At 53.2% G+C, this 40,934-nt stretch carries 29 protein-coding genes; 13 read left to right on the top strand and 16 right to left on the bottom strand.

All coding sequences use genetic code 11. From position 1 onward, the window contains the following. The first annotated feature begins 102 nt into the window (after positions 1–102). Positions 103–1,209 carry a VWA domain-containing protein gene (locus LAT75_RS05675; protein WP_291481664.1) on the top strand — a complete coding sequence of 369 codons (1,107 nt, stop codon included), beginning with the start codon at positions 103–105 and terminating at the stop codon, positions 1,207–1,209. A 63-nt stretch (positions 1,210–1,272) separates the two neighbouring features. Here the strand turns inward: LAT75_RS05675 and LAT75_RS05670 are convergent, their stop codons facing one another. Both LAT75_RS05670 and LAT75_RS05665 read right to left on the bottom strand, forming a co-directional pair. Continuing rightward, entirely contained in the window at positions 1,273–2,502 is a 1,230-nt protein-coding gene (locus LAT75_RS05670) for a DUF1343 domain-containing protein (protein WP_291481663.1), read from the bottom strand. A 78-nt stretch (positions 2,503–2,580) separates the two neighbouring features. After that, the gene (locus tag LAT75_RS05665) at positions 2,581–3,012 is read right to left on the bottom strand and encodes a nucleoside-diphosphate kinase (RefSeq protein ID WP_291481662.1); all 432 of its coding nucleotides are present in this window, start codon (positions 3,010–3,012) and stop codon (positions 2,581–2,583) included. 398 nt (positions 3,013–3,410) lie between these two features. Between LAT75_RS05665 and LAT75_RS05660 the strand changes: the two genes are divergently transcribed. Further along, the gene (locus tag LAT75_RS05660) at positions 3,411–4,028 is read left to right on the top strand and encodes a GNAT family N-acetyltransferase (RefSeq protein WP_291481661.1); all 618 of its coding nucleotides are present in this window, start codon (positions 3,411–3,413) and stop codon (positions 4,026–4,028) included. 82 nt (positions 4,029–4,110) lie between these two features. Here the strand turns inward: LAT75_RS05660 and LAT75_RS05655 are convergent, their stop codons facing one another. The 5 genes from LAT75_RS05655 to LAT75_RS05635 form a co-directional block, all read right to left on the bottom strand. After that, complete coding sequence (locus LAT75_RS05655) at positions 4,111–5,304, bottom strand: phosphoglycerate kinase (RefSeq protein WP_291481660.1); 1,194 nt, start codon at positions 5,302–5,304, stop codon at positions 4,111–4,113. 227 nt (positions 5,305–5,531) lie between these two features. Further along, a complete protein-coding gene (locus tag LAT75_RS05650) occupies positions 5,532–5,912 on the bottom strand; it encodes a hypothetical protein (protein ID WP_291481659.1) in 381 nt (126 codons plus the stop codon). Then, complete coding sequence (locus LAT75_RS05645) at positions 5,909–7,564, bottom strand: NAD-binding protein (RefSeq protein ID WP_291481665.1); 1,656 nt, start codon at positions 7,562–7,564, stop codon at positions 5,909–5,911. The genes LAT75_RS05650 and LAT75_RS05645 overlap by 4 nt, the downstream gene beginning before the upstream one ends. 68 nt (positions 7,565–7,632) lie before the next feature. Next, positions 7,633–8,070 (bottom strand): hypothetical protein, encoded by a 438-nt coding sequence (locus LAT75_RS05640; RefSeq protein ID WP_291481658.1) that lies wholly within the window; start codon positions 8,068–8,070, stop codon positions 7,633–7,635. Then, a complete protein-coding gene (locus tag LAT75_RS05635) occupies positions 8,067–8,549 on the bottom strand; it encodes a DUF4920 domain-containing protein (RefSeq protein WP_291481657.1) in 483 nt (160 codons plus the stop codon). Before LAT75_RS05635 ends, LAT75_RS05640 begins: the two co-directional genes overlap by 4 nt. A 504-nt stretch (positions 8,550–9,053) precedes the next feature. Between LAT75_RS05635 and LAT75_RS05630 the strand changes: the two genes are divergently transcribed. Then, entirely contained in the window at positions 9,054–12,779 is a 3,726-nt protein-coding gene (locus tag LAT75_RS05630; protein WP_291481656.1) for a S8 family serine peptidase, read from the top strand. Positions 12,780–12,918: 139 nt separating this feature from the next. Here LAT75_RS05630 and LAT75_RS05625 read toward each other — a convergent pair whose 3' ends face one another. The 3 genes from LAT75_RS05625 to LAT75_RS05615 are packed head-to-tail and all read right to left on the bottom strand — an operon-like array spanning position 12,919 to position 15,002. Then, a complete protein-coding gene (locus LAT75_RS05625; RefSeq protein ID WP_291481655.1) occupies positions 12,919–13,236 on the bottom strand; it encodes a DUF4286 family protein in 318 nt (105 codons plus the stop codon). Positions 13,237–13,251: 15 nt separating this feature from the next. After that, positions 13,252–14,112: a mechanosensitive ion channel family protein gene (locus LAT75_RS05620; protein WP_291481654.1), complete on the bottom strand. Its 861-nt coding sequence runs from the start codon at positions 14,110–14,112 to the stop codon at positions 13,252–13,254. 41 nt (positions 14,113–14,153) lie between these two features. Next, entirely contained in the window at positions 14,154–15,002 is an 849-nt protein-coding gene (locus LAT75_RS05615; protein ID WP_291481653.1) for a DUF432 domain-containing protein, read from the bottom strand. Between the two features lie 153 nt (positions 15,003–15,155). Here LAT75_RS05615 and LAT75_RS05610 point away from each other — a divergent pair, with 153 nt between their 5' ends. After that, complete coding sequence (locus tag LAT75_RS05610) at positions 15,156–15,746, top strand: TIGR00730 family Rossman fold protein (RefSeq protein WP_291481652.1); 591 nt, start codon at positions 15,156–15,158, stop codon at positions 15,744–15,746. Positions 15,747–15,854: 108 nt separating this feature from the next. On the opposite strand, the gene LAT75_RS05605 is transcribed toward LAT75_RS05610, so the two are convergent. The 4 genes from LAT75_RS05605 to sbcD form a co-directional block, all read right to left on the bottom strand. Continuing rightward, on the bottom strand, positions 15,855–17,030 hold the full coding sequence (locus LAT75_RS05605; protein WP_291481651.1) for an ATP-binding protein: 1,176 nt from the start codon (positions 17,028–17,030) through the stop codon (positions 15,855–15,857). Between the two features lie 220 nt (positions 17,031–17,250). Beyond that, entirely contained in the window at positions 17,251–17,706 is a 456-nt protein-coding gene (locus LAT75_RS05600) for a DinB family protein (protein ID WP_291481650.1), read from the bottom strand. A 60-nt stretch (positions 17,707–17,766) separates the two neighbouring features. Continuing rightward, the gene (locus LAT75_RS05595) at positions 17,767–20,865 is read right to left on the bottom strand and encodes an SMC family ATPase (protein ID WP_291481649.1); all 3,099 of its coding nucleotides are present in this window, start codon (positions 20,863–20,865) and stop codon (positions 17,767–17,769) included. Beyond that, positions 20,862–22,103 carry an exonuclease subunit SbcD gene (gene sbcD / locus LAT75_RS05590; RefSeq protein WP_291481648.1) on the bottom strand — a complete coding sequence of 414 codons (1,242 nt, stop codon included), beginning with the start codon at positions 22,101–22,103 and terminating at the stop codon, positions 20,862–20,864. The genes LAT75_RS05595 and sbcD overlap by 4 nt, the downstream gene beginning before the upstream one ends. 243 nt (positions 22,104–22,346) lie before the next feature. Between sbcD and LAT75_RS05585 the strand changes: the two genes are divergently transcribed. Next, positions 22,347–23,537, top strand: a complete 1,191-nt coding sequence (locus LAT75_RS05585; RefSeq protein ID WP_291481647.1) for an ATP-binding protein — start codon at positions 22,347–22,349, stop codon at positions 23,535–23,537. A 148-nt stretch (positions 23,538–23,685) separates the two neighbouring features. On the opposite strand, the gene LAT75_RS05580 is transcribed toward LAT75_RS05585, so the two are convergent. Then, positions 23,686–27,363 carry a multifunctional oxoglutarate decarboxylase/oxoglutarate dehydrogenase thiamine pyrophosphate-binding subunit/dihydrolipoyllysine-residue succinyltransferase subunit gene (locus LAT75_RS05580; protein WP_291481646.1) on the bottom strand — a complete coding sequence of 1,226 codons (3,678 nt, stop codon included), beginning with the start codon at positions 27,361–27,363 and terminating at the stop codon, positions 23,686–23,688. A 543-nt stretch (positions 27,364–27,906) separates the two neighbouring features. Here LAT75_RS05580 and LAT75_RS05575 point away from each other — a divergent pair. The 6 genes from LAT75_RS05575 (at position 27,907) to LAT75_RS05550 (ending at position 36,628) form a co-directional block, all read left to right on the top strand. Continuing rightward, positions 27,907–29,700, top strand: a complete 1,794-nt coding sequence (locus LAT75_RS05575; protein WP_291481645.1) for a M3 family oligoendopeptidase — start codon at positions 27,907–27,909, stop codon at positions 29,698–29,700. A 105-nt stretch (positions 29,701–29,805) separates the two neighbouring features. Then, positions 29,806–31,344: a hypothetical protein gene (locus tag LAT75_RS05570; RefSeq protein ID WP_291481644.1), complete on the top strand. Its 1,539-nt coding sequence runs from the start codon at positions 29,806–29,808 to the stop codon at positions 31,342–31,344. After that, positions 31,341–32,528 carry a phosphopentomutase gene (locus LAT75_RS05565; protein ID WP_291481643.1) on the top strand — a complete coding sequence of 396 codons (1,188 nt, stop codon included), beginning with the start codon at positions 31,341–31,343 and terminating at the stop codon, positions 32,526–32,528. The genes LAT75_RS05570 and LAT75_RS05565 overlap by 4 nt, the downstream gene beginning before the upstream one ends. Positions 32,529–32,781: 253 nt before the next feature. Further along, positions 32,782–33,666 carry an RNA polymerase sigma factor RpoD/SigA gene (locus LAT75_RS05560; protein ID WP_291481642.1) on the top strand — a complete coding sequence of 295 codons (885 nt, stop codon included), beginning with the start codon at positions 32,782–32,784 and terminating at the stop codon, positions 33,664–33,666. Positions 33,667–33,917: 251 nt separating this feature from the next. Further along, complete coding sequence (locus tag LAT75_RS05555) at positions 33,918–34,925, top strand: hypothetical protein (protein ID WP_291481641.1); 1,008 nt, start codon at positions 33,918–33,920, stop codon at positions 34,923–34,925. Between the two features lie 212 nt (positions 34,926–35,137). Next, positions 35,138–36,628, top strand: coding sequence for an outer membrane protein transport protein (locus LAT75_RS05550; RefSeq protein WP_291481640.1), 1,491 nt, complete (start codon positions 35,138–35,140; stop codon positions 36,626–36,628). Positions 36,629–36,781: 153 nt separating this feature from the next. Here the strand turns inward: LAT75_RS05550 and LAT75_RS05545 are convergent, their stop codons facing one another. Continuing rightward, complete coding sequence (locus LAT75_RS05545; RefSeq protein ID WP_291481639.1) at positions 36,782–37,696, bottom strand: universal stress protein; 915 nt, start codon at positions 37,694–37,696, stop codon at positions 36,782–36,784. Between the two features lie 376 nt (positions 37,697–38,072). Between LAT75_RS05545 and LAT75_RS05540 the strand changes: the two genes are divergently transcribed. Both LAT75_RS05540 and LAT75_RS05535 read left to right on the top strand, forming a co-directional pair. Beyond that, on the top strand, positions 38,073–39,644 hold the full coding sequence (locus tag LAT75_RS05540) for a sodium:solute symporter (RefSeq protein WP_291481638.1): 1,572 nt from the start codon (positions 38,073–38,075) through the stop codon (positions 39,642–39,644). Positions 39,645–39,678: 34 nt separating this feature from the next. Then, entirely contained in the window at positions 39,679–40,581 is a 903-nt protein-coding gene (locus tag LAT75_RS05535; protein WP_291481637.1) for a sugar phosphate isomerase/epimerase, read from the top strand. The last annotated feature ends 353 nt before the right edge of the window (positions 40,582–40,934 follow it).

Here is a 40,934-nt window from a genome sequence, read left to right as displayed (position 1 = left end):
CGTTGGCCATTGCAGGGTTCAATGTGCCGGTGTGTTTGCAGAATGATTCAGGCGGTGGGGCTGTTACGGTGTAACTCTGTCATTCTTTAACAAACTGCGTGTATGCGTTTCCTTTATCAAAAATGGGCCCCCCGTTTCGATCAATCCGGTTCAAAACCGGCTTTCGAACGGCTCAACGAAATCTTTCAGCAGCTGCTCTACATCAGCAGCGGAGATGTGGGTCAGGCCCTGAAGTGGCTCACCGATCTCGACAAGGAGTACAAGCTCACGGAGCAGTACGAAAATTACGGGATGGCCGATTTCATCAAAGAGCTGGAGGAGCGCGGCTACATCAAGTATGACGCGGAAGCGGTTGAGGTGGTCATTACCCGGAAAATGGAGCGCAGTCTGCGTACGAGGGCTTTGGAAGAGGTTTTCAGAAACCTGCGCAAAGACGGGGCCGGTCAGCACAAAACCGCGCATCAGGGCAAGGGGCTGGAGCGCGAACCGGAGACGCGGGCCTGGCAGTTTGGCGACGACGCCCATCAGTTCGACAGCACCGGCACCCTGCTCAATGCCCTTCGCAACAGCCCGATCGATCAGTTCAGCCTTACGGAAGACGACCTGCGCGTGTACGAAACCGACCACAACACCAGCATGGCTACCGTTCTAATGATTGACCTGAGCCACTCCATGATTTTGTACGGCGAGGACCGCATCACTCCCGCAAAAAAAGTGGCGATGGCCCTCGCAGAGCTTATCCTGAGCCGCTACGCCAAAGACAGTCTCGAAATCATCGCCTTCGGCAACGATGTGTGGAAGGTATCGATAGATGAGCTTCCCTACCTGAGTGTAGGGCCGTATCACACCAACACCCTTGCGGGCCTCGAACTCGCCCGGCACCTGCTGCAGCGCAAAAAGCACGCAAATAAGCAAATTTTCATGATTACGGACGGCAAGCCCTCTGCCATGTACGAAAACGGAAAGCTCTACAAAAACAGCTTTGGCCTTGACCGCAAAATCGTGAATAAAGTGCTCAACGAAGCGACACAGTGCCGCAAGGAAAAAATCACGATCACCACGTTCATGATTGCGCAGGACCCTTATCTGCAGAACTTCGTGCGGGAAATGACCGAGGCCAACAAGGGTCGGGCCTATTTTTCAGGCCTGAACAGCCTCGGAGGTTTTGTGCTTGAAGATTATGTTAGGAACCGGAAGAAGAGCGTTTGAGAGGCGGCTTCTGCTGAGCGTTTTTGGACAGGGCAAAGTAAACATCACCCTGCTCACCGCCCCTTAATACAGCAGATAGGGCTTCCTTTTTTTGGTGAAAACTTCGACTTCTGCTTGCCAGAAGGTTTCCGGCGGGGCATCGCTTTCGAGAAATTCCCTGATGCGCTGCGTGCCTGCAAGGTTGTAGAGGAAGCGGTTGGTGCGGGCGTCCGGAGCGTGGTGCAGCATTTCGCGGAAGAGCTCAAGGCCGAGTTCGAGGGGGCGGAGTGAACCGGCATCGAGCGTGAGCGGGCTCAGGCGAATACCGCTGACTTCCGTGCCGCGATGTTTTGGGTTTGTCGCCATGCCGGGGATATCAACGGGGGTGAAAGTCACCGGTTCGAGCGATACGGGGTAACGCTGCATAAGGCTGAGCCGGGCCTCTTCGGGAAATTCGAGGCCGGGCGAGCCGACCATCATAAACGGATCGCGGGTGCCGCGGCCTTCTGACATAGTGCTGCCTTCGAAAAAGCAGGTGCCGGGATAAACGAGGGCGTTGGTAAAATGCGGCAGATTCGGGGAAGGCGGAATCCAGGTGAGGCCGGTTTCGATCCAGTTTTGTTCGCGCTGCCAGTTTTCCATCGGGATAACGCGCAGGCGGGGTTCGGTTTCGGTGTTCAGCCAGCCTTCGCCAATCATCATGAGGGCGAGTTCGCCTATGGTCATGCCGTGTACAATGGGGATGGGGAAAGCCCCGACGAAGGAGCGGAATTCGGGTTCCAGCATCCAGCCGGAAACGTAGGTGCCCCCCAGCGGATTAGGGCGGTCGAGCACCCAAACTTCGACATCGTGCGCGGCGGCGGCTTCGAGAACAAGCCCGAGGGTTGAAATATAAGTGTAGAAGCGCACGCCGGCATCCTGCAGGTCGAAAATGAGCAGGTCGATTTCGGCCAGCATTTCCGGCGTGGGGCGGCGGGTTTGCCCGTAGAGGGAGAAAACCGGCAGGCCGGTGAGCACATCGGTACCGTCTTTGATTTCTTCGCCGGCGGGCACATCACCGCGGAAGCCATGTTCAGCCGCAAAAAGGGCTGTTACGGGAACCTGACGGGTGAGCAGGGTATCGAGCAGGTGGGCAGAGCCGATACGTGAAGCGGGGTTGGCCAGCAGGCCGATCCGCCGGTCGCGCAGCTCGTCAAGATATTGGGAGAGAAGCTGCTGAGCCCCTAACTTTATTTCAGGGGCGGAATGCTGCGCGGCTGTTTGGTGTATAAAATGATGTTCCCGGTCCGCACAACTAACAGTACACCAAAACAATACTGAAAGTAAAAGCAAGCTACAGAAGCGGAAACCGGGAACATTTTTTTTATTCATAACTGAAAAAGATGCCCGCTATTATGCAAGGTTGGCGACTTCTTCAGATTTAGCAAAAAAGTAAGCTGATTCGATGGCGGCGTTCTCATCAGAGTCAGAACCGTGCACGATATTTTCGCCTTTGCTGTCGGCATAGAGTTTACGAATGGTGCCTTCAGCGGCTTCGGCCGGGTCAGTTGCCCCGATCAGGGTTCTGAAATCAGCAACCGCATTTTCTTTCTCAAGAATGATGGGCACGCAGGGGCCTGAGCTCATGAATGCGCACAATTCGCCGTAAAACGGACGCTCTTTGTGAACTTCATAAAACCCGCCGGCGGTATCAGGTGTGAGGCGTGTTAATTTCATGGCTACAATTTTGAAGCCGGCTTTTTGAATGTGGGCGATCACTTCGCCAACAAGATTTTTACGGACACAGTCCGGTTTGAGGATCGTCAGGGTTCTGTTGGTTGCCATTCTATACTACGTTGGTTTTATTAGTGTTTGATGAATTGTGCAATCGCTGAAAATCAGTTGAACAAAACAGCGGCCCTTGCCGGGGATCTTTTCACTACAGATCTGCAGAAAATAATGGTACCTGAATTAAAAACGGCAGCTCCTGATGGCGAAGGAATCCGGCACTTTACGGATTCATGTTTGCTTTGCTGATGCGTCTGAATGCATTTTTTGTGATTTTCATTTATAATTGAATATAAGCCTTAATCCCCAAATCCTTCAAAAGATTTGTACATTTTACCAGGCTTCTGAACTATTCCTGCAAGGATGAGTGGATTTCTGACGGCGAACACCTAATTTTAAGCAAGGCTTGCTTTTCCGGCCTTCCCTGTGCACTATCACTTGCTAATAAACCCAGTATGCCTCAGTCTAAAAATCCTGAAATTCAAATCCGCGTTGTGCGCGGCGAACAAATCGCACAATTTATCCCGGCCCTTGCGTGGCTTCGAATTACCGTTTTTCATGAGTTTCCGTACCTCTACGACGGCTCTGACGAGTATGAGCGTGCGTACCTGAAAACCTACCTCAATAGTGATGAAAGCCTGTTTGTGCTCGCAACTGATTCAAACAAAGTAGTCGGGGCTTCATCCGGGATGCCCCTAAAACTGGAAACGGATGAAGTTAAGGCACCATTTATTCAAAAAGGAATCGATCCTGAGTGTGTTTTTTATTTCGGGGAATCGGTACTGCTGAAACAATACCGGGGACTTGGGATCGGCAAAAAGTTTTTTGAAGAACGTGAGAAGCATGCACTCACTCTTGGTTACCGAATAACGGCCTTTTGCGGCGTTCAGAGGCCCGACGACCATGCCCGTAAACCAGCAGGCTACCGGAACCTGCATTCATTTTGGGAGATGATGGGTTACCGTATGCAGCCTGATATGCGGACTCAGTTCTCCTGGCAGGATTTGGACGAAAATACCGCATCAGAAAAAGAAATGATGTTCTGGATTAAGGAACATCCCCCGCAGGCTTAAGGCAGGCAGGCTTCCGGAAAAAGCAAAAGGCCCGCGACTTTATTCTGCCGCAGGCCTTTTTTTCTCTAAAGCTTGTTAGCTGCTACTTGTCAGTAAGGCTGGAAATACCGGGCAGATCTTTGCCTTCGAGGTATTCGAGAGAGGCACCGCCGCCGGTTGAAACATGGCTCACCTTATCGGCAAGGCCGGCTTTCTTAATTGCTGAAGCAGAATCGCCGCCGCCGATAATGGTGATGGCGCCGCCGGCTGTTGCGTCGGCCATGGCCTGTGCCAGGGCAAAGGTGCCTTTGCTGAAGTTGGCCATTTCAAAAACGCCCATCGGCCCGTTCCAGATCACTGTTTTTGCGGCGCGCACTTCGTCGCTGTACAGTTTCGTAGTTTCAGCACCAATATCGAGGGCCATCCAGTCGTCTTCGATACCGTCTTCGGCTACCGTTTTGAAGGCTGCTTCGTTGCTGAATTCCTGAGAGACTACCGAATCGACCGGCAACATCAGCTTCACGCCCTGCTCTTCTGCTTCTTTGAGCAGCTCGCCGGCGAGCTCAACCTTGTCGGCTTCAAGCAGCGACTTGCCAATGGGCAGGCCTTTGGCTTTCATGAAGGTGTAGGCCATGCCACCGCCGATGATTATGGTGTTCACTTTTGGTAGCAGATTGCGGATTACGCCGATTTTGTCAGACACTTTGGCCCCGCCCAGCACTGCCACAAAGGGGCGCTCCGGACTGTTCACGCTGTCGCTGAGGAACTGAATTTCTTTCTGAAGGAGATAGCCGGCTGCGGCAGGCTGCAGGTGTTCGGTGATGCCGGCAACCGAGCAGTGCGCGCGGTGGCTGCTTCCGAAAGCATCATTCACAAAAACATCGCCAAGGGCGGCAAACTTTTGGGACAGTTCCGCGTCATTTTTGGTCTCTCCGGCGTGGAAACGCACGTTTTCGAGCAGTACAACATCGCCGGCTTTGGCTTTCGCAATTGCGGTTTCGGCTGCTTCACCCACACAATCTTCACCAAAGTAAACATTTCCGGGAAGTGCTTTTTCCAGATACTCAGCTACGGGCTTCAGGCTGAAATCGGGGTTGGGCTCGCCCTTGGGGCGCCCAAGATGGCTGAGCAGAATAACGGTCGCGCCTTTTTCGAGGGCGTATGTAATGGTGGGCAGCGCCTGTACGATTCGGTTGTCATCAGTGATGACGCCCCCTTTGAGGGGAACGTTGAAATCGACCCGCATCACAACTTTTTTGCCTGCGAGGCCGATGTCTTCAATGGTTAGTTTTGGCATGGTTTAACGGTTTGGATGGTGGGGCTGCACTCGGGGCTCAGGGCTCAGGCCTTCGGCTTTCATCCTGCTGAGATGTATAAATCGGGATGCTCATAAAGCCGGCTGAATCTGCACTGTTTAGGGCCCTGCGCCTGGCTGAGCTGCAGCACGGGGTGGTTTTAAAATCGAATACGAATATACGAAATATTCAGCTAAATCCGGACTTACTGCCCGTTTTCGGCCTTGTTTCAGGGCTCCTCTGATTCCAGAAACAGCTCCTGATCTTCGGGCATGCTCATTGCCCAGCTTGTTGCGTGCGGCTCCCGAAGTGGTAAAGGAGAGAAAAAAACATGATGGTTGGTTTCACTGCGACTGTCTTTGCGAAGAAAGAATATCACGGGGTCAAATTCGGGATGGCCGTCAATTTCGATAACATCCTGAATAAAAACCTTGCAGGGATGCAGCGTTGGCTGCGTTTTTAGCCATAATTTGATTTTTTTCCGAAACACCTTTTCCGCGCGGTTCAGGCTCTTTTCCTGCACAATCAGCTTAAACTGACCAGAATCGACTTCGGGTGCTGCAAATGTGAATGCACCGATATAGGTTTTGAGGGGCAATTTTACGCTCATTCCCGAATGTACTCCATAAATTTAGCCTCTGAAGATTTATCACCGATAATTACCAGTTCAGCATCTTTGGGGATTTCCATTTCGGGATTGGGGTTCACGATCATTTCATCGTTGTGGTTAATTGCAATTACGCTGCAGCCGGTAGTCTGCCGGATGTCAGATTCCATGAGCGTAACGCCGATCAGTTTTTTAGGAACGGGAAGTCTGAATATATCGAGGCCTTCTGCAAGAGTAATTATTTCAGAAGAATCGAGGGCATTATAAATGATGTTAGCGCCCATAGTGGCGTACGACATTACGAAATCGGCCCCGGCGCGGTGCAGGCTGTTCACGTTGCGGTCGTCGGTAGCACGGGCTGTAATCTGAATATCGGGCCGGAGTTTACGGCAGTACAGGGTGAGGTAGATATTCATCTCATCCAGATTGGTTGTAATAATTACGGTGTGAGCCGTATCGATTCCGGCTTTTTTGAGTGTTGCAAGATCAGCAGCATCCCCCTTAACAAACTTTGAAGGGTCAATAATCCGCGCCGGATCTCTTTCTACAATTACGTAATCCATTCGGCGGTCTTCCAGCGACCTGGCTGTTGCAAGCCCAACGCGGCCTCCTCCTATAATAATAACAGGATGGTCCTCTGAATGATAAATACCGAAAAGCTCATCGTAACTGCGCAGCTGATCAACTTTACCGGCCAGTACAAGTACTGTATGCCTGTTAATCACCGTGTTTGGCAGAGCGGGTTCAAACTTACCGCGCTCCCATACGCCAATAACGCTTACGCCGGTCATTTGCCTGAGCTTTGACTCCGCGAGTGATTTACCTACAAGCGGCGTATCAATGGCGGGGGCCTCACCAATTACAAGCTGATCTAACCTGCCAATTACATGTACGCGTGCACTTCCGCCAAGCGTACGGCGCGCCAGCGACTGCCCAAGCATACGGGCAAGCTGTACAACCGTATTGCTGCCGGCAAGTTTGAGGATATCCACAGAATCTTCAAAGCTCGCAAGACTGATAATCCGGACCTTATCCGTTATTTCCCGCACCGTAAAAGCGATGTTGGTGTTCAGCATATCGTTGCAGGTTGCCACAACCATAGCTGCGTTCTGAACCTGAATTTTCCGGTAGGTTTCGGGGTCATCAAGCTGACCTACTACAACTTTGTAGCCTTCGTTATAAAGATCAAGCGCCCGCTGAAATTCGGGTACCAGAATGAAATAAGGATGGTTGAAATGATTAAGCTTCTCAATTAAAGACCGGGCAACAGAATCGAAATTAGTTACGATAACGTGGTTTTTAATGCTGGGATGTAGCTCGGTCGGTGTTTTAACCTTATTGTAGGCTTCGAGCCAGGGCGCATAAAAAAATTGGATAAAGGTGAAAGGCAGCATCACCAGCAGTAAAATCACACCCGAAAGCAGCACAATAATCGAGAAGGTGCGGCCAATATCAGTTTCAAATGTGATGTCCCCAAAACCCAGCGTTGACATGACCGTTAGCGTCCAGTAAAAACCCGAAACCCAACTGTGCTCCTGCCCTTCCCGAATCATTAGCACATGAAAAAGCACACTATACAAAATAATAACTAAGCTTAGGAAAACCAAGAACTTGATCAAACCAGATATGTTTGACTTGGCTTCTTTTTCCTGCATAAAAGCCATTAAAATGGACGAAACAAACTTCATGCGGTGAACTCCCCGAAAGCAGTCATAAAAATGAATTAGCGGTTAAGCAGCTGAAAACCAGGCTCGGGAATTTCTTCGAGGGCAAGGCTGCGAACCAGACGAAGCGGCCCCGGGCACATTCGCTCATGACAGCTGATGCAGGTCTGAACCACGATGTTGTAATTTTCGGGCGTTGGCGCATCGAGGAAACGGACATAAAAAGAATCGAAGGCTTGCAACTGCCCCTGCACACCCGGCTCGCGCAGGGCGTCACGGGATGGGTCACCTTTGGCAAAAGGCGTAAAAACAGTGTTTTCGGCAGCTATCGGGGTACCCGCTTCTACGGCAGATTTAATTAGCTGCATCTGATTGGTACGCTCCCGCATCAGCTGCGAAAGGGTCTGATTTTCCTGCAACCCGGAGGTGCAGGAAAACAGAAGTGCAGCTGCAAAAAGGCTAAGGCAAAAAAAACTGAGAAAACAGCGGTTCATCATAACAGCACAACGCCGGCAGCCTCAAAATAATAGCTGATTTTCGGCTCAGTGATTGCTGAAATTTCCTCTGCAGAAGCGTTCGCATCTTCAAGGTAATGCCGCTGATGATCTACGGATGTTTCCTCCATCCATGTAATTCCTTCCATCATTACTTCACGCCCTGCAATATCCATTGGTACGAAAAACTCATAATCCTTGAAGGTAACGCGAACGGATTTCTCGTCAGAGGTCTGAAGGGTTAGCCAGCATCCTTTGGTTTGGCAAACCTGAATCACTTCACCCTTAACCTGTACAGGCTCACTTTCCTGAGCTGTAATAAGCGGGAAGAGTTCATCAACTGTAAAATATGAGGCCGGAGTAAAAGCGGCTCCAAAAACGGTCTGTTCGGCATCAGCGGTGCTTTCAGCGTGATTATCTGCGCTGCAGGCAGCTGCGATCAGCATCAGGGAAAACAGAGCGGGAAGTACAATGCGCATCATTTTGATTTAGCTTTAGGGTTAATTAAGACAAAATCTAATTTAAGTATAATTTTTGAGATTAGCTTTCAGGCTGCCTCCGTAAAGAAAGCGCTACCTTATACTCCGATGAATGCAGGCTGTGGCGTAAGGGTATGGTTTTATTCTAAGTGGGTTTAATTATTTAGCTAAATAAACTATCTTATTTTTTTAGCCTCCAAAAGAACTATTCCTGAGTTGCTTACCTGTAGTATTTCTATCTAACGCATGAACTTTTCCAAAACCAGCTCAGGCTGGCTCAGCCAAATCTATCGCCCGCTTTGTACGTACAAGTCCGGCTGAAAGCTTTTTTCTTTCCGGAACACGCCAACACAATTTTATGGGCAGCCGCTTTATCAGGGAACAGCTTTTTGAATACGGTCTGATTCTGCATGAAATTAAATTGCAGCTAAAGCCCTCCTCACACATCAACCCCACAGAACTACTTTAACAATCTATCTTAAATCTAATCTGTCAAAAACCGATACAATGAAGAATACCCCCCGCTTTAAACTACTACTGTTACTCGCATTGGTTTGGGCCGGCTTTTGGTCAACCGATGCTTTTGCTGATGAATTCACCGATGAAGTGCGTACGGTTCACGCCAATGTGCAGGGTTTCGGTGAAATCGAATTCGTTGAAAACCGCGTAATCGTAAAAATGGCTTCCGGCCTGATGAATGTTGAAGAGCAGGCCGAAATGCTTCGCACGCAAATGAACGCTGAAGTCGAATTTTCGCTCCCGTTTATTGGCGCCGAAGTATGGCAGCTCCGGGGCCGCTCAGTCGAAGACGTTGTTGCTGAATTTTCGGGCCACAGCGCTATCGAGTGGATTCAGCCCGATATCATCTACCACCTGCCCGATTTCGAAATCGAATCGCTGGATTCCGGAGGCACCATCCGAAACAATCAGGGTGAAACCGTGCCGGCCAATGATGGCATCATCCCCAATGATCCGCTCTACAGTACACTTTGGGGGATGGACCGCATTTCGGCACCACAGGCATGGGCGCTTGAAACCGGTAACCCGGAAGTAATTATTGCCGTGCTTGATTCCGGTGTTGACTACAACCACCCCGATCTCGCGGCCAATATGTGGCAGGATGAAAACGGCAACTTCGGAGCCAATTTTGCCGGCGGTAATGTAAACAACCCGATGGACTTTAACGGGCACGGCACGCACGTTGCCGGAACGGTTGCAGCTGTCGGGAACAACGGTATTGGCGTAGTTGGTGTAATGTGGGATGCTAAAATTATGGCCGTTCGTGTTTGCGGAACCAGCGGCTGTCCGCAGTCTGCAATAACCCAGGGCGTTGCTTTCGCAATTGCAAACGGTGCCATGATTTCCAACAACAGCTACGGATCAGATCCTACCGAAAACCCCAACCCTCCGCCGGCATACGTTGCCATGATGCAGGCCGCTCAGGACGCCGGGCACCTTTACATCACTTCTGCCGGCAACTCAGCCAACAACAATGACATCTTGGACGTGTGGCCTGCTAATCTGGGACGTTTCTTCGATAACGTGATGTCCATCGGTAACTCAACCATCAATGATCTGCGTGCTGGTGGGTCCTGTTTCGGTCTGGAAACCGTCCACATGTTTGCACCGGGCACAGGCATTCGCTCAACGGTGCTTAACAACGGTTACGGCAACCTCTCGGGCACTTCCATGGCATCGCCTCACGTTGCGGGCGCAGCCGGTCTGATTCTCTCAGCAAACCCGAATGCCGATTATCAGTTCATTAAGGAAAGGCTGATGGAATCTGTAGATCAGCTTCCTGCCTATACCAATATCTCGATCTCCGGGGGCCGTCTTAATGCCGGAGAGGCCGTTCTGGTTGATGACGGCATCGCCCCGTCACCTATCACAGACCTAAGCGTTGCCTTTACCGACGCAAGCCTGGTGAAGCTCGAATGGACCGCAACCGGTGCAAGCGGCAGCGAAGGCCGTGCTTTTTCGTATGATGTGCGCGTAAGTACAAGCCCCATCAGCGAAGGCAACTTTGAAGAAGCAGATCAGATTGAAGGCGTTCAGCGCCCGTCCGATTCAGGTACAAGTGAAAGCTTTCTGGTACGTAACCTGAACCCCGGCACGACCTACTATTTTGCCGTACGCGCCCTCGATCCGTTCAACAATGCATCAGACCTCAGCAACGTGGTAAGCACTACTACGGAACAGCCCGCATCCATCGCTGTTTCCGCAGAAAGTATCAGCGGCGAAGTACAGGTAGAAACTACCGAGACCTTCACCTTCACCATATCAAACACAGGCAGCGGTCAGCTGCGGTATGTAATCCCGACTCTTGAGCTTGAGGAAACCGCTGCACTTGCCGGAAACCCGGTAAACGCGCTTGACCCTTCATTCCGCCTTGTGACCAATGCTGAAGGCTATGAAACCGGCAACCCGGTTCTCACAGGTGCCGGCGGGCCGGACAATTTCGGGTATTTCTGGTTTGATGATGAAGAGCTCAACGGCCTCACGTTCAGCTGGGCCGATATTGCCGATATCGGCACCCCACTGGAAATCGCCAACCCCGATAACGGCTTCACCAACACAGCCCTCCCGTTTGCATTTCCGTTTTACGGACAGCTGAAAGACAACATCAATATTGCCGTGAACGGCTTTGCAACTTTCAATACCGTTCCGGGCAACGGTCTTCCCACCAACAACCCCATCCCCGGTAACGGTACCTTTCCTAACGACCTTATCATCCCGTTCTGGTATGACATGTCACTCGGTGAAGATGGTCAGATTCTGACCTATCACGACGAGGCCGGCGACCGCTTCATCATTCAGTGGAACAACCTTAGCGAGGGATCCGGAACGGTTGCGGGCAGCTATACTTTCCAGGCAATCCTTTCAGCCTCCGGTTCAATCACGTTCCAGTATCTGAACATGAGCGGGGTTACCGACCGTGCTACCGTTGGCATTCAGCCCCGCAACAATCAGGATGCCCTTCAGATTGCTTTCCGTACACCTTTTGCGCAAAGCTTTAAGGCCGTTCATATCGGAAAAGCACTGCCTGAGTGGGTAAGCCCGGCTCCGGCTGCGGCAACAATCGCGCCCGGCAGCAGTCAGGAAGTTTCCTTAACCATCGACGGAGACCTTCTCGTAAACGGCACCTACTCAACCGAGATCGTGATTCTCAACAATGACTTCAGCAATACGCTGGTTCGCATACCGGTCAGCATTGAAGCCGTTGGCGGCACACCACAGGTAGCAGCCGATGCTGATGCTCTCGATTTCGGCCTGGTTTACCTCAACTGGCCGCAAAGCCTCGATATTGAATTCACCAATACAGGCCGGGCACCGCTGGTATTTACTTCTGTGAGCTCCGATAACCCCGGAATCGGGTTTAGTTTCAACGAAGAGATGACCGTTCCGCCCCTTGGCAGCGCAGTGCTCACGGTCACCTACGACCCGACCCAAACCGAAACCCTCGAAAGCCTGCTCGTAATTGAAACCGACGACCCGGCCAGCCACAGCTTCGAAATCGCGCTGAACGGCAGCGCCGCCGGAGCGCCTGATATTCGCCTGAACCGCGCACAGCTACTGGCTGAAGTAGCTCCCGGCGGACTCGTTGGCGTACCTATGACCATCCGGAATGCCGGAGGCAGCCTGCTGAGCTACGAAATAGACTTCGTAGAAACAACCAACCGCCCGATTGGCGATGCGCCGGCAGAAGACGGCTACACCGCTGTTCCGGTCGAGCTTCGGGGCGAAACCCAAAGCTTCCCGATCTGGATTCTCTTCCCGGTACGTACCGGCAGCGTTGAGCCGGGCGTTACCCGTGAAATTACGGTACGCTTCCGCGGTAACGTACCAGCGGGCGACTACACCGCAACCATGCTCGTGAACAGCAACGATCCTGCCAAGCCGCAGCGCACCGTAAACCTGTTCCTCACCGTGCTCACCGATGTTTCTACCGAGCCGGAAACGGAAATGCCAACTGAGTTTATCCTCAACCAGAACTACCCGAACCCCTTCAACCCTACAACAAGGATTGAATACGCCCTGCCCGAAGCTGCGCAGGTAACGCTCGAGGTGTTTAATGTTCAGGGTCAGCGGGTTGCAGTGCTCATCAACGAGCTGCAAAATGCCGGCAATCACGGCGCTACCTTCGACGCCGCGAACCTCTCAAGCGGTATTTACATCTACCGCCTGCGTGCCGGAAACTTCGTACAAACCCGCAAAATGATGCTGGTGAAATAAAACAACAGCATCCGGGTTTTGTCCGGAAACCGTATCAAAAAAAGCTCCCGCTTCACTTCGAGGCGGGAGCTTTTTTTATGAGTTGATGTGAGTTGTAAGTTTCAGCTTTGTCGCTGACAGGCGCACCGGAAACTCTTCACTATGTAAAAGTGTGAAGGGTTTCGAGCAAATCCCGCTCAGCGGTGAAGAGTCCGCTAAAACCGGCTTCTGAAGCATGCTGCCGAAGCGCCGGGGCAAAGTCTTTTTCGTAGGTGTCAAAGGCGGCACGGCTTTTCAGCGCGTAGAACATCCGGTAGGTCGTGCAGCCCGGCTGCTGCTCCGCTTCGGAGCGGCACATGCGGCAGTCGTAAAAAAGGCCGGTTTTGAGCACTTCGGGGATGTGCTCTTCCTTCATCCACGCTACCCAGCGCGCTTCTGCATCTTTTTGAATGTGGATGGTTACAACATAAGTGAACATGAGCAGATCCTCCTTTCAGGATTTTGACGGCAGGGTTTCAGAGCCGGCGGGAGCCAGAGCTTCAGCCTGCATAGAAATCGGGAAAGGTTTGGTGACATCGCCGGTGTAAACCGTAACATGCGGGAAGGGAATTTCGATACCTTCTTCGTCAAACCGTTTCTTAATTTCCATGTTAATGGATGTCGTCATGCTAATAAAGTCTTCCTTCTGAGCCCAAATCCTCAGCACCAGATCTACCGATGAGCTGTTGAATGAATCAAAGTGAATCGCATGTGCGGGTTCCTGCAACACAAAAGGGTTTTCATCGGCAATCTGGGTCAGCAGTTTCTTTACCCGATCAAGATTCTCCTTGTAAGCCACCGATACTTTGATGGAAGCCCGCCGGATCGGGAAACGCGTAAAATTAGTAACCGGCGATTTCAGCATGGTTTCATTGGGGATGCGCACCAGATGGTTGTCAAAAACCCGGATTTTGACGGACAGCGTATCGATGCTCATCACGGCTCCCACAATGTCATTCACCTTAACAATATCCCCTACCTGAAACGGCTTCTCACCAATCAGAAAAAAACCGCTGATGATATTGGAGAGGCTCGTCTGTGAGGCAAATGAAATCCCGATTCCCAAAATACCCGCCGCACCGAGTAAAGGCCCCAGGCTGAAGCCAAACTCATGCAGCACCAGAATCATGATCATGGTAAAGCCGATGTAGAAAAAAATCTTGGAAAACAGCATCGCATAGTGCGGGCTGTATTTCTCGGTAACGAAATTGCGAATCCATTTCCGGAACAGTCCCAGTATCGGGATGCCGAGAAAGATGAGCAATGAAGACCGTACAAGTACTTCTATATCAAGGGTGTAATTCCAAAATTCCATAAATAATAGCGTTGAATGAGCACAAAGAAGTTTTCATGATCTCAAAAGGCATTGAGCATGGGCATCGGGTTCAGCGCTCTGAAGGTGCGCAAAGCAAAACCCTTACGAGCCGGGTTTCGCGGCCGTGCCAGCAATTTTGCCCCTGCTGCCTCCGCCGGAGGTTTGCCTTCGACGGAAAGATCGCTTAAGCTGTCTCCGCCTTTGTGCACTACGGTCATCTGATCAGACCACAGCATGCCGTCCTGCTCAAAAATTGAAAGCCGCTCGACCCGCAGGCAGATTTTATCGATGTGCAGGAAATCCTCAGATTCATTTTTGATAAGCACAGGGCAGTAACAGCGGTGTGCCCGAACCATTTCCGGGCGAACTTTTAGTGACGCAACGGTTTTCACCCAGTAGCACACCTCACCGCTTTCAAATGTACCGAACCAGGTTTTCACCATTTCAACCGAGTTGATTTCGGTAAGCTTCAGGTTGTTGTCGCTTTGGTCTGATATGGCAACCGCAACAGGAATCCGCATAAAAAGGCGGGTTTCGGCACCCGGCGCAAGCTGGTAATTGTGTTCGGGATGTACCACAAACGGGAGGTTCGGAAAAGCCGGGGCAACATTCAGCACGGGCTTCTTTGAACGCAGCCGCCATCTCGTCCACTTATGCTCCTCAACCGTATGAACATCATAATCGGTGTTGTCAAAAACCTTTTCGGCCGATTGCTCACTGCCGGCATCTTCACCGTCATCTTCATCATTAATAGAAAGTTGCGGCTCCCGGTTTCTGTCAAAAGCAAGCCATATTTCTGATTCATTCCGCCTGAGATGCACGTTCAGCACATCATCGAGACTAAGTGATTTCACTTCGTCGATTTCCAGCGGATAATCTCCCCAAATCATGCAGTAATCCGGTTTGTGAACAGTTTTATAATTTTGAGTAAGCTATAAAAAAGCAGCTTAGTATGAAACAAATCACCCAAATTTAGCAGTTTCGCTGCATTCCCCATTACAGTATTTTGCAGCCCTCTCACCTCAATCAAAACCATTTTTCTCATGAGTATTATTTCAACCGTTGCCGTGTATTGCGGCTCATCAGCCGGCACGCAGCCCGTTTATTGCGAAAAAGCAGCAGAAACCGGGCGGCTGATTGCCGGGCTTGGCATGGGCATTATCTACGGCGGCGCAAAAGTCGGGGTGATGGGCGCCGTAGCCGACGGCGCACTGCAGGCCGGCGGCAGGGTTACGGGCATCCTCCCGCACTTCCTCGAGCAGCGGGAAGTTGCACATCACGGCCTCACCGAGCTCATTATGGTCGAAACCATGCACGAGCGCAAGCTGATGATGTACGAAAAAGCCGATGCCATCCTCGCCCTGCCCGGCGGCTTCGGCACTATGGAAGAGCTCTTCGAGATGCTCACCTGGGCGCAGCTCGGCCTCCATCAGAAACCGATCGGCCTGCTCAACACCGGCGGCTTTTACGACCCGCTGCTTGCCCTTGCCCAAACCATGCTCGAAAACGGCTTCATCCGCGAAGCGCACCGGCACATTTTCGTGCACGACACCGAGCCGGCAGCCCTGCTCGAAAAAATCAAAAGCTTCCGCCCGCCACAGCTCGGCAAACTCATGACCCGCGAACGGATTTAAGGGGGGGACTGATGGAACAGGACTCCGGATTTGAATTTATAAGCAACAGCAAAAGTCTGCTCCCATGCAGACTTTTGCTTTTTAGGGTGATGGGCTTCCGGCCCTAACTCAGATCTGCGTCTTCACAAAATCCAGCCATTTCTGCAAACCGGTAACCTGCACACTCCGGTGTACGGGGTAGTCTTCGTCAGCCGGAATAATCATGAAATTCTGCGGGGTATCGTTATCCTCAATCACATTGAGGAAGCCTTTCTCAAGTTTTGGCGCCTGACTCCGCTTTGCATCCGCACAGGCTACAGGCTTACCGCGGCGCACAAGAACCATATCGGCCTCCGCCCCGTGATGCGTGCGCGAAAAATACAGCTTGCAGGCAGGCGGCATCACGGCCATAGTCTGCTCAACTACGAAGCCCTCCCACGAACCGCCAACAGCTATGTTTAGCTGCAAATCATCGAAAGAATCGATATCAAGCAGCGAGTGAAAGTAGCCGGAATCGCGCACATAAACCTTGGGCGCTTTCACCATACGTTTCCCTACGTTGGTTGACCACGGCCTGAGCAGACGGATGATGTAGGCATGCTCCAGATAATGCAGGTACCGGTTTACCGTACTCCGGCTCACCCCAAGTGAGCGCCCGAGCGTTTCCTGATTAAGATGTGTGCCCTGCTGTTGGGCGAGTAAAAGCAGAAATTCACGAAGTTTGGTGTAATCAGTATTCAGGGCCTGAAAGTTTTGAAAACGTTGTACGTATGTGTAAATAAAATGACGATGCCACTGCATAGCAATTTCATCATTTCTTGCTAAAAAAGCCCTTGGAAACCCACCTCTAAACCAAAGTTTATTTTGAGCTTCCTGCCCTCCGACTTCATCCAAAGTAAACGTATGAAGCTCTACAAAACTAATCCGCCCTGACAGAATTTCAGATGCGCGCCTAATTAACTCCATAGAAATTGACCCCAGAATAAGAAAGCGTCCGTTTCGCTGAACTTTATCTGCGCTATTTCTAATCGCCTCAAAAAGCTCAGGTTTATGCTGAATTTCGTCTAAAATGACCAACTTATCCGTATGATTCGCAAAGTATAACTCTGCTTCCTGAAGCTTAGAAACATCCCTCGGTGATTCCATATCAAGCCAGAGGGGTTTGGATTGCCTTCTTGCAGCAATTTGTCGCGCCATAGTTGTTTTGCCAACCTGGCGAGCCCCCACAATTGCTACCACCGGATAATCAATAATCAACTCTTCCAGTTTAGCCTGCTTTGTGCGCGGATATAAGGTTATACTCATGTGTTGGTTTTAGGAATAATTTAGAAGGTTCACTTCTTAAAACAACCTCTCATTTATAGCGTGAAAATCGTACTTAACATAATCACTTTTCACGGTAAACCTGATTATAACACCGTGAAAATCGCACACAATATAACCGATTTTCACGGTATAAACAGAACACGTACCGTGAAATTCGATTATAAAAACCCCTCAAATAAACGCTCAGACCAAAAAAGGCTCAATTCCTCCCAATACGCCTGTGGTAGTTCACCTGACCGAGATGGTAGGTGAGATGGCCGGTGAGGTGAATCAGCAGAAATGCCGTGTCGGGGTTGTCCGGGAATTTGTCTTCGGGGTAGGGCGCGGCGGCCTTTTCGGCAGGCAGGCGGCGCAGCACTTCATCCACCATGCTGCGGGTCTGCACGAGGCGGGCTATGATTTCCTGCCGGCTTACGCCCCTCTCCGTAAACTCCCGCTCCCGTTCGCGCACATAGCCCGTATCACCCAGCCAGGCCCCGACAAAGTGGTTCAGGTTCCCCGCCACATGCAGGCACAGCGTGCCGGGACTATTGCTGATATCTCCGCGAAGCTCCCAAAGGTCAGCTTCATGTTCATAGGCCTGCACCTCAGCAATGAGTTTCCCCAAATCGCGCACCAGAATTGTGCGGATGTTCTCCAGAAAAAGCTTTTCCATAATTTTGTGCTTTTTGTGTTTTGTGTGATGATGATTCCTTACCCCGCCCCGCTGCCTGCCCTAACCCGGGAGCCCCTGCCAGCTTGGGTAAACCCTGCTGCCCCGCTGTGCATCGTTTCCGATTTTGAGAAAAACATCGATCTCCTGCTGCAGCTCTTCCACGTGCGAAATGATGCCCACAACCCGGCTCTCCTCCCGCAGCGACTTGAGCGTGGCAAATACCGTTTGCAGCGATTCCCGGTCGAGTGAACCAAAGCCTTCATCCAGAAAGAAAAAGTTCTGCCGGCTTTTGCTGCGGCTCTGCACGCTTTCGGCAAGCGCCAGCGCGAGGCAAAGCGAGGCCTGAAAGGTCTGCCCGCCGGAGAGCGTCTTCACGCTGCGCAGCCGCCCTTCGTTGAGGAAATCCCGCACCTCGAATTTGTTGTCGGCCGAGAGCTCCAGCCGCAGCTGCTGCCGGCTGAGCTTGTAGAAGCGCCGGTTGGCAACCTCGCACAGCTGCCGCAGGTACACCGTCGAGATGTACTCCACAAAGCCGCTTCGGGCGAACAGCTTTCGCAGCGTATCCAGGTCGCCGAGGCGGTGCTCCGACTGCGCCAGCTGCTGCTCCAGTTCACGTTTCTCCCCCAAATTCTTTTCCAGCCTCACCAGCTCTTTTTGGGCCGCTCCCAGCTCTTTAACGGCATTTTGGTGCGCCGCTTCCTCCTCCTTCAGCTGCTGCCTTAGTGCTTCGAAGGCTTCGGCATCAAACTCCTGACCGCCGGTTTCGGCTTCGAGCTCGCTAAGTTTGGCCCTGATGCTGCTGCGCCTTTCTCTGAATGCCAAGATTTCCCCGCGCAGCTTTTCCGCATCGAGCCGGAGGTCAAGCACCTGCTTCACGGCAGCAAGACCGGCATATTCGCTGTCCGAAATCAGCTTTTGAAGCGTTTTTTCCGCTGCCTTGCACTCCGCTGACCTCGCCCCCAAATCGCGCTTTACCACTTCGAGGCTGCCCTTTATTTCACCCTGACGGTTTTCGAATTTACGCACCGCGGTTTCCAGTTTATCAAAAGCTTCGACCGTATTGCTGCGTTTTTCCAGAATCTGATCGCGCTGTTTTTTGATTTCGGGGGATGGCACCAGGCCATAATCCGGCCACTGAAGCACCTTCAGCTGCCGGATTTCCGCTTCGATGTTTGCCTCAAATTTTCCGGCCTGCTCCTGAAGTTTTTGCGTGTCGGCTTTCAGCGTTTCCAGCTCTTCCTGAAGCCCTCTGAGGGTTTTCTCATCCGCATCCCGCTTGGCCCGCCCTTGTCTGTAGCCCGCCTGATGCGCCTCAGCAGCCCTGAATGCGGCGTCGAGCTGAGCCCGGTCCTCCGGGTCAAATCCGCTCCAGACAAAAGCCGAAAGATGCTCCGTAAGTACGCCCTGCGCGTCCCGGACTTTTGTTTGCAGCTTGTCGAGCTGCGTTTTAGCCGTTTCGAGCTGCCCCCCGAGCTTGTCAAAGCCGCGCGTGAATTTCCTGATTTCCTCCAGGCGCTCGTCCAGCTTTTTGAGGACGTCCCGGGCATGCTTCAGCTGCGCCGCACTTTTGCCGTGCAGCGGCTCGGGATGATGGGTCGCCCCGCACAGCGGACACGCCCTACCCTCTTCCAGCGCGCCGGCGAAATCTTCCAGCTTTACCTGAACCGCCAGCTGCTCACACCGCTGCGCAGCCTGCACGCGGTCCCGGCCGGTCTGCCCCTCTTCCTGCATCAGCAGCGCGATGAGCTCTGCTGTTCCGGCATCGGCTTGAGCCTTAATTCCCAGACTCACCTCCATTTTCTCACAGCCGCGCCTGAAGGATTCCCGGCATTTTTCAAGCTCCGCCTGAGCCGCTTTCGCCTCATCTGTTGCTTTATCCAGCTGAATCTTATGCCCGTGCCGCAGCACATACCAGTTCCTGATTTCGGCCAGCTTGGCCATGTCAGGCGCCGTTTCCTCCATTTCGCGCAGCTTTGCCTGAAGCGCATCCAAAGCTCCTTTCGCCGCTTCAGCTTTTGCTGCCAGTTCCTGTGTCTGTTTCTTTTTCGCGCCCACCTTCTCTTTCAGCCCGTCGAGACTTTCCATTTCGTCCCTGATTCGCAGCATGCCGCTGAGGTCATCAGCCTCCCGCTGCCGCAGATCCCGCTTTTCGCACTCCGGCCGGATTTCATCCAGTGCCTGAACCGCGGCACCCAGCTCACCTGCTACTTTGCGCTGCTCAGCGCTCAGCGCATCAAAGCTCGCCTGCAGCCCGTCCCGCTCGGCGCGCAGCCGCTCCGCCGTACGCACCGGCTCAGCAAAAATCCGCACACAAGCTTCGTAGGCTTTGAGCTGCGTTTCAGCATCTTCGATTTCCGCGCCGCGCGCCTCCATTTCGGCCAACTTCCGCGCCAGCTCTTCCCGCATCTCGGCTTTCTGCTGAATGAGCGCGAGCCGGCTTTCTTCCTTCCTGAGCCTCCCCAGCGTTTGATCCGACGTCTGAACGGCCTCCTCAAGTGCGGCAAGTTTTTCTTTTTGCAGGGTGATGGAGGCTTCGTCCAGCCCTTCGTGCTGCTTCAGCTGACCCCGCAGGTTTTCGCTTCGTTCTTTTTCGCGATTGATGAGGGCGCCCGTTTGCATGCTGAACTCGAAGCGGTCCAGATCAAAAATTTCTTTCAGCATGCGGGTGCGGTCGGTTGCGCCAAGCTGCAGGAACTCCTGAAATTTCCCCTGCGGGATGATGATGGTCCGCCGGAAGTTGTCGTAGCTCAGCCCGATGATGTCATCCGGATTGGCGTCCTCAACCGGGGTCCATCTCCCGCCTTCTTCCTGCTTCAGGATGCGGCGGCTGAAGGTGTTCACCTTCTCAAACTGCCGGGAATTCCGCTTCCCTTCCACCACAAAGCGCCAGTGTTCCAGCTTCGCATTGATGCACTCAAAATCGATGAGCAGCCGGTTCGATTTGAGGTTCATCATGTTGTAGTTGCGCCCGTCGGCCTGATTGAGGCGCTCGGTTTGCCCGTAAATCGCGAAGGCGATGGCCTCGAGAATCGAGGACTTCCCCGAGCCTACCGTGCCGAATATGCCGAACAGCTGCGATTCGATCAGGCGCGTAAAATCAATGGTTTGGGCGGCCTGATACGAGTACAGGCCTTCAATCGTGAGTTTTTGGGGAATCATTGGCCGCCCTCCCTTTCGGCCGCACCCGACCGGATTTCGCGGAAGAGCGCCATGAGGCCTTCCCCCGGATCAAGGTTTGCGTTTTTGCTCCGGAAGTAGTCGGCGAACAGCTCCTCCATCGGGCGCTGCAGGTCGATCAGGCCGGCCTCCTCCTCCGGGGCCGCATCCTGCTGCCGCACATTCGGGATGATGGCCACGATGCCCTCGTGCGCATCGTGCAGCTGCCGCGTCTCGGCGGCGTTGAGGTAAGTCTCGGTTGTGAGGCTCAGCTCCACCAGCGCCTGCGCGTTCTCGCGAAGCACGTGCAGCGCCTCGTCCATGCCCGTCGCCCGGAGGCGCTTCAGCGGGCGCCCGCATTGCAGGGGGATGCGCGCCGTGCGCACCGGCCGGCCGGGTTCGGCATCGATCATCACCACATACTTTTGCTGCTCGGCCTCGCTGAAGCTGTAGCTCAGCGGACTGCTGCTGTACACCACCGGCCGCTCGCCCTTCCGGATTTCGATATAGCGGTGCAGGTGCCCCAAAGCGGTGTACTGAACCTGCGGCGGGATGGCATCGGCGTACAGCTGCTGCGCCCCGCCCACGTGCAGCACCGGCTTCTCATCCTCGGGCTCTTCCAGTTTTTCACCGCTTGCCGGCGTAAAAAAAAGATGCGCAACCAGCAGATTTACCCCAACCTCGTCGCAGTGCGTGTCGGCCAGCGCCTTCCAGCGGGCTGCGAGCTGATCGCGCAGGTTTTGCTCCGGCGCCTCGAGCCCGAGAAAGGTCCTGAGGCGCTGCTCGTTCGCGTAGGGTGCGAGGAGGATGCGCACCGGCGCCTGAACCCCGGGCAAGGCAAGCTCCGCAAATCCGGGTTCGCTTTTGAGGATGCGCAGCCCGCTGCCCAGCTCAAAAACCGGAATCACGCTGTCGGGGTAGCCGGCCAGCAGTATGCCGCACTCCCGCGCAAGCGGATCAGGCGCGGCGATGCGGTCGGCGGAGTCGTGATTGCCCGCGATGGCCACCACAGCCCGGCGGCCGTCGGCTGAAAGCCGTTTCAGCGTCTTGTAAAACAGCTCGGTCGCCTGCGTTGGCGGGTTGAAGGTATCGAACAAATCGCCGGCAATCAGCACCAAATCGGCCTTCTGCGCTTCGGCGATGTCGCAGATTTCCTGCATCACCTGCCGCTGTTCATCGAGCCGCTCAAAGCGATCCAGCCGCTTGCCGAGGTGCCAGTCGGCCGTGTGTAAAATTCTCATGGTAGGTTTTCGGGTGAAGGCATCCCAAACCGGTCAGGCAGCGGACGCATCAAAAAATTTGGTAAGAAGCCTCCTATAATCCTGAAACTGTGCTGTGAATGCAAGAACAAAAACGGGGGAGTTGTACGGGCGAATCGAATCAAATCAGCCGGGCAGTCCGCGGGTTACTCCTTCCGGGATAATCAAAGGCTGAAATCAATTTTTTTATGTAATTTGGAAATTGAACTTCCAAATTGCATAAAAATGATCGCAAGAGACCTCACTCGAAAAATTTCCGGCCTAATTAAAAAGTTTCCGATGCTTGCCGTGCTTGGTCCGCGGCAATCGGGGAAAACCACGCTCCTCCGGGCACTGTTTCCGGCTTATGCCTACGTTAATCTTGAACTCCCCGAAACAAGAGCATTTGCCGCTTCTGACCCCCGCGGATTTCTTGAACGCTACCAAAAGGGCGTCATTCTGGACGAGATTCAAAACGTGCCGGACTTGTTCTCGTACTTGCAGGTTTTCACGGATGAACGCGGGATCAACGGGGAGTATGTGCTCACCGGATCGCAGCATTTTCTGATGATGGAGCAAATCTCCCAATCTCTTGCCGGGCGGGTCGCACTGCTTTACCTGATGCCGTTTTCAGCCCGGGAGCTTCATCAGGGAGAAAAGCCACAAAACTGGGAGCGCCTTATTTTTTACGGCGGTTACCCCCGCATTTTCGATCAGGACATTCATCCTGCCGACTTCTATCCGGCCTACATTCAAACCTACATTGAGCGGGATGTGCGTAAGCTTCAGAATGTTGCCAACCTGAATCAGTTTCGGAAATTTCTGATGCTGCTTGCAGGCCGTGCGGGGCAGCTCCTGAACGTGAACAGCCTCGCTGCCGATGCCGGCATCAGCAACCACACTGCCGAAGCGTGGATCAGACTGCTCGAAGCTTCATTTATCGTTTTCCGGCTGCCGCCTTACTTCAAAAATTTCAACAAGCGGGTAATAAAATCACCAAAACTGTACTTCTGTGATACGGGCCTGCTCTGCAGTCTGCTCGGGCTTCGCAGGCAGGCTGATGCCGAGCTCCACTTTATGCGGGGCGCCTTGTTTGAAAACCTCGTGCTTCTTGAGTTCCGGAAATTCCTGTCGAATGCCGGCGAAAAGCCTGACCTTTATTTTTGGCGGGATTCGAATCAAAACGAAATTGACCTGCTTTTTGAGCGCAACGGCAGTCTGCACGCCTGCGAAATCAAGAGCGGCAAAACCATCACAAAAGATTATTTCAAAGGCCTTGCTAAATTTCAAAAAATACAGCCCGAATCCCGTCTGCATCTTATCTACGGCGGTGACGAGCAGTACGAGCAGCTGGACATCCGGATAACAGGCTTCACACATCTCACCGGTTCTGCACTTCCGGCCATATTTACTGAGGAAACGGAAGACGCCGAATGACAGCACGCTTCACTTTTATGTAATTTGGAAATCGAACTTCCAAATTGCATAAAATCCCGGCTCCATCACCCTTCCAAAAAAACAACAAAGCCCCGTCGCTCTTGGCAACGGGGCTTTGTTTATAGGGTGATGTTTTTCGAAACCTGAATTACTTCAGGGCTTCGGCCACAAGTTTTTCCTGCTCGGCGGTGTGCAGTTTCATGGTTCCGGCAGCCGGGGAAGCCGACGGGAAACGGCCCGCGTATTTGATTTGGTAGTCATCTTTCAGGTCGTACTCAAAGCGGGAGCGGATGTAGGTCCATGCGCCCATGTTGCGCGGCTCTTCCTGACACCACACAATTTCCCTGAGGTTCGGGTACTGACTGATCTCCGCGCGCACGTCTGCATCCGGGAACGGGTAGTACTGCTCGATGCGCACGAGCGCGATATCTTTGGCTTCCGTTTCCTTGCGCTTGTTGTACAGGTCGTAGTACACCTTGCCGGAACAGAACACGATTTTGCGCACATCAGAAGCATTCACCTCAGCATCACCTAAAACGTAGTTGAAGCGGCCGTTTGCCAGCTCCTCGGTGCTGGAAACTGCCAGCGGGTGCCGCAGCAGGCTCTTCGGTGTGAACAGAATGGTTGGCTTCTTGTTGGGCGAAAGGGCCTGACGGCGAATCAGGTGGAACAGCTGCGCCGGGGTCGTACAGTTGCAGATGCGCATGTTGTCTTCCGCGCAAAGCTGCAGGAAGCGCTCAATACGAGCCGAGGAGTGCTCCGGGCCCTGACCTTCATAGCCATGCGGCAGGAGCATCATCAGGCTTGAGGTCTGCCGCCATTTGGTTTCAGACGACGACAGGTACTGATCGATGATGATTTGCGCGCCGTTCACGAAATCGCCGAACTGAGCTTCCCAAAGCACCAGCGATTCCGGCCGCGATGCGCTGTAGCCGAATTCATAGCCAAGGGCCGCGAACTCACTCAGCAGGCTGTTGTACACCTGAAACTTCGCCTGCCCCTCATCAAGATGGTTAAGCGGCGTGAACTTCTGACTCGTTTCGGTACCGTGCAGCACGGCGTGCCGGTGGGAAAAAGTACCGCGCTCAGAATCCTGACCGGCAAGGCGAATCGGCACGCCCTGCACCAGCAAACTGCCGAAAGCCAGCGCTTCGCCGTAGCCCCAATCGATTTTCTTCTGGTTTTTCTCCACAATTTCACTGCGTTTGGCAAGAATGCGCAGCAGTTTGGGGTTGGCATCAAAATCAGACGGAACCGTATTGATTTTGTATGCAATATCAATCAGCTTCTGCGAATCAATTGAGGTATTGGTTACCTTATTGCGTTCACTTTGGCTGCTGTACTTCCGCAAGGTGTCTTTCTCGCCGATCTGATAGCTTGGCAGCGATTTGGCATCATTGAAAGCCTGCTCGAGAATTTCGTCGAACTCTTTGAAGATTTCGTCAACTTCCTCCTGCGAGAGTTCTTTTTTGCGAAGCAGCTCCTGCGTGTAAATTTCGCGTACCTGCGGGTGATCCTTAATTTCGCGGTACAGGCCCGGCTGTGTGAATGCGGGCTCGTCGCCCTCATTGTGGCCGTGCTTGCGGTAGCAAATGAGGTCGATCACCACATCCTTTCCGAAACGCTGACGGTAGTCGAGGGCGAGGTTCATGGCATGAACACAGGCTTCGGGGTCGTCGCCATTTACGTGGAAAATCGGGGCCAGAATCATCTTGGCCAGATCGGAGGCGTAGCGTGTTGAGCGGCCGTCTTGCGGCAGGGTTGTGAACCCGATCTGATTGTTGATAATCAGATGGATGGTACCGCCGGTCTTGTAGCCCTTCAGCTGCGACATGGTGAGGGTTTCGGCCACAACGCCCTGTCCGGCGAAGGCGGCATCCCCGTGGATGAGCAGCGGGATAACCTTGCTGCCGCTGTCCTCATTGTTCTCGCTGATGAGGTCCTGCTTGGCGCGCACCGCTCCTTCCACAACCGGATTCACCGATTCGAGGTGCGAGGGGTTGGGCATCAGCTCAAGCTTGATTTCTTTGCCGTCAGCTGTTTTGAAAATACTGCGGGTACCGAGGTGATATTTCACATCACCGGAGCCCTGCGCGCTGTCGGGATCGATATTTCCTTCGAACTCAGAAAAAATCTGCTTATAAGATTTGCCCATAATGTTCACGAGCACGTTCAGACGGCCGCGGTGTGCCATCCCGAAAACGACTTCCTCAACACCGTAACCGCCGGCCCGCTCAAGCATGTGGTTGATGGTCGGGATTACCGACTCAGCTCCTTCCAGCGAGAAGCGCTTATGGCCGATGTATTTCTTGTGGAGGAACTCCTCAAACGCAGATGCCTGATTGAGTTTCTTGAGGATGAGGCGGCGGTCTTCTTTATCGAGATCCGGCACGTTCAGCGTGCTTTCCATGCTGTCGGTGAGCCAGTTGCGCTCACTCAGGTTCAGAATATGCGTGTACTCGGCGCCGATTTTGCCGCAATAGGTATCGCGCAGCAGGCTCACGATATCGCGAAGCGGTGCCTTTTCGAGGCCGCCGAGACCGCCGCAGTAAAACTCGCGGTCCATATCCCACATGGTGAGGCCATGATACTCGTAATCCAGCTCGGGATGATGGCCGGGGCCGTGCTTCAGCGGATTGATGTTGGCCAACACATGCCCGTGCGTGCGGTACATATTGATGAGATTGAGTACCGAAACAGCCTTTTTGGTAGCGGCAAGATTGTCGGCATTGCCGCCAATGAGTCCGGAGTAATTATCGCGTCCAAACGGAATCGGATCGTAAGGAATATCCAGATCAGCGAAAATGGAGTCGTAAAAATCGCCGTTGCCGGTAAGCAGCGTATGAATTTTGGACAGGAACATGCCGCTCTCCGCGCCCTGAATGATGCGGTGATCGTAGGTGCTCGTCATGGTCATCACCTTGCTGATACCAAGATGATTCAGCAGCTCTTCGGACATCGACTGAAACTCAGCGGGGTAATCCATAGCGCCGGTGGCCACGATGGTGCCCTGCCCTTTCATCAGGCGGGGCAGCGAGGAAACTGTGCCTATGGTACCGGGATTGGTGATGCTGATGGTTGTTCCCTGAAAATCGGGCACATCCAGCTGACCGTTACGGGCACGGGCGATCAGCTCGTAATAGGCGTGCAGGAACTCCCGGAAAGTCATCTTGTCAACTTTCTTGATGTTGGCAACCACCAGATTGCGGGAGCCGCCCTTGCCGGGCAGGTCGATCGCGATGCCGAGGTTCACATCATTGGGGTACACCTTCACGGGGCGCCCTTTTTCGTCGGTATCGTAGTAGGCGTTCATGGAAGGCACCTCCTTCAGCGCACGGATAACCGCCCAGCCGATAAAATGGGTGAAGGTCGCCTTCGGCTCGCCGCGCTCGGTGAGGTGTTTGTTGATGATGTTCCGGTCTTCAAACAGCATTTTAACCGGAATTACGCGCAGCGAGGTAGCGGTAGGAAGTTCGAGACTTTCATCCATATTCTCCGCGATTTTCGCTGAAGCACCGCGCAAAGGCTCGATCCGCACATCATCAGATTTTTCAGCGGGTTTCTTCGCAGCTTTGGCAGCCGGGGCAGCCTTGGCTTCAGGGGCTTTGGGGGCAGGCGGCTGTGCAACCGCTGAACCGTTGGTTGCGGCCTTCGCCTGTGCAGCAGGCTGAGCGGCCACAACAGAACCGTCGCCGAGCTTGCTGAGATATTCGTCAAAATAATTGCGCCAGTATTCAGGAACCGAATCCGGATCTTCCTGATATTGTTTTAATAATTCTTCGACAAGGGCTGCATTCGGGCCAAATAATTCTTCAAGTGACTTCAAGGCAGTAGTGAGTTGGGTGAGTAAATAGGACTTAAATAATAGTAAAGCCTGAATTTAACGCGGCCTGAATTTCAGTTCGGCAACAAAGAGGATACCTGCAAAAAAACTTTCCCCCTTTAAAATGATGCAGCCGGGAAACAATCGAAAATCAGCACGCTAATTCATTGGTTTTGTAGCATTTTAAGCAGCTTATTGCTGCGTCCGTTAACTTTCATCTGCGGACGTTCATTTTAGCATACATCCTTTGGAAGGACGACTGCTTCAAGAAAGCGCTTTTAACACTGCTTAACTTGCAAAATACTTAATCTGCCGCTTAAATACGACAGCTTTAAAAACAGATACTGCTGTTTGATTTGTGATATTTTTGTTTTCTTTAGAGGAATAGATACCGATACATTCCGGATGCCTGAAACGCCCGATAGTCTGAACAGAGGCTGACGATTTGCTTCATTTCTGAATGATCACTGATCTTTATTTATTAAGGCTTCAAGTCCGGAACCATCTCCTTTTTTACGTTAACTGTTCTAATCAACCCGATTTTTTATGAGTACACAGCACGGAGCTGAAACCATCAGGTGGGACCTGTCCGATTTATACACGGCTCCCGACGACGATAATTTAACCAGCGACATGAAGCGCATAGGCGAAGAAGCCGACGCATTTGCCGCCCGCTGGAAAGGCCGCATCGCAGCCCTTAGTGCGGAAGAACTCAAAGAAGCCCTCGCGGGCTACGAAAAGCTGAACGACCTCAGCAGCAAAATCGGCTCCTACGCCTACCTGAACTGGAGCACCAACACCGAAGATGCCGCTCTGGGCAAACTGCTTCAGCAAACGAGCGAGCTGGGCTCTGAACTCAGGCAGAAGCTCGTTTTCTTCGACCTGGAATGGCTTGCGCTCGATGATGCCCACGCCCAAAGCCTGATTGATGCCCCTGAGCTCGCCTTTTACCGGCACTATCTCGAAAGCTCCCGCAAGTACAAGCCGCACATGCTTACCGAGGCCGAAGAAAAGGTGCTCTCGGCAAAATCCGTGACCGGTGCCCGTGCGTGGGTGCGGTTTTTCGATGAAACCCTCGGTGCAGCACGCTTCGATCTCGACGGGGAGAAGGTGCCCGAGCAGCAGGTGCTCAGCAAGATGCACGCGCCCGACCGCGAAACCCGTCGCAAGGCCGCGGCCTCCCTCACGGCGGGCTTCAAGGAGCTGAGCCGGCCGCTCACCTTTGTGTTCAACACCCTGCTGGCCGACAAAAGCACCAACGATAAGCTGCGCTGCTACCCGAGCTGGGTGACCTCCCGAAACCTTTCCAACGAGATCAAAGACGAAACCGTGGAATCGCTGGTTGAGGCCGTAACCGATGCCTACCCGCTGGTGCAGCGTTACTACCGGATGAAAGCGAAGCTGCTTGGCCTGGATCAGATGCACGATTACGACCGCTACGCACCGCTCGCACAAAATGAAACCGTCGTTACCTGGCAGGAAGCCCGCAAGATGGTGCTTGAGGCCTACGGCGGCTTCCATCCGAAAATGGGCGAAATTGCCGGGCATTTTTTTGAGAAAAACTGGATTGATGCCGCCATCAGGCCGGGGAAACGGGGCGGGGCCTACTCGGCCTCGACGGCTGACTCCGTGCACCCCTACGTATTTATGAACTACGACGGCCGCGTGCGCGATGTACAAACCCTGGCGCATGAGCTTGGGCACGGCGTGCATCAGTACCTTTCGCGCGAGCGCGGTCCGCTGCAGTCAGGCACCCCGCTTACTACCGCTGAAACGGCTTCGGTTTTCGGGGAGATGCTGGTTTTCCGCGACCTCATGGCAACGCTCAGCGATCCCAAAGAAAAGCTTGCCTTGCTGTGCGGCAAGATTGACGACAGCATCGCAACAGTTTTCCGGCAGATCTCAATGAACCGCTTCGAAAATGCCATCCACACTACCCGCCGCGAAAAAGGCGAACTTACCACGCAGCAGTTCAGCGAACTGTGGATGGAAACACAAACCGCACTCTACGGGGAGTCTGTAAAACTCAGTGACGATTACGGGCTTTGGTGGTGTTATATTCCGCACTTCCTGCACTCGCCGGGTTACGTGTATGCCTACGCCTTTGGCGAATTACTCGTGCTTTCGCTGTATGAGCAGTACCGCAGCACACCGCAGGGCTTTGCTGACCGCTACATGGAGCTGCTCAGTGCCGGCGGTTCAGAATCGCCGGAGGTGCTCACTGCGCGCATGGGGGTTGACATCAACGACAAAGCCTTCTGGCAGGCCGGCGTGGCGCTCATCGGCAAGCTTATCGACGAAGCGGAGGCTCTGGCAGCCGAAGTTTCGGCTCAGGCGTAGCAAAACCGGCACAGCCGGGGTAACAGGCAGAAACTGCCCAAGCCCCGCAGTCGGCGAAGGTATGGAAGCACATCACCCGAAAAGAAAACACGATCTAATAAAAAAATGAGCAACAGCTCACCATCTGATTTGGCAACTGCAAACGACATCCACCGGGATAAAACGCTTGAGAAACAGGCAAAACGGCGCTTCAAGGATGCGGCCCGAAACCTGCTCAGGCTGCTTCGGGCATCGGTTGGCGCCCAAACCAGCTACATGTACTGGATAAACCGCAACCGGGAGCAGCTGGTGCTCGAGTGCGCAGACTCCGACCTGCAGGAGGTCGTATTTCAGGACCGCATCACCTTCAAAGAGCACTTTCTCACCCCCTGGCTCGATCTGGACCACCCGGCCCTGATTGACACCGGAAATGAAAACCGGCAGCTTAAGCTCCTCCATCACATCAGCGAGCAGGATCAGCTGGTTAAAACACTCCTGCTCATTCCATTTGTGAATAACGGGGAAACCGTAGCCCTCTCTGTTGCAGAATTCACCAGGGCTGTTGCGGAAGGGGAACTTGCAGAGGAAACGGTGACCGCCTATCACGACTCGGTGGAAAACATCCTGCAAACCTTTCTGGACCTCAGCTTTATGCTGGAGCAGGAAGAGCGCTGGGCAAGGCAGGAAAAAACATCCCAAAACCTGCTTGGCCGCATGAACAGCTGTCAGCTGCTGCGAAGGCTTGTTGTTGAAGCCGCCGCACTAACCAAAAAAGGCGGGGCTGTGCTTGCACTCAAAAACGGAAGCGGTTGGCAACTTGTGTTTCGCGCCGGCGCCATGATACACGAACTGCCTGCCGGTCTGGAACTGACTGAACACTCACAAGCCTGGCTGGCCCTTGAATCGGGTGAGCCTCGGTTTACGCTTCATTTTAATGGGAACCCCAAACGCTTTCATCCGGCGGAAACGCCCGCAACCGGGGCCTCGCTCGCCATCCCGATGGATGTGCTTGATTTCCGGCAGGGATTGCTGCTGGTTTGGGATGAAGACCCGCTGCGTTTCACGGAATCGCAGCGGCACATGTACATCAGTATGTGCCGCGTTGTGAGCCTGCAGCTGGGGCAGCCGCGTTTCGGGCACACGGGCAAACCCGAAGAACCGCTGCTCGGAACCCCGCATGGTGCCTATAACCTGGAACTGCTGGAGCACGTGCTCGAACAGGAATTCGAAAACCGAAAGCCCGAAACGGAGGGGGCAAAACCCTGGCTGGTGATGGTTACCCCGGCTGACTATCACATCCTTCGCACCCGAAACGCGCTGCGCAAAACCAACGAAATTCAGCGTCAGATGATCCTTGATCTGGGTCCGGCCCGTTCCGGACTGAGCGGGCTGGTAGCCTTTCATTCCGACAGCATCTGCCTGGTTTACCTCCGTGCTGAGGAAAAACAGGCAGATAAGTGGCTGCTCCGCTTTGCGCAGCACAGCCGCGAACAGGGCCTGGCGGGCAGGGTTTACCCTTCGGATATTGATTTTATTGCTACAAAATACTGCATCCCCGCCGGCGAAACAGACGTATATAACTGCATTCAGGCTGTTCGAAAGGCCCTAAATGCTGCAATAAAAGAGAACAGAACCATCCTAAAATCAGCAGGGGACTTAAAATGAGCAATTTCTATTTGATTATACTCGATGGTGTAGGCTGCGGGCATCAGGAAGATGCCGCTCAGTACGGAGATGTTGGCAGCAACACCCTTGGGCACGTAGTTAACAGCATGAAACCCGAACTGCCGAACTTCACCCGCCTCGGGCTTGGCAACATCATCCCCCTTGATACTGTGCCGCCGGTTTTGAATTCTCTATGTGGTTTTGGTAAGATGAGGGAGGTCTCAGCCGGCAAAGACTCAACGACCGGGCACTGGGAAATCGCGGGTATCCGCATGCCCGAAGCCTTCCCGACTTATCCCGAAGGTTTCCCGGCTGAAATAGCGCAGACATTTGCTGAGCATACCGGAACATCGGGTATTCTGGCCAACAAGCCGTTTTCCGGCACCGATGTTATCCGGAATTTCGGGGAAGAGCACCTAAAAACCGGCAAGCCCATTGTTTATACCTCCGCCGACAGCGTTTTCCAGGTAGCAACCCACACCGATATTGTGCCGCTTGAAAAACTGTATGCCTGGTGCCGTTTTGCACGCGAAGAACTCATGACCGGTGAGCACGCTGTCGGGCGGGTTATTGCACGGCCCTTCGCCGGCGAGCCCGGTAAGTTCTTTCGGCTGACCGATCACCGGCAGGATTTCTCGCTGGTTGCACCGGAGCCCAACATTATGTCGGAACTGCAGGGAGCGGGCATCAAAACCTACTCCATCGGCAAAATAATCGACCTTTTCGGCGGGGTCGGTTTCACACAGTACCGCAAAACACACAGCAACGCCGAAGGCATCTCTCAGCTGCTTTCCCTGATGCATGCAGCGGAAAACAGCTTCGTATTTGTGAACCTCATCGATACCGATCAGCTGTTTGGCCACCGCAACGATCCTGCGGGTTTTGCCGGATCGCTCGAAGAGTTTGACCGGGCCATACCTGCCCTTTTTTCGAACCTGAAGGATGACGACGTGCTGGTAATAACTGCCGATCACGGAAACGACCCTACTACAGTGAGCACCGATCATGCACGGGAATTTGTGCCACTGCTCGTTTACGGAAAAGGATTGGAAGGGCAATCACTGGGCACAAGGGCGACCTTCAGTGATGTTGCCGCTTCAGTGATGCATTGGGCCGGCCTTGAAAACCTTTTCACAGGCCGTTCATTTCTTGCAGAAAAAAAGAAACCGGAAGAAACACACTAAACAGTGTACTCCGGCAAATAAAGCATCGTATTGTCTGATGAATGCTTCACCAAAGAAAACAGCCATTGCAGGCGCAGCAAGTAAACGCAGCAATCCGCGTTTAAAATTAAATTCTATGCATGAATGGCAGTACTAATTGTAAAAGCAACTTTTCAGGTAATGCACAGCAGGTTTGTTCAGCCCCCTGAAAGGCCTTATATTCATCAGTTAATCGCTAAAGCACAACTCGAATCAACTTAAAGCGGATATCTAAGTGTCAAAGAAAAAGAAAAAAGATCCCAAAAACCCGGCACCAAGCGGTATATCAACGCGTGAATCGCAATCATTGGACCGCTATTTACAGGAAATCGGAAAGGTAAGTCTCATTACACCTGATGAAGAAGTTGAGCTTGCGAAACGCATTCAGGCGGGCGATCAGGAAGCCCTCGAAAAATTAACGCAGGCCAACCTGCGTTTCGTTGTGTCTGTAGCCAAGCAGTATCAAAATCAGGGGCTATCCCTGGGCGATCTGATCAATGAAGGAAATCTTGGGCTGATAAAAGCAGCCAAGCGTTTTGATGAAACCCGCGGTTTCAAGTTTATTTCTTACGCCGTATGGTGGATTCGCCAGTCCATTCTGCAGGCGCTTGCCGAGCAGAGCCGTATCGTACGCCTGCCGCTGAACCGGGTTGGCGCACTCAACAAAATTGGTAAAGAGCTCTCCAAACTGGAGCAGGAGTACGAGCGGCTTCCGTCAGCGGCAGAGCTTTCCGAATCTTTGGATATGACTGTATCTGAAGTTGCCGATACGCTCAAAATTTCCGGACGTCACCTTTCCGTTGACGCGCCATTTGCGCAGGGTGAAGACAACAGGCTTCTCGACGTTCTTGAAAACGAGGAAACACCAAACCCCGATCTTGAGCTGATGAGCGAGTCGCTCAAAGTTGAAATCGAGCGGGCATTATCCAAGCTGAGCACCCGCGAAGCTGAGGTTATCCGCCTGTATTTCGGCATTGGCCGTGAGCACTCCCTCACCCTTGAGGAAATCGGAGAGCGTTTCGATCTTACCCGTGAACGTGTGCGCCAGATTAAAGAGAAGGCCCTCAGGAAGTTACGCCATCACAACAGAAGCATGGCGCTGCGCGCTTACCTCGGTTAGGCTGAGTCACTTTGTTTCAATCGTAAGTATTAGATAAAAATTTTGGGATTCGGACCTTTCCGAATCCCTTTTTTGTTTATTGTACCTGTGTGTCTTTTTGCTATTACATGCGAAAACAATTAGTTTGAAAACAGAATAAAAATGAGTCTTACCGTTGGCACATCATAATCCGAATACTGACGTTAACGGGATATACGGAACAAAAACTGATTCACTCAGTTTAAGGCTGCACAACTCAACGAGGTAATATCATGAAAACGACATTTTTAATTGGCTCCCTTGCAGCGGTACTTTTTCTTTCGGGCTGTTACACCCAGCTTGAAACCATTGAGAGGCCCCGTGGCTGGAACTCTGCCGGGCAAGCCCTGAGTCCGTACACTTCAGATGCGTACAGCTCCTTTTATTCACGTGAGGAAGAAAACGCTTATGCCCTTGGCTATTATAACGGTGTTTTCGATGCCGACCTGCAGTTTCGCAGTTATAACTGGAACCGGCATCACGCCTCAATCGGCTTTCATTGGGGAACTCCTTTTATTGGCTACGGTTTCGGCTCCGGCTATTTCTACGATCCCTACTGGCATCATGCTATGCTGTATGATCCCTTCTTTTTCAGCTATTACGGTGTTTATGCATTCCCTCCCCACATGAGATACCGTCATTGGGCTCATTTCAATAACCCCTGGTGGTTTGGAAGTCGCTACATAATCGTGTACAACAACTGGAATATCGGGTCTGGAAATACAGATATCGTGAGAGGTCCGCGCGCCTCCGGTGTACACCGGGGCAATGTGAACAACATCCGCAGCAACCGAACCGGAAGCAGCGGCCTGGCTGGTGATACCCGCACCAGAATTCGCGGCAACGATTTCGGCCCTGACGCACACCCTGTATCTGTACGCTCCCGCGGGGGCGGCACTCAGCCGACCAGCATTGACCGGCGCACACGGGGCGGATCCGCCACACCTTCCGTAATTCGCAGGCCCGCACCTTCTTCAACGCAGGCAACGCCACCACGTACAAGAGGAAACAACAACACGCCTTCAACCGGAAACCGCAACAGTGGCAGCAGCAGTCAGGGTGAGGCCGGCCGTAGCAGGGGCGGCGGCAGTTCCGGAACACAGGCAACGCCACAGCGCTCCTCATCAGGAAGTAACAGCAGCGGAACACGCACCCGGAACCGCAACGATAACTCTGACAGCCCGGTATCTATGCTCAGCTCACCGCTGATGTACAACGGCGCAACTTTTAGCCTGAGCTAATCAGGCCTGAAAACTGCCGGGTAAACATCCTTCGAAACTAAAAAGCAGCTTTCTGTTCAGGTACAGAAGCTGCTTTTTTTTCGCTGATGAGTTTTTATCTAAACACCTCAGCTACTGAATTACCTTCACACCTTAACCCACAAATAGCACGTTTATACCTGTTATTAAAAAAATCCCCTTTTCCCTATTCTCACGATTGAAATCTATACATCATGGAAAAAAAACTTTTTCAGCTTATTCTGCCGCTTTTGTTAATTGGATTTTCAGTATTTCCGAAACAGGCTGATGCGCAGAACAGATTTGATGCCCTGCGCTTTTCCACACAGCTGCCGGCCGGAGATGCAGCAACCCTGTTTTCGGGCGGAGCCACGGCCGCAACCTACACCGGTTTCGGGGCAAGCATCCTGAACCCGGCAACCCTGGGCCTGGCACAGCACTCTGAGTTTCACCTTGGTATCGGCATGCGCGACGTAAGCGAAAGCGCGGTTTATCTGAACCGGCGCTCCAATTACGATGACGCCCAAACCTCATTCACCAATGCCGGCTTTGTGTACGCGGTGCCAACTGTGCAGGGCAGCCTTGTGGTCGGTTTCGGCTACAGTCAGCTGGCTGACTTCAACCGGGCATACCGGCTGAGCGCCTTCAACCCGAGAAGCTCAATCACGGATATGTTTTTCGACAACAGCTTCTACTTCAACACCGCCTTCAATGCCTTCGCCATTGAGGAGGACGATTTTGGTCAGTTCCCGATTTTCCGGGATGATTTTAGTGCCCCCTTTCGCGGCATCAACCAAGCCGCAACGGTTCGTGAAAGCGGTCAGCTCGGAGAATTCTCCGCGGCTATCGCCACTGAATTTGTCCAAAACCTGTTTGTTGGTGCATCTCTTGGCATTCCCGTTGGTTCATACACCTACCGCCGCAACTTCCTTGAAAGAGATAACGAAGGTCTTTATGGAGCTATCGATACCATTATCGACGGTGAGCCCTTCACCATACCGGCACCGGCAGGGGTAATTTTGCAGGAGCGGATAAATGCTGATATTATCGGGTTTTCTGCCCGTTTCGGAATGATATACCGGGCCATCCCCAACCTTCAGTTCGGCTTGAGCTACAGCCTGCCCACCACCCTCAATATCGATGAAAGCTACTCCGTTTTCATCCAAACCGAGTATGAAAACGGCAGCGCAGAGAATGCACAGCTTCGCGGGGAAACCTCTTACAAGGTGAAGCTTCCCGCCCGCCTCACAGCAGGCTTCGCAACAACCGGCCTGCCCGTTAACATCTCTTTTGCGGCAGAGCGCGTTTCCAACAGCCGCATTCAGTTCCGCGATTTCGACGACCTCGGTTTTGAAGTTCAGGAAAATGAACTCATGAGTGAAGACTTCCGGGATGTGTTCAACCTGCGCTTTGGTGCAAGCCTGAACCTCACCGAAGCTGTTGTACCTACCATCGGCTACGCCTATTTACCGGCCGTGAGCCGTCAGTCGGGCAATGCGCGTCAGCTGCTGAGTGCCGGAATTTCCATTGGCGTTAACCAGGGGCTGCGCCTCGATGCCGGCCTGCAGTACATGTTTTTTAACGACGATCAGATCGTGTACGAGTTTTACGACTATCAGGCCGACGATGGCCGCTTTGCCGCTGAAACCATCCGCACATCTGTGGACCGCTTCCATGCCGTAATCGGCATTTCTTACCGGTTCTGATTCCGAAAAATCAAATCAGTCATAGCTGCCCAAGCTGTTCAGAAAGCTCAGCTTCCTCTGTTTAAAAAACGAGCAAAGGCCGGAACCCGCCAGGATTCCGGCCTTTTTTCTTACGTTCAAACAGGGAAGCCGCTGAAAAAACTTTTCCTCCGGTCAGCTGTACTCTTTTTCGAAGGTTTCGCGCTTCATTTCGGCGTGTTTGGTAGGGTTCACGCTGAGCACAGCACATTTAACCATACGCGCTACGTTCGAAGTCGTGCTGCCGAGCATCAGGTAATCGAGACCGGTGCGGCCGATGGTTGACATCACAATCAGGCTGTAATAATTCTCCTGCGTGTGCTTCAGTACGGCTTCGTGTGCCGAGCGGTTTGTTGTGATAACCGTTGTGTACACCTTGCCGGGTATGCCCTTAAAGAACTTGTCAGCAATCAGGTTGATGTTCTCTTTGCGGGTTTCATAGGTCGATTCGGCTTTTGCAAGCGAGTCAAAGTTATCATACAGGATGGCATGGAAAAGCTCGATATCAGCGCCGGTTGCTTCTGCGAAAGCACGTGCGGCGGGGAATGCCGCCTTGGCATTTTCGGAAAAGTCGGTCGTAACCAAAATCCGCTTAACCGGAGTAAAGGTGGTGTTGTCTTCCACAATCATCACCGGCTTATCAGCCATACGAAGCACTTTCTCAGCAACTGAACCCAGCAGGAACCGCTTGAATCCGGTTCTGCCGTGTGTGCTCATAATGATGAGGTCATGCTCAGAACTCATCTCCACAATGGCATGTGCCGGGTTGCCTATACCAATCATCCCTTTTTCAAGATACTTTTCATCAACTATATCAGTGGCCACATCATCAAGCCGGTTCCGCAAGCTGTCTTCTATGTCTGTCAGGTTCTTTTGGGTTGCTGCGCCCGAACTCATATAGTGAAAACCGTCAAGATCGGTTATCGGAATGTAAGAATGAAACGGGGTTACCCGGCCATCCATGGCTGCGGCTACTTCATTTGCGATATGAAGTGCTTTTTTACTAAGATCAGAAAAATCAATGGGTACGAGAATCTTTGGGTTTTTCATAGCTTGCTCCTTATTGATAAGAATGGGAATCAGTCTTGTACAAACAATTTGACAAAAATTTTGGTCAACCTCAACTAAATTCAAATACACAAATTAGATTTATTGCTTCTTTTCAGCTTGTTTGCTTAAGCGGCTGCTCATTAATCTCAGACCGGTTTAAGCCCGGCAATCCGTAAAATCCAGATGTTCCAATTGTTGCAGTTTTATAATAAGGTCAAATTGTTTAGTTTCTCCCATCGCCGGAAGCACATTCTGCAAGCGCTTTTTTCTGTTTCCATTTCAGATATTTTCAGCTGACCGGCACCTTTTCCATGTGGGCCTTTTACAAACGGCCCGCTTTTGCTGCCCATACTAACTGCTACGAAACCGTCTGTTTATGACCGAAATTACGCTGAGTAATCTCGACAAGATGATTATTGTCGGGTATTTTGTCATTATTGTGATTATCGGGGTAGTTGTATCCCGCAAAACCGAAACGGGCGACGACCTCTTTCTTGCCGGCCGCAGCCTGGGCTGGCTCGCCATCGGTTTCTCGCTGTTTGCCTCCAACATCTCCAGCACTACCCTCATCGGGCTTTCGGGGCAGGCCTACATGACCGGCATCTCGGTTGCCAACTACGAATGGATGGCCGCGGTCGTACTCGTGATAATGGCCGTTTTCTTCATCCCCTACTACATCAAATCACGCATCACCACCATCCCGGAATTTCTGGAACGCCGTTTTGATGTCCGCTCTCGAAAGTATTTTTCCGTCATCACCATTTTTCTCAGCATCGTAGTTGATACCGCCGGCGGCCTGTACGCAGGTGCCATTGTAGTGAACGTCTTCTTCCCCGATATCCCCATCTGGCAGACCATCCTCGCGCTTGGCGTGTTTGCCGGCCTGTACACCGCGGCAGGCGGCCTCAAAGCCGTAGTGTACACCGATGTGCTTCAGGCCGTAATCCTCCTTTTCGGGGCCACCGTGCTCACCTACCTGATGTTCGAAAAATTCGACTTCAGCTGGGCTTCGGTCACCGCAGGCATCGAGCCCGAAAAACTTTCCAAAATCCGCCCGCTCGATGATCCCGCCCTGCCCTGGCTGGGCACCCTCATCGGTGTGCCCGTGCTCGGCTTCTACTACTGGGCCACCAATCAGTACATCGTGCAACGTGTACTGGGCGCCAAAGACATCAAGAACGCGCGCTGGGGTGCCATGCTCGGCGGCACGCTCAAGCTCACCGCGCTTTTCATTATGGTGCTGCCCGGCGTAATGGCCTTCAGCGTGTTCCCGAACCTCGACGACCCCGACATGGTTTTCCCCACCATGGTAGCCAACGTACTCCCGATCGGGATTACCGGGCTGGTGCTTGCGGGGCTCATCTCCGCCATCCTTTCCAGCATCGACTCCACGCTCAACTCGGCTTCCACCCTCATCACCATGGATTTTGTGAAGCCCAAAAATCCCAACATCACCAACGAGCAGACCGCCCGCATCGGCCGCATCACCACCCTCGTACTCATGGTCGTAGCCGTGCTTTGGGCGCCCAACATCGCCAATTTTGAAGGCATCTTCTCCTATATTCAGCAGGCCTTCTCGTACATCGTGCCGCCGGTTGTGGCCATCTTCTTTATGGGCATCCTCTGGGAGCGCGGCAGCCGCAACGCCGCTTTCATTACCCTGGTTACGGGTCACGGCCTGTCTGCCCTGCTGTTCGTGCTCTCTGCCATGGGCCTGTTCCAGCTGCACTTCACCATCACAGCCGGCATGCTCACCATCATCAGCTTTGGCGTATTCTACCTGGTGAGCATCCTCAGCGACGCGCCTAAAGCCGGCGAATTTGCCGATATCACCTGGAAACCCGCCGATGCCCGCCCCTCCGAGCCGATGCCGCTCTGGAAAGACTACCGCCTGCACTCCGTAATCGTGCTGCTGCTCACCGCCGCATCCGTAATCGCATTCTGGTAAGCCCCCCTCCTTCACCTCAACCCATCCTCCCGTCATGAACCTTTCCACCCGCCGCGCCTTCCTCAAAAACGCCGCCCTGCTCGGGGCCGGCCTCATGGTTGCCCCGCAGCTCGCCTGCTCCCGCCCCGACAGCGAGAGCAGCGGCACGGCCGGCACCGAACCCCAAACCCTGCCCTTCGGCATACAGCTCTGGACCCTCCGCGAAGCCTTCCCTGCCGACCCGCGCGGCGTGCTCCGCATGCTCTCCGAACTCGGCTACCGGCAGATCGAAACCTTCGAAGGTCCGCAGGGCATGTTCTGGGGCATGAGCCATACCGAAATGCAGCAGTACATCCAAAGCCTCGGCATGCAGCTCGTAGCCGGCCATTGCAACATCATGGAAGATTTTGAGCGCAAGGCCGCACAGGCCGCTGAAATCGGCATGAGCTACGTCGTAAGCCCGTGGATCGGCCGACAGGAAAGCCTCGACGACTACAAACGCTACGCCGAAATCTTCAACGAGCGCGGCGAAATCTGCCGGCGCGAAGGCATTCGCTTCGCCTACCACAACCACGAGTACACCTTCGACCAGCCCTTCGATGGCGTGCTCCCGCAGGATCTGCTCATACAGGAAACCGACCCCGATCTCGTCTCCTTCGAAATCGACATCTACTGGGTCGTAACCGCCGGCGCCGACCCCATGTACTGGCTCAACAAATACCCCGGCCGCTTCACCCTCTGCCACATCAAAGACCGCGCCGATGTAGCCCCCGATGTACTCCGTGCCTCCACCGTGCTCGGCACCGGCACCGTCGATTTCGCGCAGCTCCTGCCCGCCGCCAAAGCGCAGGGCATGCAGTACTTCTTCGTAGAGCAGGAAGAATACGAAGGCACCACCCCCACCGATGCCGTGCGCAAAAACGCCGAATTCATGAAAAGCCTCGCACTATTCTCCTGAAACCCGCCACCGGTCATCAGCAGGCTTTTTTTTGGGTGAAGGATGACGGCTTCTGTGCCCGCTCCCGCTCCCTGCCCCCGCATGGCACCGGGCCGGGCTGCTTTGCCGGTTCTTCGCGGCAGCGCTCCGTGCCCCCAACACCTGTCAGCAAAAACAAAAGGCGACCCAAGGGTCGCCTTTTGTTTTTGAAGCGCAAGACCGAAGGTCCGTACCTCTGGTCTGCTACCGGTTGTTGCGGAAGGTTTCCCGCCCGGGGCCCACGCCTGTAATCGTGAGGCTGCGCCAGGCGCGCGGCAGAGGGGTCTCCAGCTGCTTGATGCCGGTGTCCGTAATTTCGAGACCGCCGAAACCGG

It is taken from the genome of Cyclonatronum sp. (genome assembly GCF_022565315.1).
GTDB lineage: Bacteria > Bacteroidota > Rhodothermia > Balneolales > Cyclonatronaceae > Cyclonatronum.
Note: the sequence above shows the minus strand (reverse complement) of the source record. Positions and strands in the feature narration are given on the sequence as shown.

Bases quoted from the DNA above. Each gene is read 5' to 3' on its own strand.
- LAT75_RS05675 (WP_291481664.1), top strand. From the start codon at position 103: ATGCGTTTCCTTTATCAAAAATGGGCCCCCCGTTTCGATCAATCCGGT.
- LAT75_RS05665 (WP_291481662.1), bottom strand. From the start codon at position 3,012: ATGGCAACCAACAGAACCCTGACGATCCTCAAACCGGACTGTGTCCGT.
- LAT75_RS05660 (WP_291481661.1), top strand. From the start codon at position 3,411: ATGCCTCAGTCTAAAAATCCTGAAATTCAAATCCGCGTTGTGCGCGGC.
- LAT75_RS05655 (WP_291481660.1), bottom strand. From the start codon at position 5,304: ATGCCAAAACTAACCATTGAAGACATCGGCCTCGCAGGCAAAAAAGTT.
- LAT75_RS05650 (WP_291481659.1), bottom strand. From the start codon at position 5,912: ATGAGCGTAAAATTGCCCCTCAAAACCTATATCGGTGCATTCACATTT.
- LAT75_RS05645 (WP_291481665.1), bottom strand. From the start codon at position 7,564: ATGCAGGAAAAAGAAGCCAAGTCAAACATATCTGGTTTGATCAAGTTC.
- LAT75_RS05640 (WP_291481658.1), bottom strand. From the start codon at position 8,070: ATGATGAACCGCTGTTTTCTCAGTTTTTTTTGCCTTAGCCTTTTTGCA.
- LAT75_RS05635 (WP_291481657.1), bottom strand. From the start codon at position 8,549: ATGATGCGCATTGTACTTCCCGCTCTGTTTTCCCTGATGCTGATCGCA.
- LAT75_RS05630 (WP_291481656.1), top strand. From the start codon at position 9,054: ATGAAGAATACCCCCCGCTTTAAACTACTACTGTTACTCGCATTGGTT.
- LAT75_RS05625 (WP_291481655.1), bottom strand. From the start codon at position 13,236: ATGTTCACTTATGTTGTAACCATCCACATTCAAAAAGATGCAGAAGCG.
- LAT75_RS05620 (WP_291481654.1), bottom strand. From the start codon at position 14,112: ATGGAATTTTGGAATTACACCCTTGATATAGAAGTACTTGTACGGTCT.
- LAT75_RS05615 (WP_291481653.1), bottom strand. From the start codon at position 15,002: ATGATTTGGGGAGATTATCCGCTGGAAATCGACGAAGTGAAATCACTT.
- LAT75_RS05610 (WP_291481652.1), top strand. From the start codon at position 15,156: ATGAGTATTATTTCAACCGTTGCCGTGTATTGCGGCTCATCAGCCGGC.
- LAT75_RS05605 (WP_291481651.1), bottom strand. From the start codon at position 17,030: ATGAGTATAACCTTATATCCGCGCACAAAGCAGGCTAAACTGGAAGAG.
- LAT75_RS05600 (WP_291481650.1), bottom strand. From the start codon at position 17,706: ATGGAAAAGCTTTTTCTGGAGAACATCCGCACAATTCTGGTGCGCGAT.
- LAT75_RS05595 (WP_291481649.1), bottom strand. From the start codon at position 20,865: ATGATTCCCCAAAAACTCACGATTGAAGGCCTGTACTCGTATCAGGCC.
- sbcD (WP_291481648.1), bottom strand. From the start codon at position 22,103: ATGAGAATTTTACACACGGCCGACTGGCACCTCGGCAAGCGGCTGGAT.
- LAT75_RS05585 (WP_291481647.1), top strand. From the start codon at position 22,347: ATGATCGCAAGAGACCTCACTCGAAAAATTTCCGGCCTAATTAAAAAG.
- LAT75_RS05575 (WP_291481645.1), top strand. From the start codon at position 27,907: ATGAGTACACAGCACGGAGCTGAAACCATCAGGTGGGACCTGTCCGAT.
- LAT75_RS05570 (WP_291481644.1), top strand. From the start codon at position 29,806: ATGAGCAACAGCTCACCATCTGATTTGGCAACTGCAAACGACATCCAC.
- LAT75_RS05565 (WP_291481643.1), top strand. From the start codon at position 31,341: ATGAGCAATTTCTATTTGATTATACTCGATGGTGTAGGCTGCGGGCAT.
- LAT75_RS05555 (WP_291481641.1), top strand. From the start codon at position 33,918: ATGAAAACGACATTTTTAATTGGCTCCCTTGCAGCGGTACTTTTTCTT.
- LAT75_RS05550 (WP_291481640.1), top strand. From the start codon at position 35,138: ATGGAAAAAAAACTTTTTCAGCTTATTCTGCCGCTTTTGTTAATTGGA.
- LAT75_RS05545 (WP_291481639.1), bottom strand. From the start codon at position 37,696: ATGAAAAACCCAAAGATTCTCGTACCCATTGATTTTTCTGATCTTAGT.
- LAT75_RS05540 (WP_291481638.1), top strand. From the start codon at position 38,073: ATGACCGAAATTACGCTGAGTAATCTCGACAAGATGATTATTGTCGGG.
- LAT75_RS05535 (WP_291481637.1), top strand. From the start codon at position 39,679: ATGAACCTTTCCACCCGCCGCGCCTTCCTCAAAAACGCCGCCCTGCTC.